This window comes from Mycobacterium sp. IDUB_17 (genome assembly GCF_055419465.1).
In genome coordinates this window covers 57,672-113,515 of record NZ_JBVAXS010000005.1, presented here as the reverse complement: position 1 = coordinate 113,515, position 55,844 = coordinate 57,672, and the positions used below count along the sequence as shown (strand labels likewise).

At 66.6% G+C, this 55,844-nt stretch carries 54 protein-coding genes and 1 pseudogene (2 of these 55 cut by a window edge); 16 read left to right on the top strand and 39 right to left on the bottom strand.

The features are described from left to right. A protein-coding gene (locus tag ACZYZ7_RS21465; protein ID WP_463741933.1) for an acyl-CoA dehydrogenase family protein crosses the window boundary here: on the top strand, positions 1 to 532 show its 3' portion. Its footprint begins 260 nt before the window's first position; 532 of the gene's 792 nt are visible here — the last part of the coding sequence; its start codon lies off the left edge, out of view; it ends in the stop codon at positions 530 to 532. 71 nt (positions 533 to 603) lie between these two features. Here ACZYZ7_RS21465 and ACZYZ7_RS21460 read toward each other — a convergent pair whose 3' ends face one another. Both ACZYZ7_RS21460 and ACZYZ7_RS21455 read right to left on the bottom strand, forming a co-directional pair. Beyond that, positions 604 to 2,085, bottom strand: coding sequence for an adenylate/guanylate cyclase domain-containing protein (locus ACZYZ7_RS21460; protein WP_463741771.1), 1,482 nt, complete (start codon positions 2,083 to 2,085; stop codon positions 604 to 606). Positions 2,086 to 2,101: 16 nt separating this feature from the next. Then, on the bottom strand, positions 2,102 to 2,884 hold the full coding sequence (locus ACZYZ7_RS21455) for an enoyl-CoA hydratase (protein ID WP_463741770.1): 783 nt from the start codon (positions 2,882 to 2,884) through the stop codon (positions 2,102 to 2,104). Positions 2,885 to 3,090: 206 nt separating this feature from the next. Here ACZYZ7_RS21455 and ACZYZ7_RS21450 point away from each other — a divergent pair, with 206 nt between their 5' ends. From ACZYZ7_RS21450 to ACZYZ7_RS21440, 3 genes are all read left to right on the top strand, one after another. Further along, the gene (locus tag ACZYZ7_RS21450; protein WP_463741769.1) at positions 3,091 to 3,810 is read left to right on the top strand and encodes a TetR/AcrR family transcriptional regulator; all 720 of its coding nucleotides are present in this window, start codon (positions 3,091 to 3,093) and stop codon (positions 3,808 to 3,810) included. Between the two features lie 145 nt (positions 3,811 to 3,955). Continuing rightward, the gene (locus tag ACZYZ7_RS21445) at positions 3,956 to 4,195 is read left to right on the top strand and encodes a hypothetical protein (protein ID WP_463741768.1); all 240 of its coding nucleotides are present in this window, start codon (positions 3,956 to 3,958) and stop codon (positions 4,193 to 4,195) included. A 131-nt stretch (positions 4,196 to 4,326) separates the two neighbouring features. Continuing rightward, entirely contained in the window at positions 4,327 to 5,172 is an 846-nt protein-coding gene (locus ACZYZ7_RS21440; RefSeq protein WP_463741767.1) for a mycofactocin-coupled SDR family oxidoreductase, read from the top strand. Between the two features lie 10 nt (positions 5,173 to 5,182). On the opposite strand, the pseudogene ACZYZ7_RS21435 reads toward ACZYZ7_RS21440, so the two are convergent. The 11 genes and pseudogenes from ACZYZ7_RS21435 to ACZYZ7_RS21385 all read right to left on the bottom strand — a co-directional run bounded on the left by ACZYZ7_RS21435 (position 5,183) and on the right by ACZYZ7_RS21385 (position 16,971). After that, positions 5,183 to 5,984: pseudogene (locus ACZYZ7_RS21435) on the bottom strand (SDR family NAD(P)-dependent oxidoreductase). A 29-nt stretch (positions 5,985 to 6,013) separates the two neighbouring features. Continuing rightward, positions 6,014 to 8,431: a CaiB/BaiF CoA transferase family protein gene (locus tag ACZYZ7_RS21430; RefSeq protein WP_463741766.1), complete on the bottom strand. Its 2,418-nt coding sequence runs from the start codon at positions 8,429 to 8,431 to the stop codon at positions 6,014 to 6,016. An 81-nt stretch (positions 8,432 to 8,512) separates the two neighbouring features. Beyond that, the gene (locus ACZYZ7_RS21425; RefSeq protein WP_463741765.1) at positions 8,513 to 9,472 is read right to left on the bottom strand and encodes an enoyl-CoA hydratase/isomerase family protein; all 960 of its coding nucleotides are present in this window, start codon (positions 9,470 to 9,472) and stop codon (positions 8,513 to 8,515) included. Further along, the gene (locus ACZYZ7_RS21420) at positions 9,465 to 10,598 is read right to left on the bottom strand and encodes a M24 family metallopeptidase (protein WP_463741764.1); all 1,134 of its coding nucleotides are present in this window, start codon (positions 10,596 to 10,598) and stop codon (positions 9,465 to 9,467) included. The genes ACZYZ7_RS21425 and ACZYZ7_RS21420 overlap by 8 nt, the downstream gene beginning before the upstream one ends. After that, positions 10,588 to 11,856: a M24 family metallopeptidase gene (locus ACZYZ7_RS21415; protein ID WP_463741763.1), complete on the bottom strand. Its 1,269-nt coding sequence runs from the start codon at positions 11,854 to 11,856 to the stop codon at positions 10,588 to 10,590. Before ACZYZ7_RS21415 ends, ACZYZ7_RS21420 begins: the two co-directional genes overlap by 11 nt. Further along, entirely contained in the window at positions 11,853 to 13,022 is a 1,170-nt protein-coding gene (locus ACZYZ7_RS21410; RefSeq protein ID WP_463741762.1) for an amidohydrolase family protein, read from the bottom strand. The genes ACZYZ7_RS21415 and ACZYZ7_RS21410 overlap by 4 nt, the downstream gene beginning before the upstream one ends. A gap of 50 nt (positions 13,023 to 13,072) precedes the next feature. Further along, positions 13,073 to 14,248 (bottom strand): cytochrome P450, encoded by a 1,176-nt coding sequence (locus ACZYZ7_RS21405; protein WP_450072316.1) that lies wholly within the window; start codon positions 14,246 to 14,248, stop codon positions 13,073 to 13,075. A gap of 55 nt (positions 14,249 to 14,303) precedes the next feature. Beyond that, positions 14,304 to 14,498 (bottom strand): ferredoxin, encoded by a 195-nt coding sequence (locus tag ACZYZ7_RS21400; RefSeq protein ID WP_135456828.1) that lies wholly within the window; start codon positions 14,496 to 14,498, stop codon positions 14,304 to 14,306. Next, entirely contained in the window at positions 14,495 to 15,214 is a 720-nt protein-coding gene (locus ACZYZ7_RS21395; RefSeq protein ID WP_450072315.1) for a TetR/AcrR family transcriptional regulator, read from the bottom strand. The genes ACZYZ7_RS21400 and ACZYZ7_RS21395 overlap by 4 nt, the downstream gene beginning before the upstream one ends. A gap of 126 nt (positions 15,215 to 15,340) precedes the next feature. Beyond that, a complete protein-coding gene (locus ACZYZ7_RS21390) occupies positions 15,341 to 16,150 on the bottom strand; it encodes an SDR family NAD(P)-dependent oxidoreductase (RefSeq protein ID WP_463741761.1) in 810 nt (269 codons plus the stop codon). After that, on the bottom strand, positions 16,147 to 16,971 hold the full coding sequence (locus tag ACZYZ7_RS21385; protein ID WP_463741760.1) for an alpha/beta fold hydrolase: 825 nt from the start codon (positions 16,969 to 16,971) through the stop codon (positions 16,147 to 16,149). The genes ACZYZ7_RS21390 and ACZYZ7_RS21385 overlap by 4 nt, the downstream gene beginning before the upstream one ends. A gap of 191 nt (positions 16,972 to 17,162) precedes the next feature. Here ACZYZ7_RS21385 and ACZYZ7_RS21380 point away from each other — a divergent pair, with 191 nt between their 5' ends. Further along, positions 17,163 to 18,206 (top strand): alpha/beta fold hydrolase, encoded by a 1,044-nt coding sequence (locus ACZYZ7_RS21380; RefSeq protein ID WP_463741759.1) that lies wholly within the window; start codon positions 17,163 to 17,165, stop codon positions 18,204 to 18,206. Positions 18,207 to 18,286: 80 nt separating this feature from the next. Beyond that, the gene (locus ACZYZ7_RS21375) at positions 18,287 to 18,946 is read left to right on the top strand and encodes a class I SAM-dependent methyltransferase (protein WP_463741758.1); all 660 of its coding nucleotides are present in this window, start codon (positions 18,287 to 18,289) and stop codon (positions 18,944 to 18,946) included. A gap of 7 nt (positions 18,947 to 18,953) precedes the next feature. Here ACZYZ7_RS21375 and ACZYZ7_RS21370 read toward each other — a convergent pair whose 3' ends face one another. Genes ACZYZ7_RS21370 through ACZYZ7_RS21335 form a run of 8 tightly spaced genes read right to left on the bottom strand, consistent with a single transcriptional unit; the run spans position 18,954 to position 27,952 of the window. Further along, a complete protein-coding gene (locus tag ACZYZ7_RS21370; protein ID WP_463741757.1) occupies positions 18,954 to 19,535 on the bottom strand; it encodes an NADPH-dependent FMN reductase in 582 nt (193 codons plus the stop codon). A 6-nt stretch (positions 19,536 to 19,541) separates the two neighbouring features. Beyond that, on the bottom strand, positions 19,542 to 20,528 hold the full coding sequence (locus ACZYZ7_RS21365; protein ID WP_463741756.1) for a cyclase family protein: 987 nt from the start codon (positions 20,526 to 20,528) through the stop codon (positions 19,542 to 19,544). Positions 20,529 to 20,542: 14 nt separating this feature from the next. Continuing rightward, positions 20,543 to 21,364 (bottom strand): coniferyl-alcohol dehydrogenase, encoded by an 822-nt coding sequence (locus ACZYZ7_RS21360; protein ID WP_463741755.1) that lies wholly within the window; start codon positions 21,362 to 21,364, stop codon positions 20,543 to 20,545. A 2-nt stretch (positions 21,365 to 21,366) separates the two neighbouring features. Further along, complete coding sequence (locus ACZYZ7_RS21355) at positions 21,367 to 22,674, bottom strand: LLM class flavin-dependent oxidoreductase (RefSeq protein ID WP_463741754.1); 1,308 nt, start codon at positions 22,672 to 22,674, stop codon at positions 21,367 to 21,369. Next, a complete protein-coding gene (locus tag ACZYZ7_RS21350; RefSeq protein WP_463741753.1) occupies positions 22,671 to 24,485 on the bottom strand; it encodes an FAD-binding protein in 1,815 nt (604 codons plus the stop codon). Before ACZYZ7_RS21350 ends, ACZYZ7_RS21355 begins: the two co-directional genes overlap by 4 nt. Further along, entirely contained in the window at positions 24,482 to 25,405 is a 924-nt protein-coding gene (locus tag ACZYZ7_RS21345) for a 3-carboxyethylcatechol 2,3-dioxygenase (RefSeq protein WP_450072264.1), read from the bottom strand. Before ACZYZ7_RS21345 ends, ACZYZ7_RS21350 begins: the two co-directional genes overlap by 4 nt. Further along, a complete protein-coding gene (locus ACZYZ7_RS21340; RefSeq protein WP_450072263.1) occupies positions 25,362 to 27,044 on the bottom strand; it encodes a bifunctional 3-(3-hydroxy-phenyl)propionate/3-hydroxycinnamic acid hydroxylase in 1,683 nt (560 codons plus the stop codon). Before ACZYZ7_RS21340 ends, ACZYZ7_RS21345 begins: the two co-directional genes overlap by 44 nt. Further along, complete coding sequence (locus ACZYZ7_RS21335; RefSeq protein ID WP_450072262.1) at positions 27,041 to 27,952, bottom strand: alpha/beta fold hydrolase; 912 nt, start codon at positions 27,950 to 27,952, stop codon at positions 27,041 to 27,043. The genes ACZYZ7_RS21340 and ACZYZ7_RS21335 overlap by 4 nt, the downstream gene beginning before the upstream one ends. 130 nt (positions 27,953 to 28,082) lie before the next feature. Between ACZYZ7_RS21335 and ACZYZ7_RS21330 the strand changes: the two genes are divergently transcribed. From ACZYZ7_RS21330 to ACZYZ7_RS21320, 3 genes are read left to right on the top strand one after another with little or no spacing between them, the layout of a single operon-like run. Continuing rightward, positions 28,083 to 28,808, top strand: a complete 726-nt coding sequence (locus ACZYZ7_RS21330; RefSeq protein WP_450072261.1) for an IclR family transcriptional regulator — start codon at positions 28,083 to 28,085, stop codon at positions 28,806 to 28,808. Between the two features lie 14 nt (positions 28,809 to 28,822). Beyond that, positions 28,823 to 30,436 carry an FAD-dependent oxidoreductase gene (locus ACZYZ7_RS21325; protein WP_450072260.1) on the top strand — a complete coding sequence of 538 codons (1,614 nt, stop codon included), beginning with the start codon at positions 28,823 to 28,825 and terminating at the stop codon, positions 30,434 to 30,436. Positions 30,437 to 30,453: 17 nt separating this feature from the next. Next, a complete protein-coding gene (locus tag ACZYZ7_RS21320; RefSeq protein ID WP_450072259.1) occupies positions 30,454 to 31,011 on the top strand; it encodes a TetR/AcrR family transcriptional regulator in 558 nt (185 codons plus the stop codon). Here ACZYZ7_RS21320 and meaB read toward each other — a convergent pair. Together meaB and ACZYZ7_RS21310 are read right to left on the bottom strand one after the other, a co-directional pair. Next, positions 31,000 to 31,872: a methylmalonyl Co-A mutase-associated GTPase MeaB gene (meaB, locus tag ACZYZ7_RS21315; protein WP_450072258.1), complete on the bottom strand. Its 873-nt coding sequence runs from the start codon at positions 31,870 to 31,872 to the stop codon at positions 31,000 to 31,002. The genes ACZYZ7_RS21320 and meaB overlap by 12 nt on opposite strands. A gap of 11 nt (positions 31,873 to 31,883) precedes the next feature. Then, positions 31,884 to 33,044, bottom strand: coding sequence for a thiolase family protein (locus ACZYZ7_RS21310; protein WP_450072257.1), 1,161 nt, complete (start codon positions 33,042 to 33,044; stop codon positions 31,884 to 31,886). Positions 33,045 to 33,123: 79 nt separating this feature from the next. Here ACZYZ7_RS21310 and ACZYZ7_RS21305 point away from each other — a divergent pair, with 79 nt between their 5' ends. Together ACZYZ7_RS21305 and ACZYZ7_RS21300 are read left to right on the top strand one after the other, a co-directional pair. Next, on the top strand, positions 33,124 to 33,888 hold the full coding sequence (locus ACZYZ7_RS21305; protein WP_090435031.1) for an SDR family NAD(P)-dependent oxidoreductase: 765 nt from the start codon (positions 33,124 to 33,126) through the stop codon (positions 33,886 to 33,888). 12 nt (positions 33,889 to 33,900) lie between these two features. Further along, positions 33,901 to 34,641 carry an SDR family NAD(P)-dependent oxidoreductase gene (locus ACZYZ7_RS21300; protein ID WP_463741752.1) on the top strand — a complete coding sequence of 247 codons (741 nt, stop codon included), beginning with the start codon at positions 33,901 to 33,903 and terminating at the stop codon, positions 34,639 to 34,641. A gap of 147 nt (positions 34,642 to 34,788) precedes the next feature. Here ACZYZ7_RS21300 and ACZYZ7_RS21295 read toward each other — a convergent pair whose 3' ends face one another. The 4 genes from ACZYZ7_RS21295 to ACZYZ7_RS21280 are packed head-to-tail and all read right to left on the bottom strand — an operon-like array spanning position 34,789 to position 38,736. Next, a complete protein-coding gene (locus tag ACZYZ7_RS21295) occupies positions 34,789 to 35,553 on the bottom strand; it encodes an enoyl-CoA hydratase/isomerase family protein (protein ID WP_211155285.1) in 765 nt (254 codons plus the stop codon). A gap of 4 nt (positions 35,554 to 35,557) precedes the next feature. After that, positions 35,558 to 36,646: an acyl-CoA dehydrogenase family protein gene (locus tag ACZYZ7_RS21290; protein ID WP_205264225.1), complete on the bottom strand. Its 1,089-nt coding sequence runs from the start codon at positions 36,644 to 36,646 to the stop codon at positions 35,558 to 35,560. After that, positions 36,633 to 37,463 carry an acyl-CoA dehydrogenase family protein gene (locus ACZYZ7_RS21285; protein WP_450072255.1) on the bottom strand — a complete coding sequence of 277 codons (831 nt, stop codon included), beginning with the start codon at positions 37,461 to 37,463 and terminating at the stop codon, positions 36,633 to 36,635. Before ACZYZ7_RS21285 ends, ACZYZ7_RS21290 begins: the two co-directional genes overlap by 14 nt. Continuing rightward, positions 37,441 to 38,736: a class I adenylate-forming enzyme family protein gene (locus ACZYZ7_RS21280; RefSeq protein WP_450072314.1), complete on the bottom strand. Its 1,296-nt coding sequence runs from the start codon at positions 38,734 to 38,736 to the stop codon at positions 37,441 to 37,443. The genes ACZYZ7_RS21285 and ACZYZ7_RS21280 overlap by 23 nt, the downstream gene beginning before the upstream one ends. A gap of 217 nt (positions 38,737 to 38,953) precedes the next feature. Here ACZYZ7_RS21280 and ACZYZ7_RS21275 point away from each other — a divergent pair, with 217 nt between their 5' ends. Beyond that, a complete protein-coding gene (locus ACZYZ7_RS21275; protein WP_167857929.1) occupies positions 38,954 to 39,265 on the top strand; it encodes a 2Fe-2S iron-sulfur cluster-binding protein in 312 nt (103 codons plus the stop codon). A gap of 69 nt (positions 39,266 to 39,334) precedes the next feature. On the opposite strand, the gene ACZYZ7_RS21270 is transcribed toward ACZYZ7_RS21275, so the two are convergent. From ACZYZ7_RS21270 to ACZYZ7_RS21255, 4 genes are read right to left on the bottom strand one after another with little or no spacing between them, the layout of a single operon-like run. Next, entirely contained in the window at positions 39,335 to 40,396 is a 1,062-nt protein-coding gene (locus ACZYZ7_RS21270) for a CaiB/BaiF CoA transferase family protein (RefSeq protein WP_450072254.1), read from the bottom strand. Further along, the gene (locus ACZYZ7_RS21265; RefSeq protein ID WP_450072253.1) at positions 40,393 to 41,349 is read right to left on the bottom strand and encodes an LLM class F420-dependent oxidoreductase; all 957 of its coding nucleotides are present in this window, start codon (positions 41,347 to 41,349) and stop codon (positions 40,393 to 40,395) included. Before ACZYZ7_RS21265 ends, ACZYZ7_RS21270 begins: the two co-directional genes overlap by 4 nt. Continuing rightward, the gene (locus tag ACZYZ7_RS21260; RefSeq protein ID WP_044522188.1) at positions 41,346 to 41,747 is read right to left on the bottom strand and encodes a cobalamin B12-binding domain-containing protein; all 402 of its coding nucleotides are present in this window, start codon (positions 41,745 to 41,747) and stop codon (positions 41,346 to 41,348) included. Before ACZYZ7_RS21260 ends, ACZYZ7_RS21265 begins: the two co-directional genes overlap by 4 nt. Next, entirely contained in the window at positions 41,748 to 43,337 is a 1,590-nt protein-coding gene (locus ACZYZ7_RS21255) for a methylmalonyl-CoA mutase family protein (protein WP_450072252.1), read from the bottom strand. A gap of 254 nt (positions 43,338 to 43,591) precedes the next feature. Here ACZYZ7_RS21255 and ACZYZ7_RS21250 point away from each other — a divergent pair, with 254 nt between their 5' ends. The 3 genes from ACZYZ7_RS21250 to ACZYZ7_RS21240 are packed head-to-tail and all read left to right on the top strand — an operon-like array spanning position 43,592 to position 46,251. Further along, positions 43,592 to 44,440 (top strand): SDR family oxidoreductase, encoded by an 849-nt coding sequence (locus tag ACZYZ7_RS21250; RefSeq protein WP_450072251.1) that lies wholly within the window; start codon positions 43,592 to 43,594, stop codon positions 44,438 to 44,440. Then, positions 44,437 to 45,939: a class I adenylate-forming enzyme family protein gene (locus ACZYZ7_RS21245; RefSeq protein WP_463741751.1), complete on the top strand. Its 1,503-nt coding sequence runs from the start codon at positions 44,437 to 44,439 to the stop codon at positions 45,937 to 45,939. Before ACZYZ7_RS21250 ends, ACZYZ7_RS21245 begins: the two co-directional genes overlap by 4 nt. A gap of 9 nt (positions 45,940 to 45,948) precedes the next feature. Then, entirely contained in the window at positions 45,949 to 46,251 is a 303-nt protein-coding gene (locus ACZYZ7_RS21240) for a hypothetical protein (protein ID WP_450072249.1), read from the top strand. 7 nt (positions 46,252 to 46,258) lie between these two features. Here ACZYZ7_RS21240 and ACZYZ7_RS21235 read toward each other — a convergent pair whose 3' ends face one another. Continuing rightward, the gene (locus ACZYZ7_RS21235; RefSeq protein WP_450072248.1) at positions 46,259 to 47,695 is read right to left on the bottom strand and encodes an APC family permease; all 1,437 of its coding nucleotides are present in this window, start codon (positions 47,693 to 47,695) and stop codon (positions 46,259 to 46,261) included. Continuing rightward, positions 47,692 to 49,104 carry an amidase gene (locus ACZYZ7_RS21230; RefSeq protein ID WP_450072247.1) on the bottom strand — a complete coding sequence of 471 codons (1,413 nt, stop codon included), beginning with the start codon at positions 49,102 to 49,104 and terminating at the stop codon, positions 47,692 to 47,694. Before ACZYZ7_RS21230 ends, ACZYZ7_RS21235 begins: the two co-directional genes overlap by 4 nt. A gap of 59 nt (positions 49,105 to 49,163) precedes the next feature. Between ACZYZ7_RS21230 and ACZYZ7_RS21225 the strand changes: the two genes are divergently transcribed. Next, positions 49,164 to 49,784: a TetR/AcrR family transcriptional regulator gene (locus tag ACZYZ7_RS21225; protein ID WP_450072246.1), complete on the top strand. Its 621-nt coding sequence runs from the start codon at positions 49,164 to 49,166 to the stop codon at positions 49,782 to 49,784. 5 nt (positions 49,785 to 49,789) lie between these two features. Here the strand turns inward: ACZYZ7_RS21225 and ACZYZ7_RS21220 are convergent, their stop codons facing one another. The 6 genes from ACZYZ7_RS21220 to ahpD all read right to left on the bottom strand — a co-directional run. Next, positions 49,790 to 50,527, bottom strand: a complete 738-nt coding sequence (locus ACZYZ7_RS21220; RefSeq protein WP_450072245.1) for an SDR family NAD(P)-dependent oxidoreductase — start codon at positions 50,525 to 50,527, stop codon at positions 49,790 to 49,792. Positions 50,528 to 50,597: 70 nt separating this feature from the next. Then, complete coding sequence (locus ACZYZ7_RS21215; RefSeq protein ID WP_463741932.1) at positions 50,598 to 51,620, bottom strand: phosphotransferase; 1,023 nt, start codon at positions 51,618 to 51,620, stop codon at positions 50,598 to 50,600. 50 nt (positions 51,621 to 51,670) lie between these two features. Then, entirely contained in the window at positions 51,671 to 52,873 is a 1,203-nt protein-coding gene (locus ACZYZ7_RS21210; protein WP_463741750.1) for a cytochrome P450, read from the bottom strand. Between the two features lie 114 nt (positions 52,874 to 52,987). Then, positions 52,988 to 53,974 (bottom strand): LacI family DNA-binding transcriptional regulator, encoded by a 987-nt coding sequence (locus ACZYZ7_RS21205; protein ID WP_463741749.1) that lies wholly within the window; start codon positions 53,972 to 53,974, stop codon positions 52,988 to 52,990. Then, the gene (locus ACZYZ7_RS21200; protein ID WP_463741748.1) at positions 53,971 to 55,305 is read right to left on the bottom strand and encodes an MFS transporter; all 1,335 of its coding nucleotides are present in this window, start codon (positions 55,303 to 55,305) and stop codon (positions 53,971 to 53,973) included. The genes ACZYZ7_RS21205 and ACZYZ7_RS21200 overlap by 4 nt, the downstream gene beginning before the upstream one ends. An 87-nt stretch (positions 55,306 to 55,392) precedes the next feature. After that, positions 55,393 to 55,844, bottom strand: partial view of an alkyl hydroperoxide reductase AhpD gene (gene ahpD, locus ACZYZ7_RS21195; RefSeq protein WP_135456900.1) — the 3' portion only. 82 nt of this gene lie beyond the right edge of the window; only the last 452 of its 534 coding nucleotides appear in the window; its start codon lies beyond the right edge, outside the window; the stop codon is at positions 55,393 to 55,395.

Here is a 55,844-nt window from a genome sequence, read left to right as displayed (position 1 = left end):
CTGGGTGGTGTGGGAACGCCAGAACAACGAAGGCAACATCACCCTCGGCGGGCTGCCGCTGCGTCAGGTACCTGATGGGCAGCTGCTGCGGGTGTCCGAAGCCCGACGGGCACTGGGCTGGTGGCTGATCGGTTCGGCCCGGGCGATGCTGACCCTGGCACGCCAGCATGCACTGGACCGGGTCCAGTTCGGAAAGCCGATCTCGTCGTTCCAGGCGGTGCGGCACCGGTTGGCCGAGACACTGGTGGCCATCGAAGGCGCCGAGGCGACGCTGAGCCTGCCCGGCGCGGACAACGTCGACCTGAACTCACTGCTGGCCAAGGCCGCCGCGGGCAAGGCCGCGCTGACCGCGGCCAAGCATTGCCAGCAGGTGCTCGGCGGCATCGGCTTCACCGAAGAGCACGAGTTGCACCAGCACGTCAAGCGGGTCCTGGTGCTCGACGGATTGCTGGGCAGTTCAAGGGAACTCACCCGAAAAGCCGGAGCCGGTCTGCGGGCCCGTGGCACGGTGCCGCGTCTGGCCCAGCTGTAGCGTTTCTCTGCCGAGCAGACATGAAACTGCCCCTTTTCGATCGAAAAGGGGCAGTTTTTTGTCTGCTCGCGCTAGGGGGTGAGGGGTTCGGCGAAGACCGTGGCCGTCGAACGGCCACGCAGCACCGTCGAACCACGCACCACCCAGTGCTCACCTTCGTCGACATCGGCATGGGCCAGCGCGCTTCCTGAGCACAACACCGTCGACTCGCGATCCTTGGCATGGTCGGCCAGCCGCGCCGCCTCGTTGACCGCGTCTCCGATCACCGTGTACTCGTAGCGGTTCTCGGCACCGATGTTGCCTGCGAACACCGATCCGCACGAAATGCCGACGCCGAACTCCACATCCGGCAGCTTGTGCAGCCGTGGCACCAACGCCCGCGCGGTGGCGAGCGCCGACGAGGCCGGATTGTCCAGCCGTAGCGGCGCGCCGAAGACAGCCAGTACGGCGTCACCCTCGAACTTGTTGATCAGGCCGTGATGCCGCTCGACCGTATCCACCACGATCTTGAAGAACCCGTTGAGCAACTGCGCCACCTCCTGCGGCGGGCGGGAGGCACCCAACGCGGTCGAGCCGACCAGGTCGACATAGAGAACCGCGGCATCACGGACGTCGCCGGTGACCGCCCCGCCCTGCTGCAGCGCATGTCGGGCCACGTCGACCCCGACGTAGCGCCCGAACAGGTCGCGCAACCGGTTCCGCTCGGCCAGGCCGGCCAGCATCCGGTTGAATCCGAATTGGAGCCGGCCGATCTCGGACGACTCGTAGACCCTCACCGAGACACCGGACCAACCGCGTTCGACCGCTTTCATGGCGAGCACGACCTCCCCGACAGGGTCCGATACCGAACGCGCCACCAGGACCATCGACCGAAGTCCGAAGACCAGCGAGATGATGGCCACCACCAACACCGCCGCCTCGACGGGCGCCGTCTTCTGGACGAACCAGCCGTTGGAGCGTGCCAACACGATCAATGCGATGCCTGCCAGGGGCAGCCCGCTGAACAGCGTCCAGATGGTGATCAGCCTGGCCAGCACGCCGGGCATGCGAACTATCGTGGCCGAGGACGCGGTCAGCGACGCCGCGGCGATCGGCCGCAACATCCGCTGGGTGACCAGGAATCCCATGCAGGCGGCCGCGACGCCGCCGAAAAGGATCGCACCGCCCATCACATACGCGACACCTCCCCCGGCATCGAGATTCAGGAGCGTGTACACGAGCGCGCTCACCGCCCACGTGGTGAACTGGATGATGGTCTGACGCGGCGCGATACGCATTGCGGCGCGTTGCTGTTGCGGCGTCGGATTCTCGCCCGCGGCAAACCATTTGAACGTCGGGTGGACGTTGACCCAACCGACCACGGTATCGACGATCGCCGCCGCGACCATCAGTGCGATCAGGGCAACGAGATTCGCCTGGGTCAACAGCTCCCGCGCATCACCGACGGTGTTGCGGCTGAGCGCCAGCACCACGAACGTCACTGCCGCCGCCGCGGTGGTCTGTGCGTAGATCTGCCTGGCCGCGTAACTCACGCTGAGCCGGATGGCCCCCATATTCAGAGGCCCAGGCCTACTTGATGTTCTGCTTCATCCCGTCGATATCCATCAGCACCGGCCATCCGCTGACGCTAAGCGCATTGCCGTGTCCGGTCTGGTGAATGTCGAACACCGATTGGATCGCGGCGTAGAAACCCTGTACGTCGAGGGTCTGATTGACGGCCCGCTTCGCTTGGCGCAGGGCGAATGCCGGCATCTGGGCGATCTGCGCGGCCAGCTCGGCAGTCTGGGCGTCCAATTCGGCGCGCGGCACCACCCGGTTGACCATGCCCGTGCGCTCGGCCTCCTCTGCGGTCAATGCCCGGCCGGTGAACAGGATCTCCTTGGCCTTGCGGGCACCGAGTTCCCAGGTGTGTCCGTGGTACTCGACACCGCCGATGCCCATCAGTGCCACCGGATCGGAGAACAGCGCATCGTCGGCGGCCAGGATCAGGTCACACGGCCAGCAGAGCAGAAGACCGCCGGAGATGCAGCGCCCCTGCACCGCCGCGATCGACGGCTTGGGCACGTTGCGCCACCGCAGCGTGTACTCCAGATAGCGCCGCGACTCGTGCTCGATGAGAAATTCCAGCGTGATCTTGTCGGGCACCGGCCCACCGCCACGTAGGTCATGCCCCGCGGAGAAGTGCTTGCCGTTGGCCCGCAGGACGATCACCTTCACATCTCGGTCATCGGCAGCCCTGGTCCACGCGGCGTCGAGCTCGTCGAGCAGTTCGGGGTTCTGGGCATTGGCCGCTTCGGGCCGGTTGAGTGCGATCGTGGCGATCGAATCGGCGACGTCGTAGTCGATGTACACGTGTTTCCTTCTGTTCACAGCTGCCACGCGACAGCCGCCCTCGCGACCGCGGCAGCTACCCGCAAACAGCGCCCCGGCGGCGCCAAAATTGATGCGAAACCCTTCTTCTCAAAGGACTTCTATAATTCCCGTCATGAGAATACTATTCTCACAGTACGAAAGTTACAATCTCCGACACGTTGGCCGCGAGGGGGTCTGGCACCACAATGGCAAGGCGTTCTCCGGTACAGTCAGTTCATGTTCTCCCCACTCGACAAGCGTCCGAGCAGCCAGTGACCACCGCTGGCGAAGAACCCGCATGGAAGCAACGAGCTGTCGAGCGGTCAATCAAAACCGCCAAATTGCGCGCCGCCCAGCGCGTGCAACGGTTCCTGGACGCGGCCCAGGCGATCATCATCGAAAAAGGCAGCACCGACTTCACGGTGCAAGAGGTCGTCGACCGCTCCCGCCAGTCGCTACGCAGCTTCTACCTGCAATTCGACGGTAAGCACGAGCTCCTGCTGGCGCTGTTCGAGGACGCTTTGAGCCGCTCGGCAGACCAGATCCGGGCCGCCACCTCGACACAGGGCGAGCCGATCGAGCGACTCAAGGTCGCCATTCAGCTGCTGTTCGAATCGTCCCGGCCCGATCCGACCGCCAAGCGCCCGCTGTTCACCGACTTCGCGCCCCGCTTGCTGGTTTCGCATCCGTCCGAGGTCAAGGTCGCGCATGCACCGCTGCTGGCCCTGCTCACCGAGCTCATGGAGGAGGCCTCCGAGGCCGGCCAGCTGCGCTCCGGGATCAACCCACGACGGATGGCTGCGATGACGATGCAGACGGTGATGTTCGTCGCCCAATCCAGCGGCGGCACCGATGACGCCTCGATCCATCCGATCACCGCCGACGAGGTCTGGGACTTCGTCGCCAACGGATTCGCCGCCAGCTAGCCGAGAATTTCGTTCTCCTAGGGACAGAATTGTCCTTACACTCAGGCGTGCGCCCGATCTCCGGACTCACCGCCGTCGCGTCGTGCAACGCGCGACCGGCACCATCGGAACCCACGCACCGCGCTCGATTATCGAGCATCCACACGTGGAACTGAGCGGTGTTCACGTCTTCGAGGCCGACAAGGTCGGCACCGACGCCGGCGATGTGCGCGGTCTACACCGCACCCCTGGACATCGACCGGCGGATGCCGATTCCGCTCGATCGGATGACTGCGCCATCCCCGGGCCGTACCGCGAACCCCGCGGTCAACGCCGCGCCCTTCGTCTGCGCCGCCGCACCCAGGACCGTCGCCGCGATGGGGACTTGAGAACTTCGTTCTTCTAAGCGGAGAGTACATATTGCCCGAAACGTATCTGTCGTTGACACAGCAGGCGGCCCGGTGACAGAGTTGCTGAGCAGGTGCACAGAATTTCACCGAGTATGCGGCAGACACGAAAACAGAACTGGGGTAATCAATGACTGGACGGGTGGAAGGCAAGGTCGCGTTCGTCACCGGCGCGGCCCGCGGCCAGGGACGTAGCCACGCGGTGCGGCTGGCGCAAGAGGGCGCCGACATCATCGCGATCGACATCTGTGGACCGATCCGGCCCGGCGTGGAGACCGCCATCCCGTCCTCCACCCCCGACGACCTGGCCGAGACCGCCAGCCTCATCAAGGGACTCAACCGCCGCGTCGTCACCGCCGAGGTCGACGTGCGCGACGCCGATGCGATCAAGGCCGCGGTGGACAGCGGTGTCGAGCAGCTCGGGCGCCTCGACATCATCGTTGCCAACGCCGGTATCGGCAACGGCGGCGATGTCCTGCACGAGACGAGCCAGCTCGACTGGGACGAGATGATCGACATCAACCTGTCGGGTGTCTGGAAGTCGGTCAAGGCCGGTGTGCCGCACCTGATCGAAGGCGGCCGCGGTGGCTCGATCATCCTGACCAGCTCGGTCGGCGGGCTCAAGGCGTACCCGCACTGCGGCAACTACGTCGCTGCCAAGCACGGTGTCGTCGGTCTCATGCGCGGCTTCGCCGTCGAGCTGGGCCAGCACAACATCCGCTGCAACAGCGTGCATCCCACGCATGTGGCGACCCCGATGCTGCACAACGACGGCACATTCAAGATGTTCCGGCCCGACCTGGAGAACCCGGGCCCCGACGACATGGCGCCGATCTGCCAGCTGTTCCACACCCTGCCCATCCCGTGGGTCGAGGCGGTGGACATCAGTAACGCCGTGCTGTTCCTGGCCTCCGACGAGGCCCGCTACGTCACCGGCGTGACGCTGCCGGTCGACGCAGGAAGCTGCCTCAAGTAGGTCGGGACCCCTAGCCCGGACCGAGTGTTGCGGCACCGGTCTGCGGGTGGCGGTACCAGCCACCCGCAGCCCGGGTGCCACCGTCGACGTGAATCGTCTGCCCGGTGATATAGCCCGACATGCCGGACGCCAGAAAGACTGCTGCCCCGGCGATTTCGTCGACATGACCGGCCCGGCCCAGGGGAATGGCGTCAGTGATCCCCGACGGCGGACCGCCCGGTGACAGCGCCAGCAGTCCCTCGGTGATGGTCAGGTCGGGCGCGATCGCGTTGATCCGGATGTTGTGCGGCGCAAGTTCGAACGACGCGGTCTGGGTGTAGTTGATGACGCCGGCCTTCGCGGCCGCGTACGCGGCATAGCCGGGTGCCGCACGCACTCCCTCGATCGACGTGAGATTGATGATGCTGCCCGGCAATTCATCGGCGACCAATCGGCGCGCCACCCGCTGGGTACACAACAGCACGTGGCGCAGATTGCTCCTGTACAGCGCGTCCCAGCCGTTCTCGCTGGTTTCCAGCAGCGGCGAGGCGAATACGCCGCCGGCATTGTTGACCAGGATTCGCACCGGCCCCAACTCAGAAGCGGTCTGCGACAACGCGGCATCCACCTGCTCGGCGTCGCGCACATCGGTGACGATCCCGAGGGCACCGATCGATTCCGCGGCTTCCGCACAGCTGTCCTATTGCGCGGCTTGCGACCGAGGCGCCGAAGGTCGCGAGGCCGGCAGCGATACCCCGGCCGATACCGGTGCCGCCGCCGGTGACAACCGCCACCTGACCGGTGAGCAGGATGTCAGAAGGATTGATAGCCATGGTTATTCAGGCTAGCGGCTACACCTCTCTCAGCGAGCCGCCTTGCGGCGTCCGCCGACCCCGGGTTCGGTGCCGATCACGCCATCGGAGGCCAGCGTGGCGATCTCGTCATCGGACAGCCCCAGTTCGGCCAGCAGTTCGTGATTGTGCTCGCCGAGCAGCGGTGCGGCCTGCCGATGCAGCGCCCGTGGCCCATTGGCCAGTGAGACGGGCAGGGTGCTGTGCGGTGCGGCGTTGTTCACCGGATGCCCGACGTGTTCGAAGAACCGCCGGAACCGCACTTGGTCGAGGTCCAGCTGCCGGTGCGGCTGCATCACCTTGGCCACCGGAATGCCCACCGGCCACAGGGTTTCGACGATCTCGTCGCCGCTGCGCGGTAGACACCAGGCGGCCAGCTTCTCGTCGATCAGATCGTGGTGCGCCCGCCGCCCGTCGGCCGAGTCCAATGCCGGATCCATGGCCCAATCCGGCTGCCCGATCGCCGTGCGCAGTGCGACCCACTGGGCATCGGTGCTGACTGCGATCGCCACCCAACTGTCTTCGCGACCGAACTCGTCGATCTCGGCGCTCCGGTAGATGTTCTGCGGCGCCGCGGCCGGCCCACGGTTGCCGTCGCGCTGCAGCAGCGCACCGTAGGCCGAGTACTCGATGACCTGTTCGGCGGCGACGTTGAGTGCCGCATCGACCATCGCGGCCTCGACGAGCGCTCCCCGTCCGGTATTGCGCCGGTGCTCGAGTGCGAGCATCAACCCCGACAATGCGTGCACCCCGGCATTGGGGTCCCCGATCGAATACGGTTCGAACGGAGTGCGATCCGGGTAGCCCGTGAGCCAGCTCAACCCAGCAGCGTCCTCGATGATGTACGCGAACGCCGGGTTGTCCCGCCACGGCCCGTCCAGCCCGAAGCCGGGCATGCGCACCATGATGATGTCCTCGCGCAACTCCCGCAGCGAGTCGAAGTCGAGCCCGATCTGCTCGATCACCCTCGGGGTGAAGTTCTCCACCACCACGTCGCAGGTGGCGATGAGCCGGCGCAACAGATCCCGGCCCTGCTCGGTCTGGAAATCCAGGGTCAGGCTCTTCTTGTTCGTGTTGAGCGCACTGAAGATCGGCGAGCGTTCCCACCACTGCTCGACGGTGGCCGGGATACCCGCGATCAACCGGGTGCCGTCCGGGCGCGGGGTCGACTCCAGATGGATGACCTCGGCACCGAGCATGCCCAGCGGATGGGTGCACGACGGCCCGGCCCAGAACGTGGTCATATCGAGGACACGTAACCCGCTGAACGGCAGCCGATCCCCGCCGGGTACACCGACCGGCACATCGCGCGGGGTCAGCTCCGTAGCCCGGATCTCTTCGGTGTGCTCCCCCAGACGGGGAGCCGGCGCCGCCTCACGCAACGCAGCACCTGACAGCCGGTACGGTGCGGCGGGCTGGGTGAACCCGCGCTGCGGATTCCGGATGAACGCCTGCCGCTGCACGAAATGGTCCATGGCGGTGACGTTCTCACCGTTGCCGACCGGTGAGTTGGGGATCCGGAACGCCGCGGCAAGTTCACGGAGGTCGTCCGCTCGCTGCTCACGCACCCACGCGTACAGCTCCTCGGCATGCAGGTTGGCCTGCTCGGTGATCGTGAGCTCCGAGGTCTCGTCGATCCATTCGTCGTGACCCGACATCGCACACAGGTCCCACCACTGCTGGGCGGTGCCGCACCCGAGTGCGACCAGACCGTCGGCCGCCTCGGCGATCCCCGGAACCGTGGGCTTTCGCTCGCTGCGCCACGGGCGGCCCAGCATTTCGAAGTAGGTGACCGGGTAATACGTCAGCCCCAGGATCTGGGCCTCCAGCGCCGACAGATCCACCAGCTCGCCGTGGCCGTCACGAATCGCCCGCGCTCGGAATGCCAGCGTCATCGCCGCCGCGTACGCACCGGCCAGCCACTCGCCCACCTGCCCGCCGATCGATACCGGCGCCCGGTCCTGCACGCCCCGCCCGATCCCGATCGCGCCACCTGACCAAGCCTGCAGAGTGAACTCGGTGGCGGCCCGGCCACTCCACGGCCCGTCCAACCCGAACGGTGTGATCGTCGTGACGATCAGATGGGGATGCCGCCGAAAGAGATCCTCGGGTGCCATCGACTGGGCGACAGACGATTCCGGAGACCAGATCACGGCGTCGGCGGCTGCCACCAGCCGGTCCAGCAGTTGCGGGTCGTCAGGAGGGACGACCACACTGCGTTTCCCGCCGGCCAGGAAGGCGAACAGGGCGCCGTCCTGATCGGGGCCGATGTGTGCACCCGAGGCCGACCAGCGGCGCAACGGGTCACCTTCGGGGGCCTCGACTTTGATCACATCTGCGCCGCCGTCGGCGAGGATCTTCGTGGCGTACGCGCCGGCGATCCCGCTGGACAGGTCGATGACGATGTACCCGTCAAGTGGTGCTGTCATGTCCGCTCTCCCGCCGAAACCGCATTCCAGCAGGCGGCCACTCGCACTTTCACTGCTGGAATACCGTTTCGGCGCACTGAGTCATTCGGGTTTCGCCCTGTTCTTCTTGGACAGCCGGAAATCGGGCGGGAACTTGCTGTCGTTGTCATTGACCGCGGCCGACAGCCCCGAATCGATCGACTCGAACATGTCCAGGTCGTCATCGCTGTCGTTGGCCACCCCGTTGCCCATCGACTCGAAGAACGCGCTCAGCAGACTGCCCATGTATTCGCCCTGCTGCTGTTTGAAGATCTCGAAGAACATCTTCTGCTGAAAGACGGTGTCCACCGGCCTGTTCCGGGTACAGGCCAGCGCGTACTTCTGCACTTCGGCTTCCAGCTGATCGCGGGCTACCACCTTGTTCAGGAAGTTGCAGTCGTACATCTCCGCGGCGGTGAACGGCCTTCCGGTGAAGACCATCTCCTGGAACTTCCGCAGGCCCATCATCTGGACCCACGTCCACATACGTGGCCCCCAACCGTGATACCGGAACGACGGATGCCCGAACAGGGCGTCGTCGGACGAGATCACCAAGTCGGCGTCCGCGCACTGGTAGAAGTGCCAGCCGTAGCAGTAGCCCTTGGCCTCTACGATGCTGATCTTCTTGAAGTCCTGCAACGCGCGGTTGCCGGCCTGGGAGTTCGCGTACCACGAACTGATCGTGGCGCCGTTGCGGAAGGTGCCCTTCGGCGGGTATGTCACCTCCCCGACTCCGTCGTCCTCCAGGCGCAGCTCGGCCAGGCGGACCGCCGGATTGTCGTTACCCTCCATGAACTCCGGAAGGTCTGCCCCGCTGCCCAGGTTGTCCCCGACGCCGCGAATGATCACCACCTTGACGTCGTTGTCGGCATTGGCCGCTCGCAGCACGTCGGCATAACGCAGCCGGGCCATCGAGGTCGGCGCGTTGAGGAACTCCGGCCGGTTGAACGTGATGGTGGCGATCTTGGTCTTGGGGTCCTTCTCGTAGAGGATGATCTCCTCCGGGGTGGGTCGCTCAGGCATGTGCCGCCTCACTGTCTGATGGGGCCTGGGTCAGTACCTCGGGACCGTCGGCGCCGATGACGACGGCATCCCGGGTGAACACCGCGCCGATGCCCCGCTCCCAGACGTAGCCCGTGACGGCGAGGACCATGCCTTCCTCGAGGATGTCGGCCTCGGCGGTCGCCCGCAGGTTCGGGGATACCACCGGCGGGTCGAATCCCAACCCGAGCCCGTGCGCCACCGGCATCGCCGGTAGCGGTTCGCCGGCCTGCTCGTACGCATCCAGCAACGCGCTGGTCGGCTTACCGGCACGGCAGGCATCGATCAGCCTGTCCCACAGGTCATCCCGACGTCGGTACAGCGATCGAACCGCATCCGTCGGTTCACCCACCGATACCGTGCGCGCGACCTCCGCGACGTAACCGTCGGCGAGCACACCCGCTGACAGGGCCACCAGGTCGCCCTCGCTCACGCGGCCATCGCGTTCGGCACGGCGCCACGGATGGTCTTTCGAGGTGACCCACGCAGCGTCCTGCGTCGCCGGAGTGCTCACCCCGCCGGCCGCCTCGGCCTCCAATATCGCACCGGCAAGGCGCTTCTCGGTGGTTCCCGGAACCAGTTCGGCAACGCCTTTGGCCAGTCCTTCCTCGGCCACGGCCAGTGCCCGCCGCAGCGCCAGGATCTCCTCAGGGGTCTTCACTCGGCGCGCAGCCCTCATCGCCTGCTCGCCGTCGACCAGCTCCGCGTTCGGGAAGGCCATCGGCAACAGCTTGGCGAACGTCGGTGTCAGGGCATCGGTTCCGATGCGCCACGCCGATTCGGAACCCTCGATGCCGCGCAGCACATCGACCAGGGTCATCGGGTTCCACGCGAATCCGTACAGATTCTCGTGTGGGATCTCCTCGGGGATGCCCTCGTCCCACGTGCTGTTCAGGTGGATCTCACCCGTGGCGCGGACGAACGTGCAGATCGGCCCGAAGGGCCTGGTACCCACCACCCACAGTTGCGGGGCGCCGGAGATGTACCGCACGTTGGCCTGCCTGCCGAGTACCAGCGCGTCGAGGTCATGGGCCTCCATCTGGGCGATGGCGCGCTCCCGTCGGCTGACGCGCAGTGCCCGGCCGTCGGCCTCGATTTCAGTTCCCACGGGACACCTCATAGGGGTCGTACGGATATGCGGTCAGCGGCGTCCAGCCGCCCTCGGTTACCACCACGATCTCCTCGCCGCGATAGCCGCCGGTGCCGTCCTCCCAGACCACCGGCTCGAATACGAGCAACATGCCTTCGGGGAAGACGAAGTTGTCGTCCCACTCCTGGCCGAGATCCGTTCCGATCATCGGCATTTCAGCTGCGCTGGTACCGATGCCGTGGCCCAGGTAAAAGTGCGGCAACCACGGCTTCTGTCCGCCGCCGGCTTCCGTCGCCGCCCGGCCGAGGTCGCCACAGGTGGCACCGGCCTTGGTGACCGCGAGCACCGCATCTACGATGCGGCTCCACTTGTCGAACTGCTTCTGCTGAGCGGCCGTCGGGTCCTGCCCGACGATCCATGTCCGCCCGTGGTCGGAGCAGTAGCCGTGGTAGGCGATGGACACGTCGGTCCACAGCACATCGCCCCGCTGCAACTCTCGCTCGGTGGTCAACAGCGGCAGCGCAAGATCACCGGTGGTGGTCCAGGTACCTTCCGCCTTCGACGCGGGCATGGCCTGCCAGATCGAGTCGAACATGTTGGTCGTGGCGCCCAGTTCGAAAGTGCGGCGCACGAATTCGGCAGACAGATCGATCTGGCGCACGCCGGGCGCCAGCGACTTGTGGATCTCGGCAACGGCCTGTTCGGTGATCTGACAGGCCCGGCGGACACAGGCGATCTGGTCGATCGTCTTGACCAGTTTCGCCGCACCGACCACCGGGGCGGCATCCACCGGTGCGCTGGGGAACAGTGCACTGCCGGCCAGCCGCATCGCCCCGGTCAGCTCATCGGTGGCGATCGTCGCGCCGGCGGGCACCAGCCCGGCCAGGACCTTCGCGAATTGAGCGACACCCTCGTCGAATTCGAGATAGACCGGTCCGTGCAGGTGATCATCGGGCAACCCGGTTTCCATCGCCGCACCCTCGCGGAACGGCAGGAACAGGTGCGGGTGTTCGTCGTCGGCCAGCACGACCGCGATCGGCCGCTCGACATGCGACAGTCCCGCGTCAGCCAGCGGCCAGGCAATGCCGGTGGCGTACATGACATTGCCGTTGCCGAGCAGCACGAGCGCGTCCACGCCCTGGTCCGCCATCGCGGCGTGCAGGCGCGCACCGACCTCTCGACGCATCCGGGCGAGGTCAGGCTCGTCGGGTATATCGAGCGGGATGAACCCGGTACGGGCGATCTGGGTGACGCCCGTTTGAGTGAGAGCGCTCATAGAAGCCCCAGGAACTTCTGAATGTTGGTGGACACGATCTTGACCGCGTTCTCCGGTCCGACCGCCTCCACAACGGTCGCCAGTGACTTCTCCGAGTAGCCGAAGGTGCTCTCGTTGTGCGGATAGTCGCTGGACCACATCACGTTGTCGACACCGATCTCGTCGATCAGCCGCAGCCCCAAGGGGTCCACCATGAACGACGCGGTCATGTGCTTGCCCCAGTAGTGCCGGACGTCGTGCTGCAACTCGTGGTTGAACATGTGCCGGTAAGAGGCCAGCATGTGCTCAGCGTCCTGCAAAGCCGTTGGTACCCAGGCAATCCCGCCCTCGAACCAGCCGATCTTGAGATTCGGATGCCGATCGAGGATTCCGGAGAAGACGTACTTGGCGAACTGCTCACGGAACGAGTCGACGTTGACCATCATGCCGACCACGACGCTGTTGTGCTCGCACGGCGTCTTGGGCGGGGTCTCGCCGATGTGGTGGCTGACCGGGATACCCGAGGCCTCGATCTCGTCCCAGACCGCGTCCATCGAGGTGCTGCCGTAGTCGTAGATGTTGCCCTCGTCGTCCTTGCCCGGATTCAGTGGCAGCAGGAACGTCTTGAGCCCGAGCGACTTCAGCTCCTCGAGGGTGCTCCGGGTGCCCTTGGGGTCCCACCAGTTGATCAGGCCGACACCGTAGAAGTGTCCGTTCGACTGCTCCTGCAACGCGGCGATGTGCTCGTTGTAGATCCGGAACACCCGCTCGCGCAGCGACTTGTCCGGGTAGTGGAACAGGGCCAGCACCGCATTGGGGAAGGCCAGCTCCTTGTCGATGCCGTCCTCTTTGAGCTCGCGGATGCGCGCCGGGATGTTGTTCGACGCGGCTCCGGCCAGGTCGTCGTACTGCATCAGCACGCGGCCGAAATCGCCTCCGGTCCAGGCCTTGCCCTTCATCCCGACCATGTAGGCGCCATCCTCGTACCAGATCCGCGGCGCGGCGCCCTTGAGCTCCTCGGGGAAGCGCTCGAAGAAAATATCGTCGGCCACCGAGATGTGGTTGTCGGCCGAGAAGATCTCGGTGCCGCTAGGAATCTCCGTGAGGCCGCCTTCTGTCGCATGGCCCCGGCGATTCTTCGGTGCACCAAAGCCTTCCGGCGGATAGAGGGTCGTTGAAGCAGTCATCTGTGGTACTCCATTCGGGCTGTAGGGGCTGAAGGCCGGCGTACCGGCAATTACCACGTCACGGGAAGCTCGTAGACGCCGTAGGCGAGACGGTCGTGCTTGAACGGCACCTCGTCGAGCGGAACGGCCAGGCGCAGGGTCGGGATCCGGCGCAGCAGGGTGTGGAAGACGATCTGCAGTTCGGCGCGGGCGAGCTGCTGACCGACGCACTGGTGGCGGCCGTAGCCGAAGCCCAGCTGCTGGCCGGCGTCGCGGCTGAGGTCGAGCTTCTCGGGCTCCGGGTAGGCCTTCGCGTCCCAGTTGGCCGGGGACAGATCGATGATGACGCCGTCACCGGCGCGGATGGTCTCGCCGCCGATCTCGATGTCCTCCAGCGCCACCCGGCGCTGGCCGGTCTGGATGATGGACAGATAACGCATCAGTTCCTCGACCGCATTGGCGATGACCTTGGGGTCCTCGGCATTACGCAGGAAGTCGGCCTGCTCGGGGTTCTCCAGGAGCGCCAGGATGCCGATGCCGATCATGTTGGCGGTGGTCTCGTGCCCGGCGATCAGCAGACCGGTGCCCAGCTGCGCGGCCTCCTTGACGCTGATCTCCCCCGCAGTCACCCGCTCGGCCAGATCGGACACCGCGTCCTCGGACGGGTTCGCCTGCTTCTCCTCGACCAGATTGATCAGGTACTGGTGCAGGCTCATCGCGCCCTTCTGCATGGCGTCCGCTGCGGCGTAGCGGGCCAGGCCGGCGTTGGCGTGCTCCTGGAAGAACTCGTGGTCTTCGTAAGGAACACCGAGCATCTCGCTGATCACCACGGTGGGTACCGGCAAGGCCAATTCGGCCACGGCATCGGCCGGTTTCGGGCCGGCCAGGATCTTGTCGATGCACTCGTCGGTGACCTTCTGAATCGCCGGCCGCAGACCCTCGACGCGCTTGAAGGTGAACGGCTTGGACAGCATCCGACGGAACCGGGTGTGCTCCTCGGCATCCGAGGTGAACACCGACCGCGGCCGCTTGTCCACGGTGGAGAGCATGTGCTCGTTCCAGTGCGGGAAACCATCGATCCGGTCGTCCACACTGATCCGGGAGTCGGCGAAGAGGGTCCGGGCCTCTTCGTGACCGGAGATCAGCCACGGGGTGCTGCCGTTCCAGATCTTCACGCGGAACAGGCCTTTGGGGTTGCCCAGCATGGGCGGCGGCGGCGCGAAGGGGCACCGCACGTCGCGCTCCATCGGGTATTCGGGGATGTCTACTTCGGTAACTGTTTCGGACACGTCATTCCTCAGGTCAGTCTTGGATCTCGATGGCTAGGGCTGGGCAGGCCGCTGCGGCGCGGCGGGCGTTGTCGGTCTGGTCCGGACCGGGTGCGGGTTCGAGCAGGACGACGACGCCGTCTTCGTCACGCTGGTCGAACACCTCACTGGCGTTGAGTACGCACTGCCCCGACGAAACGCACTTGTCCTGGTCGACAGTGACTTTCATATGAGGTCGCTTTCTTGAGTAACCGGCGCCATCCAGAGGCCGACGATGGCGTCGATCAATCCCGAAGCCGCGCCCTGCCAGGACGCCCGCGGCACGTTGCCGCCCTGGGCCATCGCGCGCTCCCGATCGGCGCAGCTGTGCATCAACAGATTGCGCGCCATGATGTTGCGTTCGGCGCGGACCTCGGCGGGCAGTTCAGGTAGGCAGTTGTTCATCCCCTCGATGACCTGCACCAGCGACTGCGAACTCAACGCGTCGCGGACCACGATGTTGTGGTAGGCCGGATCGGTCATCACCTGGGCGGCGAACCTGGCGTACCAGGTCGGGTTACCCAGCGCCGCAAGGTGATCGGTGAGCGGCTGCACCAAGCAGGAGACCCAGTCCCTGAGCTCGGCCGAATCGCCGGTGTCGGCAACCATCTGCTCGCGCAGGTACTCGATCGGCCCGCGGTGCTTGTGCTCGATCGCGCGGACCAGATCCGTCTTGGTGCCGAAGTGGTAGCCGACCGCCGCGTTGTTGCCCTGCCCGGCCGCTTCGCTCACCTGGCGGTTGGACACCGCGAACACGCCGTGCTCGGCATACAGCCGTTCGGCCGCCTTGAGGATCGCCTCCTGGGTACTGCTCGCCCGATCGGCGCGGGCGGTCCGGTTGGCTGCTGTCACCGTTACAGTCAACGCCCCTCCTGTAATTAAGTCAAGCAGTTGATTTAAATTGATCGCAGGCAAGTCGAAGCCACCGGATTGCGCCTGACACTCGGTCCAGACCGGCGTTGAGATTGCGGCCACGGTCGCGGTTCGCCGCAGATCAGGACCCTGAACGCAATCTCAATCGGTCAGGCGGGCCTACTTGGACTTCCCGACGATGACCTTGCCCGCGACGGTGCCGCCGTCGATCGGCAGCACGGTTCCCGTCACGTACCGCGACCGGTCTGTCGCGAAGTAGACCGCCGCCTCGGCAACGTCCTCGACCGTGCCCTCCCGTTTGAGCGGGCGGTCGTTGCGCATCTGGGCCCGGATCCCCGCCTCGAACTCTTCGATGCGCTCACGCTCGTCGGGCGCGGCCGACTTGGCCACGATCGCCGTACGGATGTTGCCCGGAGCGATGGCGTTGACCCGTATCTCGTAGTGGGCCAATTCGATCGCCGCGGACTTGGTGAACTGGATGACCGCGGCCTTCGACGCGCGGTACGTCATCACCCCGCCGCCGGCCTGAATGCCGCCGATCGAGGTGAGGTTCAGGATCGAACCGCCCCCGTGCTCGGACATGTACCGCGCGGCATCACGGGTACCGGCCATCACCGCCCGGACGTTGATTCGCATCACAGAATCGAAGTCGGCGAGATCGTCGTCGAGAAACCGGCGGTGCATCCGGCCCGAGACCCCGGCGTTGTTGACCATGACGTCCAGACCGCCGAAGGTCTCCACCGCGGTCGACACGAGCCGACCCACCTGATCGACGTCGCCGACGTCGGTGAACAGGAAGCGGGTGTTCTCGCCCAGCTCGGCGGCCAATGCCTTGCCGCGGTCCTCGTCGACGTCGCCGATCATCACCTGGGCGCCCTCGGCGGCGAACCGGCGCACCAATCCTTCGCCGAGACCCGACGCACCGCCGGTGACGATCGCGACTTTTCCGGCCAACTCATTGCCTGTCATGACACCTCTTTCAGGAATTCCAGCAGCACCGTGATGAGCGCGGCGGGCTGTTCGATCTGCGGGCAGTGCCCGGCACCGGGAATCACCGCACTGCGGGCACCGGCGATCTGGCCGGCGATTTCGGCGGCCCAACCGGGCGGCAGCAGCTTGTCACGATCCCCCTCGATGATCATGGTCGGCACACCGATGCGGTCATATGCCCGTTGCGCCGACGGCATCGCCGGTGCCTCCAGGCCGGGCCGCCGAAATCGGGCCGCGGCCAAGGTCTCCCAGGCCCCCGGCGCGATGCTCGACTCGTACCGCCGCTGCACGTAGGCCTCATCGGCCGGATAGGCCGGATCGGCGAACAGTGCGGTGACGATGCGTCGCATCCCGTCCAGCGTGGCGTCATAGTCGTACAACGCCGCCGAATGTTCGTTGCGCTGGATCTCCCCTCCCCCGCAGATCGCGGTGAGCGACCGCGCAGGGAGCCGCGGCGCATCCGAGGTGGCATCGACCAGCAGGTTGATCGCGCCCATCGAATTGCCGACGAAATGGGCTTCATGGACGCCGAGTTCGGCGCAGAACCGGGCGATGTGCCGGATCCGCATGCCCCGGCCGTCGTTGAAATCGATAACTTTGGCACTCTCACCGAACCCCAACATGTCGGGGGCGAGCACCCGGTAGTTCTCGGCGAGCGCGTCGATGGCGCGCTCCCAACCCAATTCGGCACCGGCGCCGAACTCGCCGCCGTGCAACAGGACGACCGGGTCACCCTGACCGGCGTCGAGGTACCCGGTGGTCAGGCCATCGACGTCGATGGTCTTGCGTGCGAACTCCACGGCCACACGATACTGATGTTTTCTCAATTGGAGAACATCATTCTCAGAAGTATCGGATGACCACAGTGCTTAATCTCGCGTACGACGCTCGGCCGACTTCGCTGTGAGCCGATGAGCTGGGAGATCAATGACGCCGTCGGTGACGAACGGAAGCTGTGCACAACCGGGCTTCATGCGTAGCCTGATTGACGATGCTGGAGAAGTCCGAGATCCGGTTCCTTCCCCTCGGCGCCCGCCGAGTGGCCTACGAAATTCGTGGGGACGGTCCACCGCTCGTTGCTCCGGCATGGTGGGTGAGCCACCTCGAACTCGACTGGCAGAGCGCGAGCTTCCGGCGATTCTGGGAAGGGGTCTCGGACGGATACACACTGATCCGCTATGACCGCCTCGGCGTCGGCATGTCGGATCGTGCTCTGCGAGATTCGGATCTCAATCTCGATGAGGAGGTTGCGACACTGCGCGCGCTTCTCGACGAACTCGGGCTCGAGCGTGTGTCGCTCATCGGCGGCTCGTCGGGAAGTTGCACCGCCATCGCATTTGCCGCGGCGTTTCCGCAGCGCGTCGAGCACTTGGTGCTGTACGGGTCGTACCCCACCGGTGCGGCACTGACGGCACCGGGTGTGGGTGACGCGATTCTGACTGCGGTACGCGCACATTGGGGATTGGGCTCTCGTCTGCTCAGTGACATCTTCCTCGGCACCGCGGACGCTGCTGAGCACGAGCGCTTTGCCCGGTTTCAACGGGAAGCGGCGACCGCCGAGACCGCCGCCGCCTTGCTGGATCTCGCCTATCGCCTCGATGTACGCGAACACCTACCCCTCGTTCGCCAGCCTGCGCTGGTCGTGCATCGTCGCAACGACCGCGCAGTGCCGTCCCGGCTCGGCCGTGAGGTCGCGGCCTCGATATCGGGCGCGACGTTCATCCCGTTGCAGGGAAGCGCACACTTCCCTTGGCACGGTGACACCGATTCCGTGGTCCGCGCATGCCGCCAAGCCCTGGCACCGGCGCAGCCGTCGCCGCCCCCTGCCGGCGGGCCCGAATCGGTCCTACTGTCCCGTCGTGAGCGTGAAATCCTCGCCTGCGTTGCGCGCGGTCTCGGCGATCGCGAGATCGCCGAGCAGCTGGTGCTGAGCCCACATACCGTTCACCGACACGTGGCGAATATCCGCCGCAAGCTGGGTCGCACCTCGCGGACGGCGGCTGTCGCGGAGGCCGCGCGTCTCGGACTCCTGTGAGATGGCCGGAATGGGCCATCCGCCGAAGATGGCCGCATTGAGCGATGCGCGTACGACGCGGGTGTTCGTACGTTCGTGGCATGACCGACATTGTGAGTACCGAACTTCAGCCGAGACCGTCATCGCCGACGTGGCTTCGGATCATGGCCCGGGTGTACGACCCGTTTCTCTGGATGGGTGAGATCGCAGGAATGCGCCACCGGCGGCATACTCTGCTGTCCGGCGCCCGCGGTCACGTCGTCGAGATCGGCGCCGGTACAGGCCTGAACATCGCGCACTACCCGAATGGGATCGCGGAGCTTGTGCTCACCGAACCCGAGCCGGGCATGCGCCAGAAGCTCGCGCGCCGTCTGCCGCGGTACGAGGGCGTCGCGCGGATCGTCGACGCGCGTGCGGAGCGACTGCCGCTGGCCGATGGCTCCGTGGACACGGTTGTTTCGACCCTCGCCCTGTGCACCGTCGACGATCCCGGAGGTGCGCTCCGCGAGATCGCCCGTGTGCTCCGCCCTGACGGGCAGTTGCTGTTCATCGAACATGTCCGTGCGAGCTCACGGCTTCTCGCGGCGTGCCAGGATGCCCTGTTCCGGCCGTGGCGCAGCTTTGGTGGCGGCTGCCACTGCAATCGTCAGACAGTGGAACTGATGCGGGCGTGCGGGTTCGCCGTCGCAGCCGATGACGGCGTATGGCGGGGCATGCCGGCGATCGTCCGTCCGCTCGTCGTCGGCCGGGCCACATTGTGATCCGAAGCTATCGCGCCGATCCGTTGGACCGGCCGAAGGTGAGCAGCTGGGTGGCCAGCATCTCGAGCTGGCCGCGCACGGTTCCGTCGGTCAATTCGCCTGTCTCAGCCCAGATCTTGTCCGCGGAGTTGATCGCCACCCCCAGCGGGGTGGGCCAGGCCCGCAACGCATGACCGATGGAGCGCAACTGCCCCAGCGTTCCCACCGCGGCCTGCCACCCGTAGGCGCAACTGATGCAGCCCCACGGGGTGTTGTCCAGGTAGACCCGCGGGTCCTCCCGCAGGTCCTCGATGTAGTCGAGCGCGTTCTTGACCAGACCGGAGATCGCACCGTGATAGCCCGGCGAGCCCACCACCACAGCGTCGGCGTCACGCAGCGCGGAGACGAACTCCAGAGCCGCGGGCGTGCGCTCCAACGAATGCGGTGCATACATCGGCAACTCCAGATCCGGCCCGGCGAACATCCGGGTCCGGCCTCCCTGCCGTTCCACCGACTCCAGGCAGTACCGCACGGCCCGCTCGGTCGAGGAATCCGCGCGTAGGGTGCCGCCGAGCCCGACCACGAACGGCACCTTTTCAGCTGACGTCATGTTTCCTCACTTGATCGCAATGGGATTCACCGGCGAACCGACGGCACCGGTGACCCGCAGCGGCGGGGCGATGAGCTGGAACTCGTAGACACCGTCGGCCGCGCAGTCGGCCGCCAGCGCACCCAGGTCCCAGTACTCGCCGAGCATCAGGCCCATGTCCCGCAGGCACAGCATGTGCATCGGCAGGAAAGTGCCCTCGACACCGTTGGCCGGGTCGGGGTCCTCGACCATCAGATTGTCTGCCGCCACAGCCGCCACCTGGTGGTCGTGCAGCCACGAGGCGCAACGCCAATCCAGTCCCGACCCGGGTTCGGCCCCATCGCCGGTGGCCAAAAACCTTGTCCACCAACCAGTGTGCACGACCACGATGTCACCGGGCGTGACGGCTACTCCCTGCGCCGTGGCCACGTCATCGAGCTCGGCCGGCGTGATCGGATTGCCCGGTTCCAGGAACTGCTCGGCGCCGCGGTGCCGGACCACATCCAGCAGCACCCCGCGAGAGGTGATGCCCTTGCCGTCGACCTTGTCGATACCGCAGTGGAACGCGCCGAAGCTGGTGACCGAATCGGCCGGGAATCCGTTGTAGAGCTTGTCCTCGTAGTAGACGTGCGACAGGGCATCCCATTGCGTGGCGGCCTGCAGCGGCATGACGATCATGTCGTCGTTGAAGCGGAACGGATTGTCCACGAAGAACCCGCTGACCTCGTGGGCCACCGAATTGCGCAGCCACTGTGGGCCGTACTGCGCCAGCGTGTTGGCGTCCCCGCCGTCCACCGTCATCACATGGGTCGGGTTCTGCCGGAACTGGAACGCTCCCTGCGGGCCGGCCGACGAGAAGTCGCCGCCGAGTGCGAACACCTTGCCGTGGGTGACCAGCGACGCACCCTCGGCAACCTTGGCGGGGGTGATCAGGTTCAGTGTGCCCAGCTCATCGTCGGAACCCCAGCGACCCCAGTTGCGCACATCGTCGGCGACCTTGCGAAAGTCGCTCATCGTCCCGGCCAATCTCAGCTCCTCTGGTCAGCGTCTTCTACAGCATCGACCAGGGCGGCCTCCCGCTGGGCGAGAATGCCGCCATCGGCCCAGATCACCTGACCAGTCACGTAACTGGCGGCCGGGCTGCCCAGGAACGCCAGCAGCGCGGCCTGTTCGGCGGCCTCGGATTTGCGGCCGAGCGGGGTGGTGAACGTATCGAGGAACGCCGAGTTCAACTGGTCGAGGATCGGCGTCTGAGTCACCCCCGGTGCGGTGCAGTTGATCCGGATCCCGCGGGCACCGAGTTCCGAAACCCGGCACATCCCATAGAGAATCATCGCCTCCTTGGACAAGCGGTAGCCACCGTCGGCCAGAGCCTCGGGATGGTCGGCGCACCACCGCAACCCCTCGTCGACCGATCGTGTCCGGATCAACCCCGCTGTGGTGGCCCGGTTCTCGCGGTACCCCGATGCCGCCAGCGAGGACACCGAGGTGATCGATCCGCCGGCCGGAATGCGGCCCTCCACCGCTTCGGCGAACTGTCGCGTTCCCAGGAAGTTGATGCGCACCACCAGCAGTGGATTGCCGATCCCCGAGGACACGCCGGCCACATTGAACAGGGCGTCCACCGGCCCGTCGACCCCACCGGCGGCACGGTCGACGGACTGCGGGTCGGCCAGATCGAGATCGATGAACTCATCGGGCAGGTGATCGGGTGGCCGGATGTCCAGGCCCGTCACCCGGGCGCCGAGCTCACCCAAGGCACGGGTGAGCGCGGCGCCGATGCCCGAGCCGCAGCCGGTGACCACGACGTGTTTCCCGTCGTAGCGCACCAACTCGCTTAGTAGGGTCACGGTCAGCCGGAGGTTTCCCGAGCTGCCTTCTCGGCCTGAGCGGCCTTGACCCGGCCTTCGTTGATCTCGGCCATCGCCTCGGGGATCTCACCGGCGGTGAACTTGTCACGGCCGGTGGGCAGCCCACCGAAGGCGTAGGTCTCGTCGAACAACGGGGCGTCCGACGGACGGCGACGCGACTCGACCTTCTCGATCACCGGCTCGAGGCGCTTGGCCTTGTCCGCCACCGCCTTTGCATCCCGCTCGATGAACTCGGGCAGGATCTCCTTGCCCATGATCTCGATGGACTCCATGGTGCCCTCGTGGCTGCGCGGGTTGAGCAGCAGGATGATCTCGTCGACCCCGCTCGCCTCATAGGCGCGCAGGAACTCGCGCACGGTGTCGGGCGACCCGATGGCGCCGCGGCCGGGGCCGTAGGCCAGCGTCGGATCTTCCTTGACCGCCTCCTGGTACCGCTCCCACACCTTGGTGCGGCCGGGGGTGTGCATACCGGTCAGGTAGTAGTGCATGATCCCGAACGAGAAGAAGCCACCGCCGATGCCGAGGCGCTTGAGTGCCTCGTCGTCGGAGCGGGCCACCATCATCGACAGGTCACCGCCGATGGCCAGGATGTTGGGGTTGATCGCCGGGGTGATGGGTGCACCCTGCTCTTCGAATTCCTTGTAGTACCCGTCGACGCGCTCCTTGAGCGCCTCGGGACCGGTGTAGGCGAAGCTCAGCGCACCGATGGCCTTCTGGGCGGCCATCTGCACCGACGACGGGCGTGTACAGGCCACCCAGACCGGCGGGTGCGGCTTCTGCAGCGGCTTGGGGATCACGTTGCGGGCCGGCATCTCGACGTGCTCGCCCTTGAATCCGGTGAACGGCGCCTCGGTCATACAGCGGATCGAAACCTCAAGGGCTTCTTCCCACATCGTGCGCTTGTCGGCCGGGTCGATGTCGAAACCGCCCAGCTCGGCCACCGAGGAGCCCTCACCGGTGCCGAACTCCACCCGCCCGTTGGACAGGTGGTCCAGGGTGGCGACGCGCTCGGCGATGCGGGCCGGATGGTTGATCGGCGGGGGCAGGTGCATGACACCGAAACCCAGCCGGATGTCCTTGGTGCGCTGGCTGGCCGCGGCCAGGAACATCTCCGGTGCGGTGGAGTGGCAGTACTCCTCCAGGAAGTGGTGCTCGGTGAGCCAGACAGTGGAGAAGCCGGCCCTGTCGGCGGCCTCCACCTCGGTCAGACCGTGCTGGAACAGCTGATGTTCGTCATCCTCCGACCACGGCCGGGGCAGTGGGAACTCGTAGAACAGCGAAATCTTCATCGGTTTCCTCCTGAGGGGTTGCTGACGGTGTCCTGGATTTGTTGGTTGGCTGCTGGTGAAACTGGTTGTGCGACAGACTGTTGGGCGTTCCGGTCAGCGATATGTCTGGCTGCCACGTAGCCGAACGTCATTGCAGGCCCGATGGTCGCGCCCGCACCGGCATAGCTGCGGCCCATGACGGCCGCCGAGACATTGCCCACGGCGTAGAGCCCGTCCACCGTGGACTCGTCGGCACGCAGCACACGGGCGTACTCGTCTGTGCGCAGTCCGCCCGAGGTGCCCAGGTCGCCGAGAATGATCTGGAACGCGTAGTACGGCGGCTTGCCGAGCGGGCCCAGATTCGGGTTCGGCAGGGTCGGGTCGCCGTAGTAGTTGTCGTACGCGCTGTCACCGCGGTTGAAGTCGTCGTCGTGCCCGCCGTGTGCCAGCTGGTTGAACCGCTCGGCTGTGGCCCGCAGGTTCTGCGCGGGTACACCGATCTTGCCGGCCAGCTCCTCCCAGCTGTGTGCCTCGACCACGACACCCGAATCCAGCCAGGCCCGTGGCACCTTGCGCCCGGTGGGCACCGGTGCGAACGGGATCTTCGGGATGGGCAGGTGCCCGGCCACCACGTACCGGTGGAACGAGTCGATGTCGGTGACCAGCCAGCACGGGATGTGGCCGATGCCGGACTGCTGCCCCTCGATCATGGCGTGGGCGAAGTCCATGTAGGGCGCGGCCTCGTTGATGAACCGCTTACCCTCGCCGTTGACGACGAATTGCGACGGCATCATCCGCTCGTTCAGCATGAATTGCAGCCGGCCGTCGGGCCAGCAGATCGCCGGGAACCACCACGCCTCATCAAGCAGCTCAGTGGCGCCGCCGACCTTCTCCCCGGCCCGGATGCCGTCACCGGTGGCAGCCGGATTGCCGAAGCTCCAGTCCTTTTCGAGCACCGGCAGATGCTCCTTGCGCCACGCCATGTCATGGTCGAACCCACCCGAGGCCAGGATCACGCCTTCGGTGGCCCGGATCCGTAGCGGCTTGCCGTCACGCTCGACGACGGCGCCGAGTACCGCCCCGCCGGCACCGGTGATCAGCGAGGTCATCGGCGCATCCAGCCACAGCGGGATGTCGTGCTGCTTGAGCGCCAACCGCATCCGGGCGGCCAGCGACTGGCCGATGGCCGCCATCCGGTCACCGAACACCCGGGCGCGCACCATCCGCCAGATCAGCTTGAGCAGCACCGCCTTGCCGCGCCAGTTCTGCCGAACCTGGTAGAAGAGGCGAAGATCCTTGGGGGCGAACCAGATTCCCTTGGGCGCCAGGGCCAGCGGGGCGAGCAGTTCCTGCTCGTGCTCACCGAGCTTGCGCAGGTCGATGGCCGGGACGTTGATGGTGCTTCCCTGTGCCGAGCCGCCGGGCAGTTCCGGGTAGTAGTCGGCGTAGCCGGGCTTCCAGACGAACTCGAACCAATCACTGTTGTGCTCCAGGAAGTCCATCATCTCCGGTGCGGCCTCGACGTACTTGCGCAGCCGGGCGTCGATGACCGTGCCTTCGGTGATCTGCTTGAGGTAGTCGAAAACCCCGTCCGGTGAGGGCACATATCCGGCCCGGCGCTGCGACGGCGCCCCGGGTACCCAGATCCCGCCGCCCGAGAGCGCGGTGGAACCGCCGAAGTGGGAGGACTTTTCGATCACGAGGGTATCGAGACCGGCTGCGTCGGCGGCCAACGCAGCGGTCATGCCGCCGCCGCCGGATCCGACGATGAGAACGTCGACCGCTTTGTCAAACGTCTGCTCGGCGGTCTGTGCACTGGTGTCTGAGGTCATGCTGCGATTCCTACCGCCGTCCTGATTGCGAATCCTGCGATCAATTCCGGTGCCGCCCGGTAGAAGTGGTTCCCGGTCCGGTATGGCCCGTTGGCTTCGAGCGCCGCGAATGCGGCCACCCAGGTGCGGATCTCGTGTGCCGAATTGCCCCCTTCGGTGGCGATGAAGGTGTTGGACCAGCTGTCCAGTTCCGTCAGCCTGCCCTCGTCGAAGATCTCCAGCAGGCTGTGGTCCCATTCGGGATTCAGCGGCCGAAGCGCACTCTCACCGTGGGCGAAGTCGTGAGCAGCCTGGCTCACCGCGGTCTGCCGGGCCGTGCGCTGTTCGGCGGTCATCGGGACCCCGTGCACGATCCGGTCCAACGCAGCCGGCGGGGCGGTGGCCAGCGTCGGCACCGGAGGATCATGGGACAACCCACCGGAACCCAACACCAGCACCCGCTTGTCGAGGGTTGCCAGGTAGGCGCCCACGGCAGCCCCCAGAGCACGAGACCGCGACAGCGGACCCAACGGGGTGGCAACGGAATTGATGAAGATCGGCACGATCGGCCGCGCGGTCGCCACACCGAACAACTCCTGCAGCGGCTGCACGGTGCCATGGTCGACGTCCATGCTCGTCGAGATGGCGACGTCCACCCCGGACTCCCACACCGCCTCCGCGCACTGCCGGGCGATGTCACCGGCAACGTTCAGCGCACCCTGGTACGTCCCGTAATCCCCCACTCCCGCCGCGGCGGTACCGATGCAGAACGGAGGCATCAGCCGGTAGAAGAACCCGTTGTAGTGGTCGGGCGAGAAGGTGACGACCAGTTCGGGGTCGTAGTCGGCAACAAACTCGCGAGCGCTGCCGACCGCCGCCCCGATCTCGTCGAGGAGGTCAGCCGACGGTCCCGGAAGATTCAGCAGTGGGCTGTGGGACATACAGCACAGGGCTACTGGCACCGTTCGCACCTCCCTCCAGCACATGCAGTACGTCGAACAGGGCGTTGCTCAGTTCCGGGGCGCGCTGGGCGATGTCGGCACCGGCGATGCAGCGGTCCGGGCGCAGCACCAGCACCGATTCCGCGTGTACGTCGAACCAGGCTTTGAGCGCACCCGAGCGGTCACCGACGATCACCACAGAGCCGTCGTCGCTGTCCGCATCGTGGCCGGTCCAGAACAGCTGGGTCTGCGGGCGGGCCGCGATGAACCTCGCGCCCAGCGCTTTCCAGCGCTGGTAGGCCTGCTCGCCGAGCAACGCGCGCGGATTGTTGTTCCAGCACAGCACCGCGAAGTTCAGCCCGATCACATCGTCGAGCAACACGTCCGACTGCTCGCGGGTGTCCACCCGCGGCTGGATGAACAGCGTGCCGGCAGGCGCTTCGGGCGTCGGCGGCTTCGGGTGGTAGACCGCGCCCTGGTCGTACCGCGGCATCGGCTTGAACCGCATCTCCAGCACGTAGCGCTTGAGCGCCGGAACCACCGATGCACCGCGAATCAGCCTGTCCCGCACCACCGCGACCTTGCGGTTGGTGGGCGAGATAACCCGTCCCACCAACGTCGACAGGTCGATCATGGCCCGGGCGTGCTTGCGGCGCTCGGTGTCGTAGCTGTCCAGGAGTCCGTCGCCGGCCTGACCGTTGACCACCGCGGCCAGCTTCCAGCCGAGGTTGGCCGCGTCCCGGATGCCACTGTTGTACCCCTGGCCCTGCCACACCGGCATCAGATGCGCGGCATCGCCGGCCAGCAGAAACCGGCCCTTCCGGAAGTTCCCGGCGATCCGGGAATGGTGGGTGTAGACCCGGCGACGGATCACGTCGACCTTGTCGGGATACGGCACGAACGGAGCGAGCAGCCGTGCAACGAATTCGGGATCCTCGGCCTGCTCGTCGGTTTCGTCGGCATGGATCATGAACTCGAACCGGCGGATGCCGTGCGCGATCGAGATCGAGGCGTACGGCCGATCCGGGTCGGCACCGACCTCGCTGTTCGGATGTCCCAGCGGATCGTTGGCGAGATCGACCACCACCCAGCGGGTCGGTGAAGTGGTGCCGTCGAACGACACCCCCATCAGGCGGCGGGTGGCGCTGCGGCCGCCATCGCACCCCACCACATAGCGCGCCCGCACCGCGGGCACGTCCGGGCCGAACTCGACCGTGACTCCGTCAGCTGTCTCGATCGCCGATTCCATCCGGCGCCCCCAGGCCACCTGCACGTGCTCGAACCGGTCCAGCCCGACCAGCAACTGCGCGTCGACCAAAGGCTGTACGAAGCCGTTGCGCTTGGGCCAGCCGAATCGTGCGTCCGGAGGAGCCATTTCGGCCAGCAGCCGGCGGTGACCGTCGTAGAACCGCAGGATCTGGTTGGGCACCGTATGCGGCAGGATCGCCTCGACCAGGCCGATGGACTGGAAGGTACGCAGCGATTCATCGTCGAGTCCGACTCCCCGGGGGTAGTCGATGAGGGTGTCGCGTTCCTCCACCACGAGCGTTCGGACACCCTGGATGCCAAGAACATTTGCCAAGGTCAGGCCTACCGGCCCGGCCCCGACGATGATGACGTCGACCTCTTGGTCGGTCACGCCGGCTTTCCCAGCAGGAAGTCCAGATGCAACCGGTTGAACGTGTCAGGGTCTTCGTATTGCGGCCAGTGCCCGCAGTCCGGCATCACCTCGAACCGGGCACCGGGGATCATCGACGCGATACGCCGGCCCTCACTGACGTCGGCGGTCGGGTCATCGCTGGTCCACAACACCAGAGTCGGCGCAGTGATCGATCCGTATTCCTTCTCCCCCAGCAGGTTCCGCGCGCGGATCTCCGGATCCTGCAGTGCCATGATGTCGCTCATCGCGGCGACGAAACCGGGCTGCCGGTACACCGCCTGACGACTCGCCACGATGTCGTCGTAATCCTTCGACTTATCGGCCATCAGCCACTTGATCCGGGCCTGCACGGTCTCCCAGCTCGGGTTCTCCGCGGCCGCCATGGACAGCGTGATGATCCGCTTCATCACCTCGGGGTCGGCCTGTGAACCACCGGCGGTGTTGAGCACCAACCGATCGACGCGGTCCGGGTGATCGGCGGCGGCCCGCGCGGCCACCCAGCCGCCCAGCGATTCACCCGAGATGTGAGCGCGCTGCGCACCGATCGTGTCGAGGAAGGCGATCAGATGGTCGACATAGTGCGCGACCTCCAGCGGATGGCCGGGCTTGTCGGTGTAGCCGTGCCCGAGCATGTCGATCGACCAGGTCGAGAAGTGCTCGGCATGGGATTCCAGATTGCGCACATAGGCCTCGGCATGCCCGCCCGACCCGTGCAGCAGAACCAGCACGGGCAGCTTCGGGTCACCGGCATGCAGGTAGCGGGTGCGGATGCCGCCCACATCGAGGTAACCCTGCGAGAACGCGACGCCCTGCAGGTCAGACCAGACGCTCTCATGCTCGCTGGCCGAAACGGAACCGGATGCCGGCCCGGCGGCAGTGCTTGTCATGTTCCCCTCTCCGACGGTAAAGAGAATGATATTCTCCAAATTTGTAAGCACTTTGCTCACATAGCGCACATCAGCGTGCATTATTATCAGAGCATCACTCTCGCGGTTCTATCTGTCAAGGAGGGGCGCGATGCCGGCCAAGGCAACCCAGCCGCAGGCACAAACGAAGACCGACAGCACCCCCAACGGGGTGCCGGGTTCACAGACGCTGGCGCGCGGATTGAGCGCGCTCGCGGCCATCGCCGCAGCCCCGACCGGGCTCACCGTGCAACAGGTCGCCGACCAGGTCGGCGCCCATCGCACGATCGCCTACCGGCTGCTGGCCACCCTCAGCCAGTTCCGGTACGTGACAAAGGGTGAGGACGGCCGCTACCGGCCGGGCGCCGGCCTAGCCGCACTCGGTGCGTCCTTCGACAACAACATGCGCCAGCTCAGCGTCCCGACCCTGCGCGCCCTTGCCGACGAGCTCGGCAGCACGGTGTCGTTGCTGGTGGCCGAGGGCGATCAGCAGGTGGCGGTCGCGGTGATCGTCCCGACGCAGGTGTTCTACCAACTGTCCTTCCACGAGGGCAGCCGCCATCCGCTGGAGCGCGGCGCCGCCGGAGTGGCACTGCTGGCGAGCATGCCGCCGCGTCCCGGCGAACGCGAACTGGTGCGCGAGACCCGCGAACAGGGTTGGGTGATCACCCACGGCGAGATCGAACCGGACACCTATGGCCTTGCGGTGCCCGTGCGCCGGCGTCTGCCGTCGCCGCCCACCTGCATCAATCTCATCTCGCACCGCGAAGACGTCGTGCTGGGCGGCAAGGACGCGGTGGTCCGGGCAGCAAACGAACTATCGGCGATTCTGTACTGAAAGGCGATGCGCACATGACTGATTGGGACAACGAGGTCGACGTCGTCGTACTGGGCAGTGGTGGCGCAGGGCTCACCGCCGCACTGACCGCGTCGGTCAGCGGCGCGTCGGTCGCGATCTACGAGAAGGCGCCCACGGTCGGCGGCACGACCGCGGTCTCCGGCGGCATCGTCTGGATCCCGGCCCATGACCGCAGCGCTGACGGGCCGCTGCCGGTCGCCGACGCGATCGACTACCTGCAGGCCCAATCGCTCGGCTACATGGATGCCGATCTGGTCGACACCCTCGTGCGGACCGGCCCGGCGATGCTCGACTTCGTCGAGGAGCACAGCGAGCTGCGTTTCGCCGTCGCCGAGGGCTTTCCCGATTACAAGCCCGAGCTGCCCGGCGGCCGCCCGGGCGGCGGCCGCTCGCTGAGCGCCGGCCCGGTGGATCAGGGCAAGCTCGGCGTCTGGCGGCACCGGATCACCTCATTCCCGGCGGATTTCAGCAACGTCGGCATCGACGCGGAAACTCGCGCCCGCATTCACGCCGTCCACGACTATCCCGACGCCGACCTCTGTGTCGCCGGCACCGCACTGATCGCCGGTCTGCTGCGCGGCCTGCTCGATCGCGACATCCAGCCGGTCACCGAGGCCCGCGCGATCGAACTGGTCGGTGACGCCGACGGCATCGCCGGGGCGCGGATCAGCGTCGACGGTGCCGACGTCCGTGTCCGCGCCCGCAGCGGCGTGGTGCTGGCCACCGGCGGATTCGAGTGGGACGCAAAGCTGGTCGAGGCCTACCTGCGCGGGCCGATGCGCGGCGCGGTGTCCCCACCGAACAACACCGGCGACGGGCTGCGGATGGCGATGGCGCTCGGTGCCGACCTGGCCAACATGGGTGAGGCGTGGTGGGTGCCGATCGTGCAGATTCCCGGCGACACCATCGACGGTCATCCGCGTAGCCGCAGTGTGCGGCTGGAACGCACCCGGCCACGCAGCGTCATCGTCAACCGGGCGGGCAAGCGCTTCCTCAACGAGGCGGGCGAGTACAACTCGATGGCGGGCGCCTTCCAGTACCTCGACCCCAAGGTCGGCTATGCCAACGACCCGGCCTGGATCGTGTTCGACTCCGTGCACCTGCAGCGTTATGGCTTCCTCGGCGTCGAACCAGGTGATGTGGTGCCGGACTGGTTCTGCGAATCGGCCACCCTCGCCGAACTCGGCGCCAAGACCGGTATCGACGCCGAGGGACTGGCCGAGACCTTGAACCGCTGGAATGACAACGTCTCCCGCGAGGTCGACCCCGACTTCGGCCGCGGATCCAGCGCCTATGACGGGTACTGGGGCGACAACTCGGCCGCCACCCCGGCCGGCCAGACGCTCGGGCCACTCGACACCGCGCCGTTCTACGCGGTTCCCGTCAAGATCGGCGCGATGGGCACCAAGGGCGGACCGCGCACCGACCGCGACGGCCGTGTCCTGCACGTCAACGGCGCCCCGATCCCCGGCCTGTTCGCCGCGGGCAACGCCATGGGCGGGGTGACGGGCAAGGCCTACGGCGGGGCAGGCGGCACGCTCGGTCCCGCAATGGTGTTCGGTTACCGCAGTGGCTATGCCGCCGCTACCGGCAAGTCGGTGAGCTGATCAGTTACGGTCGAGTGGTGCTCGGGAACCCGCGCAGCGCAGCCCAGACCCGCATCCTCGATGCGGCGCTTGAGCTGATCGCAGAGCACGGGGTCAGCGGGACGTCGTTGCAGATGATCGCCGACGCGCTCGGTGTCACGAAAGCCGCTGTCTACCACCAGTTCAAGACCAAGGAAGCCATTGTCATCGCGCTCACCGAGCGTGAACTCGGCCAGCTCGAGGATGCGCTCGAGGCGGCCGAGGCCGAGGGCTCGCCCACCCGGGCTCGGGAAGTCCTGCTCACCCGGGTGATCGACATGGCCGTATCGCGTCGACGTGCCGCCAGCACACTGCAGTTCGATCCGGTCGTGGTGCGCCTGCTCGCCGAACACGAACCGTTCCAGCTGTTCATCGACCGGCTCTATGCGGCCATGCTCGGCGATCAGTCCGGCGATGGCGCGCGGGTCCATGCGGCAGTGTTGTCCGGCGTGATCAGCGTCGCGGTGATGCACCCACTGGTGACCGATCTCGACGATGACACGCTGCGCACCGAGCTGCTGCGGACGATGCGACGCGTACTGGCCCTACCCGGCTGAATCCGCGATCAATTGTGCCGCAGCGCTGTACGGGTCAGTGGTGCCGTCGGCCACCGCGGCGGCCAGCCCGTCCAGCTCACCGTGATTGCGCAACAAGGTCTGGGCCAGCGATAGGATCTGGGCCCTGGCCCGCGCGGCGCGGCGCGCCGCGGTGTCGGATCGATGGTGAGCATCGATGGCCTCGACCAGCTCGGCCAGCCCCTCCCCTTGGGCCGCAACGAGTTTGAGAACCGGGACAGTCGCCTCGGCCCGAAGGTCACGCGCGGTCTGATCGGCACCCTCGCGGTCGGCCTTGTTCACCACCACCAGATCCGCGACCTCCAGCAGCCCGGCCTTGGCGGCCTGCACGGCGTCACCCGCGCCGGGATTGAGGATCACCACGGTCGGATCCGCGATGGCGGCGATCTCGATCTCGGACTGCCCCACGCCCACCGTCTCCAGCACGATCAAGTCGTAGGACAGCGCGGCAAGCAGCCGAATGGCCGCGGGTACCGCGGCGGCCAGCCCGCCCAGATGCCCACGGGTCGCCACCGAGCGGATCAGCACATCGGGATCATTGATGTGGGCGGCCATCCGGATCCGGTCCCCGAGCAGTGCACCGCCGCTGTACGGCGACGACGGATCCACCGCAAGCACCGCGACCCGCAGACCGCGGTCCCGGTACGCGCCGACGAGCGCGCCGACCGTCGTCGACTTTCCGGCCCCAGGTGGCCCGGTAACCCCGATGACGCGCGGAGATGCCGCGCTGAGCACCGCGAGAACCTCGTCGCGACGGTCGCTTTCGACCAGGCTCAGCAATCGCCCGACGGCACGTTGGGATCCGCCGCGGGCCGCGGTGATGAGTTCTTCGATATCTGGCATCAGTGATGACACTACGACGCAGGCACCTCGATGACCGTCGCCGAACCCATACCGCCACCCGCACACATGGCGGCCACGCCGATACCGCCACCGCGCCGGCGCAACTCATGGACCATCGTGGCCAGCATGCGCGCCCCGGTGGCGGCCACCGGATGGCCCAGTGAGCACCCGCTGCCGCTCACGTTGACGATCTCCGGGTCGATGTCGAGCAGCTTGATGGTGGCGACGCACATCGACGCAAAGGCCTCGTTGATCTCGAACAGGTCCACGTCCGACAGCGAAAGACCGGCCCGGCGAAGGGCTTTGGTGATGGCCTCGACGGGAGCCAGCCCGGTGGAGGCCGGGTCGACGCCCACCGAGGCCCAGGACTTGATGGTGGCCAGGGCCGGCAGCCCGAGTTTGTCGCTGGCGATGGTCAGCAGCGCGGCCGCATCGTTGGCACCGCACGCATTGCCGGCGGTGATGGAGAACCCGTCGATCTCGGGATGCAGCGGCTTGAGCGCGGCCAGTTTCTCCAGTGTGGTGTCGCGACGCGGATGCTCATCGGTGTCGAACAACCCATGCGGAGTTTCGATGGGAACGATCTCCTCTTTGAACCGCCCCTCGTCGATCGCCGCGACGGCCTTGAGGTGCGATCCCAATGCCCACTGGTCCATCTCCTCGCGGCTCACCCCGGCCTTCACCGCGGCGTTCCACCCCACTGTGATCGACATGTCCATATTGGGTGCGTCCGGCCGGTCGGGATGGGTGGGCGGGAACCAGTTGACCCACTCGGCGTCCTTGGCGCTGCTTGTCGCGCGGACGAACCGCGGTGAGGTTGAGGCGGAGTTCACCCCGCCGGCCAGGATCAGCCGGTCCATCCCGGCGCGGATGCTGGCGGCCGCACTCTGCACGGCGGCCTGACCGGCCGCGCAGTGCCGATTGATCGACGCTCCGGGGACCGTTGTCAGGCCGGCGGTGATGGCGGCGTGGCGGGCGATGACGCCGCCACCGTAGAGTCCTTCGCCCAGGATCACGTCGTCGATTGATGCGGCCAGGTCGGCAGGAATGTTCTCCAATGCGGCGCGCACCACATGGTCGGCCAGCGCGTAGGCGTCCGTATCGCGCAACGTGCCCTTCTTCGCCGTGCCGATAGGAGTTCGCAGCGCGGACACGATGACAGCTTCAGGCATTGATCTGCTCCCTGGTTCACCCGGTAAGAGAATGCTATTCTCGCAGCCAGAGAGTCTCAGTTGCAAGAAGGGGAACCGTATGCAAATCGCCGGTAGTTCCGCGATCGTCGTCGGCGGTGCGGGTGGCCTGGGTGAGGCGACCGTCCGCCGCCTGCAGGCAGCGGGAGCCAAGGTGGTCGTCGCGGACCTGGCCGACGAGAAGGGCGCCAGCCTGGAGAAAGAGCTGGGTGTGCGCTATGTGAGCACCGACGCCACCTCCGAGGAGTCGGTGCTCGCCGCCATCGCCGAGGCCGAAGCCCTTGCCCCGCTCCGCATCTCGGTGGACACCCATGGCGGGCCCGCCGCCGGCGGCCGATTGGTCGGCAAGGACGGGTCCCCGCTGGACCTCGACGGGTTCAAGAAGACCATCGAGTTCTATCTGACCGCGGTGTTCAACGTGATGCGCCTGTCGGCCGCGGCGATCGCCAAGACCGAACCGCTGGAGGAAGGCGGCCGCGGCGTCATCGTCAACACGGCCTCGATCGCCGGGTTCGAGGGCCAGATCGGCCAGCTGCCGTACTCGGCTGCCAAGGGCGGCGTGCTGGGGATGACGCTCGTCGCCGCACGCGACCTGTCGCCCCTGGGCATCCGGGTCTGCACCATCGCCCCCGGCACCATCAACACCCCTGCCTACGGCAAGGCCGCCGATCAGCTCGAGCAGTACTGGGGTCCGCAGGTGCCGTTCCCGAAGCGCATGGGCCGCTCGGTCGAGTACGCCCAGCTGGCTCAGAGCATCATCGAAAACGACTACCTCAACGGCGAAATCATCCGCCTCGATGGGGCATTGCGCTTCCCTCCCAAGTAATAGTCTGACGCGATGGACCTGACCGGAAAGGTCGCCTTTGTCGCCGGCGCCAGCCGCGGCATCGGCGCGACGATCGCTGCCGCACTGGCCGCCGAGGGTGCCGCGGTGGCCGTGGCCGCCCGCTCCGAACAACCGGGCAAGCTGCCCGGCACGATCGGCTCGGTGGCCGCGGACATCAACGATGCTGGCGGGCGCGCAATGCCGGTCGCCTGTGACGTCACCGACGAGGATTCAGTCAACAAGGCTGTCGCCGAGGCGGTTTCGGAGTTCGGCGGCATCGACATCCTGGTTGCCAACGCCGGTGTGCTGTGGCTCGGCCCGGTCGAGTCCACACCGCTCAAACGTTGGCAGCTGTGCCTGGACGTCAACCTCACCGGGGTTTTCCTGGTGACCAAGGCCGTCATCCCGCATGTTCGCAAGCGCGGCGGCGGGTCACTCATCGCGATCACCACCACCGGGGTCGACATGGTCGAGCACGGTGCCAATGCCTACTGGGTGTCCAAGGCCGCGGCCGAACGGCTCTATCTCGGCCTGGCTGCTGACCTGCGCGGTGACAACATCGCGGTCAACTGCCTCAGCCCGTCACGCGTGGTCCTGACCGAGGGCTGGCAGGCCGGCGGCAGCGGGCTGCAGATCCCTCCGGAGATGGTCGAGCCGCCCGAGGCGATGGGACTCGCGGCGGTACGCCTGGCCGGTCAAGATGCCGGCGGCGTCACCGGAACCGTCCAACGCTCCGAGGCGCTCACCTTCTAGTTGCCAGCTGCCCGTCGCGCGTAACGCCATGGCGGAAAAATCGCAGAATCACCGCCACTGCGTTACGCACGCGTGTGCCGGAACAGCTTGCGCCCCGCCATATCCCGCGAGCGTGCACAGACACGCACGCTCGCGGTACAGCGGTGATCAGTTCTTCGCGATCAAGCCGTCCACGATCCGATTGAAATCAGCCGTTCCGAACGACACGTACTCGGCGAGGTTTGCGTAATCCAGCGACGCCATCACCTGCTGCTCCAACTGGATGTTCATCAACCGCTTGGTGGCCTCGACCGCCTGCTTGGGCAGGTCGATCAGCTTCTTCGCGCACGCGATCGCCTCGGCCAGCGGGTCCTCGACCACATGATTGGCCAGGCCCAGTTCAACTGCCCGCTGAGCCTTGATCCGCACGCCCGTGAGTGCAAACTCCTTGGCCTGCAACAACGAAATCTGCGAACCCCACACCAGCGGACCACCGTCGGCGGCCACCAGCCCGATCTGTACGTGCGGATCGGCGAAGTGTGCGTTCTCGGCCATGTAGACGACGTCCGACAGCGCGGCCAGGCTGCAGCCCAGCCCGACGGCCGGGCCGTTCACCGCGGCGACGACCGGGATGCGGCAGCGCACCATGCCGATGACGAGGTCGCGTCCGTGCTTGATCGTCTTCTGCCGCAAGGCTTCATCACGCCGCAACTCATCGAGGTAATTGAAGTCACCGCCCGCGGAGAACGCCCGGCCCGCACCGGTGATCACCGCGGCGCGGGCGTCCGCGTCCTCGTTGAGCGCTTCCCACAACCGCGCGAGGCCGACGTGCAAGTTGTCGTTGACCGCATTGAGCGCATCGGGGCGGTTCAGCGTGATGATGCGCAGCGCGCCGTCGGCCTGCACATCGATTTCGTCTGGCATTCCGTACATGTATCTAGACTCCCAGCCCGAGGATTCGTGACGCGATGATGTTCTTCTGGATCTGCGATGTGCCACCCATGACGCTCTGGGCGCGGCTGTAGAGATACGCGCTCAGCAGTTCGGGATCGCTGGTGCCGGTGACCGCCAGCGCGGCATGCCCGACGGACTGCTCGACCCAGGTCATGAGCAGCTTGTCCAGCGAGCCCTCCGGGCCGTGCTTGAGCCCGTCGAGTTGTTCGGACAACCGCCGTCGCACATGTAGCCGCAGCATCTCGGCCTGTACCCCGGCCCAGGCGAGGTCTTCGGGCACTTTCCCATCGACCCGAGAGGCCATCTCGCGCACCAGCTTTCCGTAGCGCGCCGAATAACCGAGGGTCGACGGTTCACGCTCATGGCTGACCACCGTCATGGCCAGCCGCCACCCGTCGCCCGGCTCACCCACCATGTTCGAGGCCGGCACCACCGCACCGTCGAACGCCACTTGACCGAACTCCGTGGTGACACCGTTGATCATCTGCAGCGGCCGCTGCTCGATACCGTCCTGGTGCATCGACACGATGAACGCCGAGATCCCCTTGTGCCTGGCCACAGTCTTGTCGGTGCGGGCCAGCACCAGGCACCAGTCGGCGACATCGGAGTAGCTGGTCCAGATCTTGTGCCCGTTGATGATGTAGTTGTCGCCGTCGCGCGTCGCCGTCGTGGTCAGCGAGGCGAGATCCGAACCGGCGCCGGGTTCCGAAAAGCCCTGGCACCAACGCTCGGTGCCGTTGATCATCCCTGGCAGGAACCGCTGCTGCAGTTCCTTGCTGCCGTGATGACCCAGGCCGACCACCAGGTAGCCGAGGCTGGGCCGCGGCGGCGCACCGGCCCGGGCCAGCTCCTCGTCGACGATGACGTCGTAGACCGGCGGCAGGTCCTGGCCGCCGAACTCCTCGGGCCACGAGGTGCCGAAAAACCCTGCGGCATAGAGGGCCTGATGCCACTCCCCCATCCGGGCCCAGTAGTCGTCACCGGATGCCTTGAAGGACGCGGCGTTGTCGGCCAGCCAGGTCCTCAGGCGGTCCCGGAAGGCAGCTTCCTCAGGTGAATCACGAAAGTCCAAGATCAGTGACCTCCAAGTCCTCCAGCTTGACTGGCCACAACTCGGTGGCCACCAGAACCCGGCGCAGGTACACATGCGCCAGGCATTCCCAGGTGTTTCCGATCCCGCCGTGCACCTGGATCGCGGTCTCGCAGACGGTGCGCGCGGCGCGGGCGCAGTAGACCTTGGCGATCTTTCCGGCCCGGACGGCTTCCTCGGCCGGCAGTTCGTCGACGGCCCATGCCGCGTGACGCAGCACGCTGATCGATCCCTCGATCAGCGCGAGTCCTTCGGCCAGCAGGTGTGCGACCGCCTGGTACGACCCGATCGTCGAGCCGTACTGCTCACGGACTTTCGCGTAGTCGACGGCCAGCGCGTGCACGCCGCGCGCGGCACCGACCAGGTCGGCGCTGGTGGCAGCGAGCGCCAGCGCCTGCCAGCGCAAAGCGTCCTCGCTCGACAGCTCGGCGAGCTCGGCGGGCGACTCGACCGCACCTACGGTGCTTCGCGTCAGATCCACACCGGCGGTGGCGGCTTCCTCCGTGCCGACCTTCACCTCACGATCGAGCCGCCGCGCCAGATCGTCGGCGAGCACCGGACCGAGGAACGGCACGTCGACCAGACCGCGTCCGAACTCCTCGGCGATGATCGCCACTTCCACGCCGGAGGCGCCGTCGGAACGCAGTGTGCGCCACTCGGTTGCGGCGACCGTGCTCTCCAACCGGGCGATCCGGCCCTCATCCGACAGCTCTCCGACCGCATCCGGTCCGAGGTCGTCGGCCAGTTTCGCTGCGGCCTCTCGCAGCTGCTGCTGTTCAGACGTCAGACGAACGTCCATGCCGCTCCTTCAGCACTCGTCGCAATACCTTTCCGGAAGGTAACCGGGGTATCTCGGTTACGAACTCCACGCGGCGGGGCCGCTTGTACGAGGCCAGCCGCTCACCGACAAGGTCGATGAGTTCCTCGGCTGACACCGCAGAATGTGTCGTCACCGCGGCCACGATGGCCTCGCCATCGGCCGCGTCGGTCACGCCGAACACCGCGCAGTCGGTGACCGCCGGGTGGCCGTGCAGCACCGCCTCGACCTCGGCCGGTGCCACCTGGAAGCCGCGGACCTTGACCATCTCCTTGGCGCGGTCGGTGATGTGCAGGTATCCGTCGTCATCGAGGTAGCCGATGTCGCCGGTGCGATACCAGCCGTCACAGAATGCCCCGGCGGTGGCGTCCTTCGGCAGATAACCGGCCATCACCGAGTCGGACCGCACCTGGATCTCACCGTCCTCGCCGATGCGGACGTCGACCCCGCGCACCGGGGTGCCCACGGTGTCGATGTGGGTGGCATCCAGCGGATTACACGCGATCACCGGGAGTTCAGTGGTGCCGTAGGCGGTCAGCCACCGGATCCCGGCACGTTCGGTGGCGGCATCGGCGACACTGCGGGTCACCGGGGTGGCACACCACATCACGTAGCGCAGCGACGACAGATCGTAGCGACCCAGATCGGGGTGCGCGGCCAGCGCCAAAGCAATTGGTGCCACCGCCATTTCGATCGTGATGCGGTCGGATTCGATGTGGCGCAGCATCGTGTCGACGTCGAAGCGGCGGTGCAGGCGCATCCAGGCGCCGGTGTCGAGCACCATGGCGATGTTGAGCAACCCCAGGATGTGCGACGGCGGCGTCATGATCTGCATACGGTCGGCGCTGGTGAACCCCAGTGCGTCACGCCAATGGTCGATGGCCGTCGCGAACCCGCGATGGGTGTGGCGCACCGCCTTCGGCAGGCCGGTGGTCCCCGAGCTGAAGACGAACAGCGCGTCGCTGTCCGGGTCGGGCGGGTCGAACCGCCGGAGGCCAGGGGTGACCGGCTCATCGAGATGCAACATCGGCATGTGTGACGCCAGCACCTCGTGATCGCCCACCGCATGGCTGGGCGCTGTCAGCGCGAGGGCGTGGGCAACCTCGCGTTCTTTCCAGGCCGGGCTGATCAGCACGGCCACCGCGCCCAGGCCCCAGATCGCGCGCAGGGCGACGACGAACTCGGGGCGGTTGGAGGACATCATCGCGACGCGGTCACCCGGCCTGACGCCGCGGCGTTCCAGCTCGGTGACCATCCCGCTGGTCAGCGCGTCGAGTTCGGCCAGGGTGTAGTCACGGTCATCGAAGGCGAGCACGACCGGGGTGCGCACCCAAGGAACAGTTGCGATCCCAGTCAAGATTCACCGCCCCTTTCCCATGCTCCGCTGGCCGTCGAGCACACCGAGAAGATACTATCAGTTAGCGAGAATGGTATTCTCTTCATATCAGAACGTACGTGCACAGGGGAGTCACATGACGGCAGATCCGACGGTCGGTAGCGAAGCGGACGGCAAGGTCACGATCGTCTTCGATCGTGAGCAGTTGTCCGTACCCCGCCGGCAGGGCGAAACGCTGCTGGAGAGCGCGCGCCGCGCCGGTATGACGCCTCCGTTCTCCTGCGAGGCCGGCAACTGCGGCACCTGCATGGCCAAGCTCCTCGAGGGGACCGCCACCATGCGCGTCAACGACGCGCTCGACGACGACGAGGTGGCCGAGGGCTGGGTGCTGACCTGCCAGGCCATCCCGGACTGCGATTCAGTGACCGTCTCCTACGACGAGGATTGACCTCAAGCGCCATGAGCGAGCGCCATGTGCGCCGCCGGTTTCTACAGCAGGGTCGCACAAATCAAGCAGTCACGACTCTGGTGCAGAAACCGGTGACCGCTGGCTGTACTCATCGAACGCCGGCGCTGGCCGGTAGTCCGGCGTGTACCCGGCGACCTGCACCGGGCTGCCCACGAGCCGGAAATCCCCAGCGGTGACGACCATCTCGGGTGTCGCATCCAGCGCCTGCGGCAAGGTACGCACGGCAGCCGCCGGAATCCCCAGCGGCTTGAGCCGTGACTCCCAACCCGCCGCGGTATCGGTGGCCAGGACCGCCGTCACCACGTCGAGCACTTCCTCGCGGCGGGCGGCGCGCTCAGCCATGGTCTCGAAACCGTCGATCCCGGCCTCAGCCGCGAACGACTTCCAGAACCCGTCATGGGTGATGAACAACGCCAGATACCCATCGGCGGTCGGGAACAGCTGCGCGGGCACGTAATACGAATGCGCGCCGAACGGATGGCGGCGCGGCTCGGCACCGTCGTTGAGATAGGCCGAGGCGCGGTAGTTGAGCTGCGAGAGCATGACATCGCGCAGCGAGACGTCCACCTGCCCACCATTGCCCGAGACGATCATCGCCAGCAGGCCCAGCGCAGCAGTCAGCCCGGTCGAGTTGTCCGCCGAGGAGTAGCCGGGCAACGTGGGCGGGCCGTCGGGATCACCGGTCATCGCGGCCACCCCGGTGGCGGCCTGGATGACGTAGTCGAACGCCGGGTCGTCTCCCCCGTCCAATCCGAATCCTGTCATCGCGACACAGACGATCTTCTCGTTGAAGCGCCGCAGGTTCTCATAGGTGAGGCCCAACCTGCGGATCACCGAAGGCTTCATGTTCACCAGGAGCGCGTGCGAATCAGCTACCAGCTCAGCAAGTTTCGCTTGTCCAGCCTCGGAAGCGAGGTCGATGCAGATGCTGCGCTTGCCCCGGTTGAGGCTGGCGAAATAGCTGTCACTGACCTGACGGGAGATCTCCCCGCCGGGCGGTTCGACCTTGATCACCTCAGCGCCCAGGTCGGCCAGCATCATGGTGGCGTACGGGCCGGCCAGCATGACACCGACCTCGATGATGCGGATGCCCGCCAGCGGCGCGGTCATCGCAGACGCTTGGCGAGTTCGGCGATCACCTCACGCGTCCGGTACTTCGACGCGATCAGCTCGTCGCGGGTCTCCCCGATCGGCAGCAGGCGAACCGACAGGTCCGTCACCCCGGCGTCGGCGAACTGCTTGAACCGCTTGAGGATTGACTCCTCGTCACCCGCGGCGAGCAGATCGCCGACGTTACGGGCCTCGCCGCGGTCCAGCAGCCGCTGGTAGTTGGGCGAGGTCTCGGCTTCGGCGAGGACGCGGTTGGCGCGGTCCTTGGCTTCCTCGATCTCGGAGTTGGCGCACAGCGTGACCGGGATGCCGGCGACGATGCGCGGCGCGGGCTTACCGGCCTCCGCGGCGGCCTTGTTGATCTTCGGAGCGATGTGCTCGCCGATCGCCTTCTCGTCGGCCATCCACAGCGATGTGCCGTCGGCGTGCTCACCGGCGATCTGCAGCATCACCGGGCCCAGCGCGGACACCAGCACCGGCATCGGGGTGTCTGCGCCCAGCACCGTCGGGTTGTGCACGGTGAAGGAATCGTTCTCCACGTCAACGTCTCCGGGCCCGGAGATGGCAGCGTTGAGCACCTGCAGGTAGTCCCGGGTGTAGGCGGCGGGCTTGTCATAGGGCAGGCCCAGCATGTCGCGGACGATCCAGTGGTGCGACGGCCCGACACCCAGGACCAGCCGGCCACCCGAGATGGCGTGCACCGACAGCGCCTGCCGCGCCAGTGCGATCGGGTGCTGCGCCTGCAGCGGCACCACCGCGGTGCCGAGTTCGATGCGCGTGGTGTTCGACGCCATCAACGCCACCATGGTGAGCAGGTCGAAGTCGTTGGGCACCTGGGGCATCCACGCACTGTCCAGTCCGGCCGACTCGGCCCACTGGATGTCGGAGACCAGCTTGGAGACCTTGCGGGCCATGTCGCCACGCTCGGCCCCGATCATCACGCCCAGCCTCATGATTCCGAAACCTTTTCTGTCAGCGCACGAACGTCGGTCACCAGGGTGTCGAGCGACGTCCCCGTCGGGAACACCGCTGCCGCACCGGCGTCCAGCAGCTTCTGGACATCGGACTGCGGGATGGTGCCGCCGACGACGACGGCGATGTCACCGGCATCGGCCGCCCGCAGCGCCTCGACAGTGCGGGTGGTCAATGCGACGTGCGCACCCGAGAGGATCGAAAGGCCCACCAGGGCAACGTCTTCCTGCAATGCGATCGACACGATGTCCTCGATGCGCTGCCGGATACCGGTGTAGATGACCTCGAATCCGGCGTCCCGCAGCGTCCGCGCGACGATCTTTGCGCCCCGGTCGTGACCGTCGAGCCCTGGTTTCGCAACGAGTACACGAGTCGCCATCTAGAACACCACCGGCTGCTGGAACTCGCCCCACACCGACTTCAAGGTCGACACCATCTCTCCCACTGTGCAATACGCATTGGCGCAATCGATCAACCGGTGCATCAGGTTGTCGTCGCCTTCGGCACCTCTGGCCAGGGCGGCCAGAGTCTCCTTGACCGCAACGTCGTCGCGCTCGGCCTTGACCTTGGACAGTCGCTTGAGCTGCAGATCGCGCCCCTCGGCATCGAGCTCGTAGGTGTCGATGTCGGGCGCAGGCTCGTCGGTGACGAACTTGTTGACCCCGACCACCGGGCGTTCCCCCGACTCGACCTGCTGGTGGATCTTGAAAGCCTCGTCGGCGATCAGGCCCTGCAGGTAGCCGTCCTCGATGCAGCGAACCATGCCGCCGTGCTTCTCCAGGTCGTCCATGATCTCGACGATCTTGGCCTCGGTGGCGTCGGTGAGCGCCTCGACGAAGTACGAACCGCCCAGCGGGTCGGCGACTTTGGTGACACCGGTTTCGTAGGCCAGGATCTGCTGGGTCCGCAGTGCCAGCGTCGCCGATTCCTCACTGGGCAGGGCGAACGGTTCGTCCCACGCCGCGGTGAACATCGACTGCACACCGCCCAGCACCGCCGCCAGCGACTCGTAGGCCACCCGCACCAGGTTGTTCTGAGCCTGCGGCGCGTACAGAGAGGCCCCGCCCGCCACACAACCGAACCGGAACATCGAGGCCTTGTCGGTGGTCGCGCCGTAGCGCTCCCGCACGATCGTGGCCCAACGACGCCGGCCGGCACGATATTTGGCGATCTCCTCGAAGAAGTCACCGTGGGTGTAGAAGAAGAACGAGATTTGCGGGGCGAACTTGTCGATGGTCATGCGGCCGCGCTCGACCACGGTGTCGCAGTAGGTGACGCCATCGGCGAGCGTGAACGACATCTCCTGCACCGCGTTGGCGCCCGCATCGCGGAAGTGCGCACCCGCCACCGAGATCGCGTTGAACCGGGGCACCTCGGCGGCACAGAACTCGATGGTGTCGGCGATCAGCCGCAGCGACGGCTCGGGCGGCCAGATCCAGGTCCCGCGCGACGCGTATTCCTTGAGGATGTCGTTCTGGATGGTTCCGGTCAGCTTCTCGCGCGGGACGCCCTTCTTCTCCGCGGCGGCAACGTAGAAGGCCAGCAGGATGGCCGCGGTGCCGTTGATGGTGAAGCTGGTGCTGATCTTGTCCAGCGGGATGCCGTCGAACAGGATCTCGGCGTCGGCCAGGGTGTCCACCGCAACACCGACACGACCGACCTCCTCGCCGTACTCCTCGTCATCGGAGTCGTAGCCGCACTGGGTGGGCAGGTCCAGCGCCACCGACAGGCCCGTCCCACCCTGATCGAGGAGATAGCGGTACCGGCGGTTGGATTCCTCGGCGGTGCCGAAACCCGAGTACTGCCGGAAGGTCCAGGTCTTCCCGCGGTAGCCGGACGCGAAGTTGCCGCGCGTGAAGGGATAGGTCCCTGGGGCAGGCGGCTCGACCGCGCGGTCGCTCGGTCCGTAGACGGGCGCCAGCGGGATGCCAGATGGTGTCTCTACTGGAGGGACGACTTGCTCGCTCATCAGTGGATAACGTACTTGCTAAAAATGAGAATGCCAATACCGCAGGGTGGAAATGTGGCGCCTGTACTGGCCGGGAGTGCTCCGACCTGCACACAGAGCGGCTCCGGCGACACGGCCGAACAAGTCTGATCGACGCCGATTCTTCGGGCGCCTCAGCCGACGATTACGCCACTTGCTAAAAATGAGAATGCCAATACCATTTGGGTACGGTTGATAACGGCGCACAGCAGACGCTGCGCTCGACGAGGAGGACCATGTCCAGCCAGCAGGAGTCATTCACCGATCGCACGCTGGTCGTATCCGGCGGCAGCCGCGGGATCGGACTGGCGATTGCGCTCGGCGCCGCCCGCCGCGGGGCGAACGTGGTGCTGCTGGCCAAGACCGCCGAACCGCATCCCAGGCTTCCCGGCACCGTGCACACCGCCGTCGCCGAGGTGGAGGCCGCCGGCGGCAAGGGCGTCGCGGTCGTCGGTGACGTACGCAAGGAAGAGGACGTGGCCCGCGCGGTCGAGGCCGCGGTCGAACACTTCGGCGGCGTCGACATCGTGATCAACAACGCCAGCGCCATCTCCACCGACCCCACCGAGGCGCTATCGGCCAAGAAGTTCGACCTGATGATGGACATCAACGTCCGCGGCACGTTCCTGCTCACCAAAGCCGCGCTGCCGCACCTGCGCAAGTCTGCCAACCCTCAGGTGCTGACGCTGGCCCCGCCGATGAACATGAACCCCTACTGGCTGGGCGTGCACCCCTCCTACACCCTGTCCAAGTACGGAATGACGTTGCTGTCGCTGGGCTGGGCCGCTGAATACGCGGATGCCGGAATCGGTTTCAGCTGCCTGTGGCCCGAGACCTACATCGCCACCGCCGCGGTGACGAACCTCGCCGACGGCGACAAGATGGCCTCTCAGTCCCGCAACCCCGAGATCATGGCGGACGCGGCCGTGGAGATCCTGTCCCGACCGGCCGGCGAGGTGAACGGTCAGACCTTCATCGACTCGGAGGTGCTCACCGCTTCCGGCGTCACCGACCTGTCACGCTACGGCGGCGGGGATAATCCGATCATCGACATCTTCATCGACGCACCGGGACAAGGCCTATGAGCATCTCGCTACTGCTGGAGATGGCGGTCTCGGGCGGACCCGACCGCACCGCAGTGGTGTCCGACGATCTCCGCCTGACCACCGAGGAACTCAGCACCCTGGCCGACGGGGGCGCCGGCGTGATCGCCGCCTCCGGGGCCGCCCACGTGGCATATGTCGGTACCGGCGGCGGGATGCTGCCATTGCTGTTGTTCGCCTCCGCCCGTGCCGCCGTGCCGTTCACCCCGCTGAACTACCGGCTCAGCAAGGACGGACTGCACGAACTGATCGAGCGGCTGCCCGAGGCGCTGGTGGTCACCGACGCCGAATACGCCGATGTCGTCGCCGGAGCGGGCAGGCAGATCATCACCTCCGAGGAGTTCCTGGCGGCGGCGCGCACCGCCGAACCCGCGGCCGAGTTCGCCGACCCCGACGCGGTCGCGGTCGTGCTGTTCACCTCAGGCACGACCTCACGCCCCAAGGCCGTCGAGCTCACCCACAACAACCTCACCAGCTACATCACCGGGACAGTCGAATTCGCCTCGGCGGCAGAGGAAGACGCCGCCCTGATCTGCGTCCCGCCGTATCACATCGCCGGGGTCAGCGCGGCGATGTCGAATCTGTACGCCGGTCGGAAGATGGTGTACCTGCGACACTTCGACGCCGACACATGGGTCGATCTGGTCCGCACCGAAGGCGTCACGTCGGCCACCGTGGTGCCGACCATGCTGGACCGCATCGTCACCGCCCTCGAAGCCGCCGGCCTCCAACTGCCCACCCTGCGCAACCTCGCCTACGGTGGCTCGAAGGTCGCGCTGCCGCTGGTGCGCAAGGCACTTCAGCTACTGCCCAACGTCGGGTTCGTCAACGCGTACGGATTGACCGAAACCAGTTCCACCATCGCGGTTCTGGGCCCCGACGATCACCGCGAGGCACTGGCCGCAGAGGACGCGACCGCCGCCCGTCGGCTCGGTTCGGTCGGCCAGGTGGTCCCCGGCATCGAGGTCCAGATCCGCGCCGAGGACGGCACCGTGCTGGGCGCCGGTGAGACCGGAGAACTGTTCGTACGGGGTGAACAGGTGTCCGGCCGCTACACCGACATCGGGTCGGTGCTCGACGCCGAAGGCTGGTTCCCCACAAAGGATGTCGCCATGCTCGACGAGGGCGGCTACCTGTTCATCGGCGGACGGTCCGACGACACCATCATCCGCGGCGGGGAGAACATCGCCCCGGCCGAGATCGAGGACGTGCTCGTCGAGCATCCCGAAGTCCGCGACGTGGCCGTCGTCGGCCCCGAGGACCCGCAATGGGGACAGATCATCGTGGCCGTCGTGGTGCCCGTCGAGGGCACCTCGCCCGACCCGGAAGCGTTGCGCGATCATGTGCGCAAGCAGTTGCGCGGTTCACGCACCCCTGACCGGGTGGTATTCCGCGACGAACTGCCCACCAACCCGACCGGCAAGGTCCTGCGCCGCCAGCTGGTCGACGAACTCGCACCCGTCTCAGAGCACACCCCGTAAGGAGTCAGCATGATCAAGAACGGCACCCGCCTGCAGAGCCAGGTGTGCGACACCCAGGTCATCGTGGTGCGCAGCGCCGACAGCCTCGACGACCTCCGGGCCGGCGGCGTCGCGATGGTCGCACTTGACGCCGAAAAGGACTCGGCCGCAACGATCGACGCGGCGTTCTCCGACGGCAACCTGATGGGCAAGCGCTACGTCGACGAAGGCGGGGCCGAGGTGCTGGTCACCAAGGCCGGTACCGGCACGCTCTCGGTCGGGACCACCGCCCTCAGCCTCAAAGAGGCCAAGCCCCTTCCGGCCAGCGACTAGTGGGGCGTCAGTCGGCGCCGGCTTCGCTCGGGCGCCGGCCTCGGGTGATCCGCGCCCAGACGTAGCCGCCGAGGCCGACCAGCGGCAACGGAGCTACCAGTGCCCAGTTGACCCAGTCGGTGCGGCCCGTGAGCAGATCGAGATTGGTCAGCATGAGGTAGAGGCCGACGATCAACCCGGCCGCACCGAGCGCGGGCGCCACCCAGACCCGGAATGCCGTGTTGCCGCGGCGATCCCGTGCGAAGAACCGGATGACCGCTGCCATGCAGAGGACCTGCAACACCACGATTCCGACGATGCCCACGGTGTTCGTCCACAGCAGGAGGTGCAGATACGGATCGCCGTGCAGCCCCACGGTGACGGCGATCAGCAGGACCGATCCGAGTGTTGTCACCACGCTGGCCCGGCTGGGAGATCCGAACCGCGGGTGCGCCTGTCCCAGCCGCGCGGGCAGGATCCGGTCCCGGCCGAGGGCGAACATGTACCGCGAGGTCGCGTTGTGGAACGCGATCGTGGCCGCGAGGATGCTCGTCACGATCAGTAGGTCCATGGTGGTCTTCGCCCAGCCACCGAGGTAGGTGTCGGCGAGGCCGAAGTACAGGCTCTGGAAGTCGTCTGCCTGGGTCATGGCAAGCAGCTTGTCCACGCCGAATGCGTCGACCGCGATCCAGGTGGTGAATCCGTAGAACAGGGCGAGGAACGCCACCGCGGCGTACGTTGCCCGGGGCACGGACCGCTCCGGGTTCCGGGCCTCCTCGGCATAGATCGCCGTGCTCTCGAAGCCGATGAAGGCGCCCAGCGCGAGAACGAACATTCCTCCCGCACCGGAGTTGAAGACGTTGGCCGGCTCGAAGGGTTGCGACGACAGATTGGCTGAGCCGTTCTTGATGAGAATGGTGATGGACAGCACCGCGAGGATCAGAACCTCGAGGGTCATCAGCACTCCCAGAACCCGTGCGCCGATGTCGATCTGCCGGTAACCGAGTACTGCCACGAAAGCAGCACCTGCGAGGGAGTAGACGAACCAGTGCAGGTCGATACCCACGAGATCATGGACAGCCGTCTTCGCATACGAGCCGAAGAAGCCATAGAAGCCGAAGCAGACGAGCCCGTACGACAACAGCGCGAGGAGCGCCGACCCGACTCCGGCGGGTCGCCCGAGTCCGCGTCCGATGAAGGCGTAGAACGCGCCCGCGTTGCGCACGTGCTGCGCGAAGGCCGTCAGGCCGGCCGCGCACAGGATGTACACCAAACCACAGAAGACGTAGGCGCCCGGAGTACCCAACCCGCCCAGCCTGAACGCGAGCGGTGCGGACCCCGCAACCACCGCCAGCGGTGCCGCCGCGGCGATGACGAAGAAGACGATGTCGAAGGTCCCGAGCCGTCCGGACGCCAAGCCTCCGCCGGATACCCGCCGATCGGCGGCGGGTTGGACGGACGTCACCGTGCCAACTGGATGGGCAGGTCCGGCCACCATCCGGGATCAGTCCACAGCGCCAGTTCGTGCTCGAGCGCGGCGCCGACCCGGAACACCGTTGCGTCGTCGTAGGTGCGACCCACGATCTGAACCCCGGTGGGCACGCCGTTGGGCGCCCTGCCGGACGGGACTGCCAGTACCGGAACCCGTCCGATCACGTTGAACGGCAACGTCATCATGGTCTTGAAGACCTGCTGGGTGTCCAGACATGCGGCTTCGGCGTCGAGTCCGGTGACGGCCATGGTCGGACACACCAGCGCGTCGAAGCCCTCCATCAGCTCCCCGAACGGGCGGTAGAAGTCGGCCTCCGCGGACAGGCCCGCGACGTAATCGGATGACCCGGCAGCCGACGCTGCAAATGCCCGCGTGTAGGGCATCAGGGCCTGGAGCATCTCCGGGTCGCCCTCGGCGACCTGCTCGATGAACGGCCCCATCACGGCGCCGAAATGGGCCCACGCAGTGTCGAGTACCTGCTGGGTCTGCCACGGCAGGGTGACTTCCTGTACGTCGGCGCCTGCGGCCCGGAGCGCGGCGGCGACAGTCCGTGTGTTCTCCGCGATCACCGGGTCGACCGCGTAGTCGCCCAACGTGAGGCAGAGTGCGATCCGGGTGCCGCGCAGCGAGGTCACATCGGCGGAGACCGGTGCCGACTGCCGCAGGGACGCCTGATCCCCAGACCAAGGGCCCGCGATCACATTCTGGAGCAGCGCGACGTCGGCGACGCTGCGGCCCATGGGCCCATCGGCGCAGTACGTGTCGGAGTTGAACGGAGGGAGACCGGGGACCCGTCCGAACGGCGGCTTGTATCCGACGACTCCGCAGAACGACGACGGGATCCGGATCGAGCCGCCGATGTCGGAGCCGGTGGCCAGCACCGTCGACCCCGCGGCCAGCACGGCACCGGCTCCGCCGGACGAACCGCCCGGAGTGAGCGTGAGGTTCCACGGGTTGCGGGTCACGCCCCACAGGTCGGAGTGGGTGACCGGCGCGCAGCAGAACTCCGGTGTGGTGGTCCTGCCATGGATGACGGCCCCCGCCGCGCGGATTCGATCCACGATGGGATGGGTGATGTCGGCGATCCGGCCCTTCTCCAGCATGGACCCGTCCTCACAGAGGCGCCCCGCGACCGGCTGCTCGTCTTTGAGCATCAGCGGGATTCCCTCCAGCGGCGCGACCTCCTCACCGCGTACGAAACGTTGCTCCGACCGTCGGGCGTCTTCGCGGGCTTCGTCGAGCCATTGCTCGGTCACGGCGTTGACCGCGGGTTCGGTGGCGGCCGTCCTGGCAACGACCGCCTCGAGCAGTTCGCCGGGGGAAAGATCCCGGCTGCGAAACAGCGCCGTCGCCTCGACGGCGGACAAGTGATGCAGTTCCAACGGAAGCTCCTTAGTGACGTACATCGCACCGTACGACGTACGCCGATATTGTGAGATCCATGGGAAGAAGTCAAGCGGTACAGACAAAGTCGCGTCCCAAGTTGAATCGCGACAACGTCACCGCCGCCGCGATCGCGCTGATCGAACGCGACGGGCTGGAGATGTTGACCATGCGCGCCCTCGCCGACGAGCTCCGCTGCGGAACGATGAGCCTCTACACCCATGTCCGGAACCGTGACGACCTTCTCGAAAGCGTCGTGGAGCAGCTCATCTGCCTGCTCGACACCGACGCCCGGGCGGGAGAATCCTGGCAGCAGGCGATCCGGCGCGTGCTGGGCTCATATCGAGACGTGGCGGCGCGGTACCCGCGGACGTTCGAACTGTTGGCCCTCGCGCCCTACGACGAGCTGCCGGTGGCGCCCCACCTGGCCCAAGTGCTCAACGTCCTACAGGGCGCGGGGCTCAACCCGGACCAGGCGCGCCACGTCCTCGCCGTCACCGATGCGTACGCGTCCGGCTTCCTCGTCGTCTGGGCCCGCAGTCACGCCACTCGCCGGCCGGGCAACCTGCCCGCGCCGTGGCCGAGCCTGAGCGACCTCAGACACCTCGACGAATTCGACCGAGGGCTCACCACGATCATCGCCGGGCTGACCGAAACGCTGGGGCCCATCGCCGGCTGACCGGGTCACGCGTGACGGCTGGTCACTCCCCCGTCCACCACGAGCTGCGTGCCGGTGATGAACGACGCCTTCGGCGACATCAGGAACGCGACGGCGGCCGCGACCTCGTCGGGCTGACCGAGCCGGCCCATCGGCGCAGCCTGTTCGAAGCTCGCGCGGATCTCCTCGACGTCCAATGCGATCTGCAGCATCGGGGTGTGAATGAAGCCGGGGCACACCGCGTTGACGCGAATTCCCAACGGGCCCAGCTGGGCAGCCATCGACCTCGTCATGCCGAGCAGTCCGGCCTTCGAGGCACAGTAGGCCGGGATGAACGGGTTGGCCGCCAGACCCTCGATGCTCGAGATACCGACGACCGCGGGCGATCCACCGTCGGCGGCGGACTTCTCCAGGTGGGGCAACAGCAGCTGCATCAGCAACGCCTGTGCACGCAGGTTCACGTCCAGCACCGCGTCCCAGGACTCCTCGGTGTAGGCGCCCACCGGTTCGGGAAGCACCCGGCCCGCGGCATGCACCAGGCCGTCGATGCCGTCGAGCGCCTGAGCCGCCTCCTCAACCGCCGCCGACAGCGCACCGGTGTCACACACGTCGATCACCGCCGAGGGCATACCCAAGCCGTCGGCCACATCACGGACCTCGGGGGCTATGTCCCACAACGCAACCCGTCGACCGTCGGCGATCAGCGCCTCCGCGCTGGCCCGGCCGATCCCCGACGCTGCACCTGTCACCACCACACCTGTCATGCCGGACACCGTAGTGGCTCGGCGGGTGTCCAGATTGAGGATTCCCGTCAGGCGGTCGGTTTGACGGAGTTCACCGACCGACGAGATCGGCCAGCGCCTGCGCCGTCTGCAGATCCTCGTACGCGGCCGAATACCGCTGGGCCAGCGCGAGGGCGATGTCCGGGCGCTGCCACAACTCGCCCGCGCTGGTAGTCGCCAGCCAGGTCATCAGCCCGTGCGCGACCGAAGCCCGGTAGCGCAGCCAGATCTCATCGGGCGACGGCAGTTCGTCGGCGGGCAGTCCGAGCTCGTCGCGGTACTCCTCGAGCAACTGACGCTCGGACAGCCGGCGGTCCTCCGTGGTCAACGCGCCCTGCAGGAAATAGCCGAGATCCAAGGAGAAGTTGCCGTGACGGGCCACCTGCCAATCGAGGAACCCGACATCTCCGTCGGGCACCAGATAGGTGTTCCCGATGTGCGGATCGCCGTGCAGCAGTGTCTGAGCGGTGTCGGGCACGGTCAGTGTCCGGATGAAGGGCTTCCAGATCCCTTCCACCAGGTGGTCGATCGTCAGTGCGCGCACCGAGGGCGGGGCATCGTCACCCAACCGGTCGAGCGCAGCAGGTAAAGGCGCCCACTGCATGCCGTCCCACGGAACGAACGGCTCCAGCCACTCCAGACCGGGACGGCGCACGCGCGCGCCCCAGAACGCACCGTGCAGCCGGGCCAGGCCGCGCACGCCGTGCGCCGCCTGCTCCACGGTCAGCGGCCGGGTCGCGTCACGCGGATCAGCGGCACGGGCGGTGAGATCCTCCATGACGAGGACGAAGTCTTCGTCGCCCTCATCGATCGGCGCGGCGTAGACCGTCGGATGTTCCAGCGGCAGCTCGATTTTCGAGTTGAACAGCCTGGGCTCATGCAGCAGGCCGCTGGTGTACTTGATCATCTCCTTGTGTCCGGGGTCGACGGCCTTGGCGAACACCGTGGCGGGTCCCGAACCCGCCGAGTACGTGACCGACAGGCGCGCCCGACGGTTGGTGCCGTCGTCGCGCATGTCGACGGTCACGCGGTCCACCACCGCGCCCGGGTGGTGATGGACCAGCGCCGCCGTCATCCACTCCGGCGTGACCTCGGCCCAGTCCTTGGGGACGGTCAGCGCGGCGGTCACCGGAGGAACGCCGGCATCGAATCCCAGCCGCGGACAGTCGAAGTCGGCGACAGCTCGGCATTGTCGAGATCGACATCCCACTCCGGGAATCGCTTGAGCATCTCCTCCAAAGCGATCCGGCCCTCCAGTCGCGCGAGCGCCGAGCCCAGGCAGTAATGGGTGCCGACGCTGAACGCCAGATGCTGGCGCTGCTCGCGGTGAATGTCGAAAACCTCACCGTCGGGCGGGAACTGACGACTGTCGCGGACCGCCGCACCGATCAGCATCATCATCACGCTGCCCTCGGGAACCGTCTGGCCGTAGAACTCGACGTCACGGGTGACGTAACGGGCCACGTGCGGGGCCGGCGGCTCGAATCGCAGCAGTTCTTCGATGGCCTGCGGGATGAGCGCGGGATTCTCGACCAATTGGCGGCGCTGATCCGGATGCTCGGCGAGCACCTTTGCCGCCCAACCGATCAGCCGCGTGGTGGTCTCGTTACCCGCACCCGCCACCACATTGATGTAGATCAGCAGTTCCTCGCGGGTGAGCTTGCGGGTAACGCCGTGCTCATCGGTGAACTCGACGTTGAGCAGGTCGGTCATGATGTCGTCGGACGGATTGTCCTTGCGCCAGTCGATGTACGTCTCGAATATCGAGCCGTCGACCAGACCCTCGCGGGCCGCTTTCATCGGCTTGCCGGCCTCGGTGCGCAACTGATCGTTGCCGTGGTCGCGGATCATCTCCTGGTCGTCCTCGGGGATGCCCAGCAGCGCACTGATCACCCGCATCGGCATGACCGCGCCGAAATCCTTGATGAAGTCGACCTTGCCGGCACCCACCAGCGGGTCGAGTGACTGCGCGCAGAACTCCCGGATCTTGGGCTCCAGCGCATTGATCTTGCGGGGTGTGAACATCCGGGCCAACAGCTTGCGATGCACGGTGTGGATCGGTGGATCCTCGAAAATCAGGGCGCCCGAGGGGACGTCGATGTTCGCCTTGATCAGTTCGATGATCGCGCCGCGGGCCGAGCTGAAGGTCTCATGGTCGACGAGTCCCTTGTTGACATCGGCGAAACGGCTCAACGCATAGAAGTCGTGTTGCTCGTTGTAGTACAGCGGCGATTCCTCGCGCAGCCGGGCGAACGTCGGATACGGGTTGGCGTTGATCTCGACGTCGTACGGGTCGAAGTACACGTCACTGGTGGTGCTCACACTCACGGCGGTCCGCCTCTCTGAGGGCTGCGGAGAGTTACTTACCCGCGTAAGTTACACGGCGGGACGGGCACCGGACAAGGCCACCACGAGTTACGGTTTACAGTTCACATGTAATGCTCAGGTGCTGTCGCGCACGATGAGCCCGGCGGGGTCGCTGCCGTCGACGTCGGCGACCGTCGGATATCCGAGTTCGGCCATCATGGCCGGGACCGCGGCATCGACAATGGTCTTGGCGTCGAAGGCGACAGAGGTCAGCGGTGGGCAGCTGACCGCACCCAGCGGTATCGCGTCGACCCCCATGACCGCGAGATCGTCAGGGCAGCGCAAGCCGGCCCGGCGTATCCCGTGCAGCACCACGAACGCCGTCTCATCGCTCTGCGCACATACGGCCGTCACGCCCCCGGACACCCATTTCGACACGACGGCTGCCGCATCCGATCCGTCGGTGGCCACGCTGTCGACCTCGATCTCGGGCAGGCCGTGCTCGCCGGCGGCCACCCGCAGACCCGACAGCCAGTAGTCACCGAGCGGCCGCAGCACTTCAGAGCCGGAATAGGCGAAGCCCAGCCGCGTATGGCCGCGCGACATCAGATGCTCCACCCGCATCACCCCGACGGTCAGGTGCAACGATCCGAGCGCGCGCAGCTTCTCGCTGCCCAGGTAGATCTGCGGAATCCGCGCCGCCTCGACCGCCGCGGCAGCAGCACCGGTGAGTGGGAAGACGCCGGCAACGGCCACCGGGTTGAGGTTCGCCACCGCGTCGACGATGTTCTGGCCGTCGTCGGTCTCGAGCTGCATCGACAGCACGATGCCGTGCCGGCCGAGCGCGGTGGTGAGGCGACTGCCGACCTCCAGAGGTAGTTCGCCCAGATCCGTCCGCGGCACGATGTAGAGCACCACGCCGCTGCCACCGACCGCGAGGTTGCGGGCCGCCAGGTTGGGCCGGTAACCGAGATCGGCCGCGGCCTTGCGCACCGCGGCCTGGGTCTGCTCCGAGATGCGTTGCCCTTGAACGTTGTTGAGCACATAGCTGACGGTTGCCGTGGAGACATTGGCCAGTTTGGCAACGTCGGCTTTGGTCGGGCGTCCTCTTGTCGCGCTCACGGTGTCATCGTGACACGTTGCTGACCGGCTGGGTCATCCACACCCGACAGTGGCCGCCCCGCACTCTCGCGCAAGGTCAGGACGGTGGCCAGCGAGACGATGCCCGCGGCAATGAGGTACAGCGCGGGCGCCAGGTTGTTGCCGGTCGTCGCGGTGAGCCAGGTGACCACATACGGGGTCGTCCCGCCGAACAATGCCACCGCGATGTTGTAGCCGATCGAGAAACCGCTGTAGCGCACGCGGGTGGCGAACAGTTCGACGCCGGCCGTCACGGCAGTCGCCACATACACCGATTCGATGGCGGCCAGCACGCAGTGCCCGGCGATCGCCGCCGCCGCCGATCCCGAATTCATCAGCAGGAACAGCGGATACGCCAGCAAGACGAAGCCCACCGAGCCCGCGATCAGCAGGGGCCTGCGTCCGATCCGGTCCGACAGCGCCGCCAACGGCAGGATCAGGATCAGCGCCACCAGGCTGGCCAGGGTGATCGAGACGAATGCCTGGGTCTTGCTGAAGTGCAGCGTCTTGATGAAGTACGTCGGCAGGAAGGTGAAGACGACGTAGTAGCCGACGTTGAACACGATGAACAGGCCGATGACTTGCAGGATCGCCCGCCGGGCTGTGCCGACGGCTTCGCGCAGTGGCGAGGTGGCCACCCGGTCGGTCGCGTCGAGTTTGGCGAATTCAGGCGTGTCGTCGAGCCGCAGCCTGATGTAGAGGCCGACCAGGCCGAGCGGTGCGGCCACCAGGAACGGGATACGCCAGCCATAGCTCTCCATGGCGTCGGGCGGTAGATATGCCTGCAACACCGTGACGGTGATCGAGCCGAGCAGGAAGCCGAGCACGCCAGACCACGCGATGAACGTCACGGTGAGCCCACGCCATCGGGTGCCCGCATATTCGGCGAGATACACTGCGCCGCCGCCGTATTCGCCGCCGGCCGAGAATCCCTGCAGGCACCGCAGCAGGAGCAGCAGCAAGGGTGCGGCCACGCCGATGGTCGCGTAGGTGGGCAGCAGGCCGATGCCCAGCGTGGCGGCCGACATCAACAGGATCACCACGGCGAGCACCCGCTGGCGCCCCAGCCGGTCCCCCAGCGGACCGAAGACGAAGCCGCCGAGCGGGCGCATGAAGAACGCGGCGGCGAAGATCGCGAATGTGTTGAGCAGTGCGGCTGTTTCGTTGCCGGACGGGAAGAAGTTGGCGGCGATGTAGGTCGCCAGGAATCCGTAGATGGCGAAGTCGAACCATTCCACCGCGTTACCGATGGACGCGCCGGTGATCGCTTTCCGCACGATGGGGTCGATGCGGGCGTTTCTCTTCGGTGCCATCAACAGAAAACTCGCCTCTCCAATCGCGAGAGGCGAGTTTATCTGTTGGGTTATGCGCGTAAGCCCCTTTTGTGGAGGCTTACGACATCAGACTGCGGCGAGCGCGTCCGCGGTGAGCAGCGCCTGGGCCACCCCGGAGACGATCGACGCCAACCGAATGGCTTCGAAGATCGTCGTGCGGGACACCTCGGCGTCGCGCAGCACGGTCTCGTGCGCCGACAGGCAGTGCGAGCAGCCATTGATTGCAGACACCGCCAGCGACCACAGCTCGAAATCCGCCTTGGGCACACCAGGGTTGGCGATGATGTTCATCCGCAGACCTGCCCGCAGATCGTCGTAGCGACCGTCGAGCTGACCCTTGGTGCGGTAGAAGACGTTGTTCATCCCCATGATCGCCGCAGCGCCGAGGGCGCCGTTGTAGGCCTCCGCACTCAGCACGTCGAGGGCGTCCTCGGAGATCTCCTTCAGCAGGCGCTCCGACTTGGTCGCCGCAGCGGTGGCCACCAGGGCACCCCACAGCTGCTGCTCGGTGAGCTCGG

What these genes read in the sequence shown, in the direction of transcription:
- ACZYZ7_RS21460 (WP_463741771.1), bottom strand. Translation starts at nt 2,085, where the DNA reads ATGGGGGCCATCCGGCTCAGCGTGAGTTACGCGGCCAGGCAGATCTAC.
- ACZYZ7_RS21450 (WP_463741769.1), top strand. Translation starts at nt 3,091, where the DNA reads ATGGCAAGGCGTTCTCCGGTACAGTCAGTTCATGTTCTCCCCACTCGA.
- ACZYZ7_RS21440 (WP_463741767.1), top strand. Translation starts at nt 4,327, where the DNA reads ATGACTGGACGGGTGGAAGGCAAGGTCGCGTTCGTCACCGGCGCGGCC.
- ACZYZ7_RS21430 (WP_463741766.1), bottom strand. Translation starts at nt 8,431, where the DNA reads ATGACAGCACCACTTGACGGGTACATCGTCATCGACCTGTCCAGCGGG.
- ACZYZ7_RS21425 (WP_463741765.1), bottom strand. Translation starts at nt 9,472, where the DNA reads ATGCCTGAGCGACCCACCCCGGAGGAGATCATCCTCTACGAGAAGGAC.
- ACZYZ7_RS21415 (WP_463741763.1), bottom strand. Translation starts at nt 11,856, where the DNA reads ATGAGCGCTCTCACTCAAACGGGCGTCACCCAGATCGCCCGTACCGGG.
- ACZYZ7_RS21410 (WP_463741762.1), bottom strand. Translation starts at nt 13,022, where the DNA reads ATGACTGCTTCAACGACCCTCTATCCGCCGGAAGGCTTTGGTGCACCG.
- ACZYZ7_RS21405 (WP_450072316.1), bottom strand. Translation starts at nt 14,248, where the DNA reads ATGGAGCGCGACGTGCGGTGCCCCTTCGCGCCGCCGCCGCCCATGCTG.
- ACZYZ7_RS21400 (WP_135456828.1), bottom strand. Translation starts at nt 14,498, where the DNA reads ATGAAAGTCACTGTCGACCAGGACAAGTGCGTTTCGTCGGGGCAGTGC.
- ACZYZ7_RS21390 (WP_463741761.1), bottom strand. Translation starts at nt 16,150, where the DNA reads ATGACAGGCAATGAGTTGGCCGGAAAAGTCGCGATCGTCACCGGCGGT.
- ACZYZ7_RS21380 (WP_463741759.1), top strand. Translation starts at nt 17,163, where the DNA reads ATGCTGGAGAAGTCCGAGATCCGGTTCCTTCCCCTCGGCGCCCGCCGA.
- ACZYZ7_RS21375 (WP_463741758.1), top strand. Translation starts at nt 18,287, where the DNA reads ATGACCGACATTGTGAGTACCGAACTTCAGCCGAGACCGTCATCGCCG.
- ACZYZ7_RS21370 (WP_463741757.1), bottom strand. Translation starts at nt 19,535, where the DNA reads ATGACGTCAGCTGAAAAGGTGCCGTTCGTGGTCGGGCTCGGCGGCACC.
- ACZYZ7_RS21365 (WP_463741756.1), bottom strand. Translation starts at nt 20,528, where the DNA reads ATGAGCGACTTTCGCAAGGTCGCCGACGATGTGCGCAACTGGGGTCGC.
- ACZYZ7_RS21355 (WP_463741754.1), bottom strand. Translation starts at nt 22,674, where the DNA reads ATGAAGATTTCGCTGTTCTACGAGTTCCCACTGCCCCGGCCGTGGTCG.
- ACZYZ7_RS21350 (WP_463741753.1), bottom strand. Translation starts at nt 24,485, where the DNA reads ATGACCTCAGACACCAGTGCACAGACCGCCGAGCAGACGTTTGACAAA.
- ACZYZ7_RS21345 (WP_450072264.1), bottom strand. Translation starts at nt 25,405, where the DNA reads ATGTCCCACAGCCCACTGCTGAATCTTCCGGGACCGTCGGCTGACCTC.
- ACZYZ7_RS21335 (WP_450072262.1), bottom strand. Translation starts at nt 27,952, where the DNA reads ATGACAAGCACTGCCGCCGGGCCGGCATCCGGTTCCGTTTCGGCCAGC.
- ACZYZ7_RS21330 (WP_450072261.1), top strand. Translation starts at nt 28,083, where the DNA reads ATGCCGGCCAAGGCAACCCAGCCGCAGGCACAAACGAAGACCGACAGC.
- ACZYZ7_RS21325 (WP_450072260.1), top strand. Translation starts at nt 28,823, where the DNA reads ATGACTGATTGGGACAACGAGGTCGACGTCGTCGTACTGGGCAGTGGT.
- meaB (WP_450072258.1), bottom strand. Translation starts at nt 31,872, where the DNA reads ATGCCAGATATCGAAGAACTCATCACCGCGGCCCGCGGCGGATCCCAA.
- ACZYZ7_RS21310 (WP_450072257.1), bottom strand. Translation starts at nt 33,044, where the DNA reads ATGCCTGAAGCTGTCATCGTGTCCGCGCTGCGAACTCCTATCGGCACG.
- ACZYZ7_RS21305 (WP_090435031.1), top strand. Translation starts at nt 33,124, where the DNA reads ATGCAAATCGCCGGTAGTTCCGCGATCGTCGTCGGCGGTGCGGGTGGC.
- ACZYZ7_RS21300 (WP_463741752.1), top strand. Translation starts at nt 33,901, where the DNA reads ATGGACCTGACCGGAAAGGTCGCCTTTGTCGCCGGCGCCAGCCGCGGC.
- ACZYZ7_RS21295 (WP_211155285.1), bottom strand. Translation starts at nt 35,553, where the DNA reads ATGTACGGAATGCCAGACGAAATCGATGTGCAGGCCGACGGCGCGCTG.
- ACZYZ7_RS21285 (WP_450072255.1), bottom strand. Translation starts at nt 37,463, where the DNA reads ATGGACGTTCGTCTGACGTCTGAACAGCAGCAGCTGCGAGAGGCCGCA.
- ACZYZ7_RS21280 (WP_450072314.1), bottom strand. Translation starts at nt 38,736, where the DNA reads ATGGTCACCGAGCTGGAACGCCGCGGCGTCAGGCCGGGTGACCGCGTC.
- ACZYZ7_RS21275 (WP_167857929.1), top strand. Translation starts at nt 38,954, where the DNA reads ATGACGGCAGATCCGACGGTCGGTAGCGAAGCGGACGGCAAGGTCACG.
- ACZYZ7_RS21270 (WP_450072254.1), bottom strand. Translation starts at nt 40,396, where the DNA reads ATGACCGCGCCGCTGGCGGGCATCCGCATCATCGAGGTCGGTGTCATG.
- ACZYZ7_RS21265 (WP_450072253.1), bottom strand. Translation starts at nt 41,349, where the DNA reads ATGAGGCTGGGCGTGATGATCGGGGCCGAGCGTGGCGACATGGCCCGC.
- ACZYZ7_RS21260 (WP_044522188.1), bottom strand. Translation starts at nt 41,747, where the DNA reads ATGGCGACTCGTGTACTCGTTGCGAAACCAGGGCTCGACGGTCACGAC.
- ACZYZ7_RS21255 (WP_450072252.1), bottom strand. Translation starts at nt 43,337, where the DNA reads ATGAGCGAGCAAGTCGTCCCTCCAGTAGAGACACCATCTGGCATCCCG.
- ACZYZ7_RS21250 (WP_450072251.1), top strand. Translation starts at nt 43,592, where the DNA reads ATGTCCAGCCAGCAGGAGTCATTCACCGATCGCACGCTGGTCGTATCC.
- ACZYZ7_RS21245 (WP_463741751.1), top strand. Translation starts at nt 44,437, where the DNA reads ATGAGCATCTCGCTACTGCTGGAGATGGCGGTCTCGGGCGGACCCGAC.
- ACZYZ7_RS21240 (WP_450072249.1), top strand. Translation starts at nt 45,949, where the DNA reads ATGATCAAGAACGGCACCCGCCTGCAGAGCCAGGTGTGCGACACCCAG.
- ACZYZ7_RS21225 (WP_450072246.1), top strand. Translation starts at nt 49,164, where the DNA reads ATGGGAAGAAGTCAAGCGGTACAGACAAAGTCGCGTCCCAAGTTGAAT.
- ACZYZ7_RS21220 (WP_450072245.1), bottom strand. Translation starts at nt 50,527, where the DNA reads ATGACAGGTGTGGTGGTGACAGGTGCAGCGTCGGGGATCGGCCGGGCC.
- ACZYZ7_RS21215 (WP_463741932.1), bottom strand. Translation starts at nt 51,620, where the DNA reads ATGACGGCGGCGCTGGTCCATCACCACCCGGGCGCGGTGGTGGACCGC.
- ACZYZ7_RS21200 (WP_463741748.1), bottom strand. Translation starts at nt 55,305, where the DNA reads ATGGCACCGAAGAGAAACGCCCGCATCGACCCCATCGTGCGGAAAGCG.